The organism is Nocardia sp. NPDC003999 (genome assembly GCF_053604885.1).
Genome location: NZ_JBSGIB010000001.1, coordinates 508793 through 566463, shown reverse-complemented (window position 1 = coordinate 566463; position 57671 = coordinate 508793). Strand labels below are relative to the sequence as shown.

Sequence of the window (57671 nt, the reverse complement as noted above, 5' to 3'; positions counted from 1 at the left end):
TTCCGTGGGGCGGACTCGTCATGCGACGGCCGGTCACGCTAAGTTGTGCGGTCATGGGCGCGAAACCACTGTCGGAAATCATGGATCCGGGATGGGCGAAGGCACTCGAGCCGGTGGCGGATCGGATTACCGCCATGGGCGATTTCCTTCGTGCCGAGAACGCGGAAGGCCGTGGCTATCTACCGTCCGGTGACAACGTGCTGCGGGCCTTCCAGCGTCCGTTCGACGCGGTGCGCGTGCTGGTCGTCGGCCAGGATCCGTATCCGACGCCCGGTCACCCGATGGGGCTGAGTTTCTCCGTGGCGCCGGATGTTTCGCCGATCCCGCGCAGCCTGGCCAATATCTTCGCCGAATACAGCAAGGATCTCGGTCACCCGACGCCGTCCTGTGGCGATCTGAGCCCGTGGTCGGACCAGGGTGTGCTGATGTTGAACCGAGTGCTCACCGTGTCGCCCGGCAAGCCTGCCTCGCACCGCGGCAAGGGGTGGGAGGCGGTCACCGAGCAGGCGATCCGCGCCTTGGTCGCCAGGGACGAGCCGTTGGTCGCGATCCTGTGGGGCCGCGACGCGGCGACGCTGAAGCCGTTGCTGACCGAGTCCGAGGTGCCCTACATCGAGTCCGCGCATCCGTCGCCGCTGTCGGCGTCCCGCGGGTTCTTCGGTTCCCGCCCCTTCTCGCGAGTGAACGAACTGCTCGACGAACTGGGGGCCGAACCGGTTGACTGGCGCCTGCCCTGAGTTGGGCGTCTGTGTGTGATCGACCGAGTTAACGAGTGAGGAGCTGTTCCATGCACAACAACACCGTCCGGGGCGCGCTGCGCGGTACCACCGCGACCCTGGCCTTCTGCGCCGCTCTGAGCAGTGGCGCCGCCGTCGCGAGCGCGGCTCCGCTGCGGCTCGAGCCGGCCACGGAGACCACCACGGCCCCGGTCGCCGAGGAATACACCTCCAGCGGTTCCTCCACCATCTCCGCGTCGTTCAACGCCAAGATCGCGTGCCTGTTCTTCGCGGGCAACCTCGCCTGCTGAACACTCGAAACGCCGGGTTCGCGCCAGCGCGTCCCGGCGTTTGTGCGATCCTACGGATCGTGAGTAATGCGAACTATCTTCTCGAACCGTCCCGGCTCCGGCTGCGCGGTTCGGGCGGAATCGAGCTGGCCGCCGATCAGTTCGGCCCGGTCGACGGCCCGCTCGTCGTCTTCCTGCACGGTGGCGGGCAAACCCGCCATTCGTGGAAGAAGACCGGAGCCCGGCTCGGCGCGTCGGGAATGCGGGTGGTCACGGTGGACGCCCGCGGCCACGGCGACAGCGAGTGGGCACCGGATCGTGACTATCGGCGCCAGACCATGGTGGACGACCTGCTGCTCGTGCTCGAACAGCTGGGCGAGCCCGCGGTGGTCGTCGGGGCCAGCATGGGGGGAATCACCGGTCTGCTCGCCACCGCGCGGCCCGGCGGGGATGCGATCAGCGCCTTGGTGCTCGTCGACATCGTGACCAGGCCCGAGCCGGAAGGCGTCGCCCGGGTGATCGACTTCCTGGGCAAACATCGCGACGGCTTCGACAGCCTCGAACAGGCCGCCGACGCGGTCGCCGAATACCTGCCGCACCGCCCGCGGCCGAAGAGCCCCGAAGGACTGCTGCGCAATCTGCGTGAGCGCGACGGCCGCTGGTACTGGCACTGGGATCCGGACATGCTCAGTGATCGGGTCGAGGACCCGTCCGCGATGATCGAGCCGATGGAGGACGCGGCGCGGGCGCTGCGCATCCCGGTGCTGCTGGTGCGCGGCATGCGCTCGGACGTGGTCAGCGCCGAAGGAGCCGAAGCGTTCCAGCGGCTGGTGCCGCACGCCCAGCTGGTCGAGATCGGCGGCGCGGCGCACACCGCGGCCGGTGACGACAACGACTCGTTCACCGACGCGGTGGCGAAATTCGTGCTCTCCACCCGGGAGTGATTCAGGCGAGTCCGGCGTAGTCGGGTTTGCGTTTCGCGACGAACGCGTCGACGCCCTCCCGTCCGGCGGCGGAGCCCGCGGCAGCGGCGATACCGTCGCGCTCGCTGTCGAGTTGATCGCTCAGCGTCGCGGTGCCCGACTGCCGCAACAGCGACTTGATGCTCGCGTGGGTAGAACGCGGTCCGGTGGCCAGAGTGCGTGCGAGGCGCTGCGCCTCCTCGGCGATCTCGCCGTCGGGGACCAGCCTGCTCAGCACGCCGAGGCGCACTGCCTCGTCGGCGTCGATGACGGCGTCGGTGAGCAGGATTTCGCGCGCCCGCCCCTGCCCCACGATGCGCGGCAGCGTCCAGGACATGCCCCCGTCGGGGCTCAGTCCGATGCCGGGATAGGCCGGGCGCAGTTTGGTGCCGGGCCCGCCGAGGGCTATGTCGGCCAGGCAGACCAGGCTCATGCCCGCGCCCGCGGCCCAGCCCTGCACCGCCGCGACCACCGGCACCGCGGTCGCGTCCAGCGCGCGGACGAAATCGTGCAGATCGGTGGCCAGACCGCGGATGTGCGCGGAGCGGTCCTGCGCCGCGGCGAAGCCGCGCACGTCGCCGCCGGCGCAGAAGTTCGCGCCGGTGCCGCGCAGCAGCACCGCGCCCACCTCGGACCCCAGCGAACCCAGTGCGGCGGTGCCCGCGTTGATGCCCGCGAAGTCCATGGACGTGCCGTTGGCGGAGGTGGCGATGGTGATCTGGAGGACGCCGTCGACGGTCGTCACGTAGCCGGTTTGCTCGCTGGTGGTCATGATCTGCACCTTAACGGGCGCGGCCGGACGCAGTCCCTCGGTAGTCCGCACGGCAACCGGAGCGAGGGCGAGGTTACCTCTAGCGGCCGTCGTCCGACACCGACTCGGCGTGCGTCGTCGGCGTGCGCACCATGCGCACCTCGATCGCGGCGGTGAACGGTTCGACCTTGCGCGTGCCGTCGAGCACGAACCCATGCCGCCGGTAGAACGCCTTGGCGCGCGCATTCTGCTCGAACACCCACAGCGAGCACGGAGCGGCCGGATCGAGCGCGGCGCGGATCAGGTCGTCGGCGACCCCGCTGCCGTGCCAGGAGGAACGCACGTAGAGCGCGTGCAGTTCGATCGGGATCACCGCGTCCGGGTCGCCGGGCGGGCCCGCGCTGGAAAATCCGATCACCACGTCATCTACGACCGCGACGTGCGTGCGGCCCGGATAGCGCAGCCGGTCGCGCTCCCACTGCTCGGCCCGTCGTCCGATATCGAAGGCGTCGAGCACGTGCGCGGGCACCAGCCCCCGGTACGCCTCGCGCCAGCAGGCGATGTGGCATTCGGCGAGGCTGTAGACGTACTCGGCGGTCAGCGGCTGAACCCGCCACGGATGCTCGGTCACAGCGGCCATGCGCGGCCCGCACTCATGACAACGCCCCGGACCACCCGATACGGGTGCCGGGGCGTGTACCGACGAGGCCGGTCAGCCCGAGGGCGGATCAGCCGCGGGCGACCTTGCCCGCCTTCAGGCAAGAGGTGCACACGTTCATCCGGCGGGTGTTGCCCGGGGCGACCTGCGCGCGAACGGTCTGGATGTTCGGGTTCCAACGACGGTTGGTGCGCCGGTGCGAGTGCGAGACCGACTTCCCGAAGCCGGGGCCCTTGGCGCAGACGTCGCAGACGGCAGCCATAGTCGCGAACTCCTTCATGTCAATGGTGGGGACCGCCGCTTTCGCGGTGCGGCGCATCCTCGTGCAATGTCGAGTGCCCTGTCAGCGGAGAGCCGACCAGCGCAGACCGGTGACGGCCGCGCGAGGCAACCCTGCAAGGGTAGCTGTGCTGCCTTCGATCCACCAAACCGGTCCCCGTGAACGAGTGCCGGATCGGTCGCCGGGCATATCCATTCTAATGACGCGGTCTTACCGGTCGCCTGTCGGGACCGCCCGCTAACCTGGCGGGCGGTGGTGGTGCGCAGGTGGCGGAAGGGAGTGAGGTGACGGTGTCCGGAGCGCGAGACGTGATGGACGGCACGGCATTGCTGCGCTGGGGCCGTACCTGTCTCGCCGGCCTGGAGCATCGGCGCGAGGAGATCAACGCGCTCAATGTGTTCCCTGTCCCGGACGCGGATACCGGCACCAATCTGCTGGCCACGATGCGTGCCGCGGTGGAGGCGGGGGAGGCGGCCGCGCGGGCGGACGGGAGCGCCGCCCGTGCCGTCGCCGTCGCGATGGCGCACGGCGCGACGGTCGGCGCCCGCGGCAATTCCGGGATCATCCTGTCGCAGGTACTGCGCGGCGTCGCGGACACGGTGCACGGCGGTCCGTTCACGGCCGACAGCCTGCGCGCCGCGCTGGCCAGGGCCTCCGAACTGGTCCGTGAGGCACTGAGCGTGCCGATCGAAGGGACGATCCTCACCGTGCTCGACTGCGCGACCGCGGCGGCCGCGGCATGCCCCGACCAGGAATTGGCGGATGTGGCACTCGCGGCGGCCGACGGCGCGGCCAAAGCGCTCGGCGATACCCCGTTCCAATTGGGCGTGCTGCGTCGGGCCGGTGTCGTCGACGCGGGAGCCCGAGGGTTGGTCGTGCTGCTGGACAGCTTGGTCACCGTGACCCGAGGCGAGGCGCCGACGCGGCCGGAGTACCCGCGGCCCGCGGCGGCCGACCGTTCGGCGCCCGCCGGCGAGGCCGAACCGCAGTACGAGGTGATGTATTTGCTGGCCGACTCCGACGAGCGGAAAGTGGCCGCGTTGCGCGCCCGTCTCGGCGAACTCGGCGACTCGGTCGTCGTCGTCGGCGACGGAAGCGGATCCTGGTCGGCGCACGTGCACTGCGCCGATGCGGGTGCGGCGGTGGAAGCGGGCATCGCGGCGGGCATGCTCAGCCGGATCCGCGTCGAGAACGTCGCTTTCGCTTCGCACGCGGACATATCCGAGGTGTCGAGCGGCCTCGGCGCGGCTGATCGCGCCACGCGCGCGAACCCCGGCGAACTGTCCGATGGCGATGCGTCCCGGACCGGGCCTGCCCGAGGCGAAGGCATCGCGGGATCGGTTCCGCCCGCCGATTCGACCCAGGTGGTGGCCGGTGCGCTCGGCCCGAGCGTAGCTCCGGCCGACCGCGGGATTCTGGCGGTGGTCGCGGGTGCGGGCGCGGCGACGCTGTTCGAGGACGCGGGCGCGGTGGTGCTGGCAGGCGAGCCCGTCACCGCGGCAACTCTGCTGGCCGCGATCCGGCGTATGCCGAACCGAGAGGTACTGGTGCTGCCCAACGGCGCGCTGCCTGCGCACGAATTGGTCGCCGTCGGTGTCGCCGCGCGTGACGCCCACCGGGACGTGCTGCTGTTGCCGAGCGCGTCGATGGTGCAAGGACTGGCGGCCTTGGCCGTGCACGACCGCGGGCGGATCGCGGTGGACGACGCCTTCGCCATGTCCGAGGCGGCCGCCACCACGCGCTGGGGATCGCTGCGCGCGGCGACCGAGCGCGCGCTCACCATGGTCGGCACTTGCGAACCGGGCGATGGGCTCGGTCTGGCCGGGCACGACGTCGTCGTGATCGAGCGCGATGTGCCCGCCGCCGGGCGGACGCTGCTGGACCGGCTGCTCGCCTTCGGCGGCGAGCTGGTCACCCTGCTGATGGGCGCGGCGGCGCCGGATGGCCTCGGCGACGAACTGGCGGCGCATATCGCGCAGAACTTTCCCGGCGTCGAGGTGATCGTGTATTCCGGTGGGCAGCAGGGCGATTCGGTGCAGATCGGAGTGGAGTAGGCATGGCGGCACTGAGTGATCGGCTCGACCACATCCTCGGCGCGAAGGCAGCGGACTCGCTCGCGGACGCTTTCGACATGCGGACCGTCGAGGATCTGCTGCGGCACTACCCCCTGCGATACGCGACGCAGGGGCAGCCGCTCACCGAGGAAGCGCCGGAAGACGGTTCGCACATCACCGTCATCGGCCGGATCACGAAGGCCGAGCTGCGGCCGATGCGCAACCGCCGCGGTTCCCTGCTGAAGGTGGTCCTCGACACCGGCTCCGGGCGCGGCGTGGACGTCACCTTCTTCAACGGCGACAAGGTGAAGTACGTGGTCCGCGAAGGGTTGCGCGCGATGATGTCGGGCACGGTGAACTACTGGCGTCCCGGCCAGTGGAACCTCAGCCATCCCGGCTACTTGATCCTGCCGGAAACCGAGGGCGATGACGATTCGGTCGGCGCGCTGACCAGGGTGCGCGGCGGCGGAGACCTGCGCGGCCTCGCGGAGAGCGCGAAAGGCGCGGGGGGAGTGGACACCTCGTTCATGGAACGCGAGTTCATCCCGGTCTACCCGGCGACCGCGAAGGTGCAGAGCTGGGACGTGCTCGCCTGCGTGCGTCAGGTGCTCGACCAGCTCGATCCCCTCGACGATCCCGTACCGGAAGACGTGCGCGCCGAACGCGCGCTGCCGAACCTGTCCGACGCGCTGCGCCTGATCCACCTGCCCGAACGCAAGGACGATATCGATCGAGCCAAGGACCGGCTGCGTTTCGACGAGGCGCTGGCCTTGCAATTGGTCTTGGCCGAGCGCAGGCACGAGGTGTCCGGGCGCAGGGCGCGCGCTTGTGCTCCGCGGCCGGACGGTATCGCCGCGGCGTTCGAGCAGCGACTTCCGTTCGAACTCACCGCGGGGCAGCAGCAGGTCGTCGCGGAGATCTCCGCCGACCTGGCCCGTGAACAGCCGATGCACCGGTTGCTGCAAGGCGAGGTGGGCTCCGGCAAGACGATCGTCGCCCTGCACGCCATGCTGCAGGTGGTGGACGCGGGACTGCAGTGCGCGCTGCTCGCCCCGACGGAGGTGCTCGCCGCGCAGCACTATCGGTCGCTGCGCGGCATGCTCGGTGACCTGGGCGCCGCGGGCGAGCTGGGCGCGGCCGACCACGCCACCCGAGTGGTGCTGGTGACCGGGTCGATGTCGGCCTCGGCCAAGAAGGCGGCGTTGCTGGAAGCGGTGACCGGTGAGGCGGGCATCGTGATCGGCACGCACGCGCTGATCCAGGACAACGTCGAGTTCTTCGACCTCGGCATGGTGGTGGTCGACGAGCAACATCGCTTCGGTGTCGAGCAGCGGGATGCCCTGCGCGCCAAGGCGAAAGCGGGCGCCAGTCCGCATCTGCTGGTGATGACCGCGACCCCGATCCCGCGCACCATCGCCATGACCACGCTCGGCGATCTGGAGACCTCCACGCTGACCGAACTGCCGAGAGGCCGCTCGCCGATCGTCTCCAGGGTGGTGCCGCGCAGGCAGCACCCGAACTGGGTGGATCGCGCCTGGGAGCGGATCGTGGAGGAGGTCGCCGCCGGGCGCCAGGCGTACGTGGTGTGTTCGCGCATCGGCGACGACGAGGAGGCCGCGGGCAAATCCCGCAACGGGCGGGCGAAGAACGGCGACGGCGAGAAGGACGGCCCGACCACCCAGGCCGTGCTGGACGTGTTCGAGACGCTGCGCGCGGGCCCGCTGTCCGGCGTGCGGGTCGGCTTGCTGCACGGCAGACTGCCCGCCGACGAAAAAGACCAGGTGATGCGGGCGTTCAACGACGGATCGGTGGACGTTCTGGTGTGCACCACCGTCGTCGAGGTCGGTGTGGACGTGCCCAACGCGACGGTGATGGTGATCGTCGACGCCGACCGGTTCGGCGTCAGCCAATTGCATCAGCTGCGCGGCCGGATCGGGCGGGGCGAGCACCCCGGTTTGTGCCTGCTGATCACGGATGCCGCGCCGGGCGGGTCGGCCATGGCGCGTCTGGACGCGGTCGCCGCCACCACCGACGGCTTCGAACTCGCGGTGCTCGACCTGCGGACCCGGCGCGAGGGCGACGTGCTGGGCGCCGCCCAATCCGGCACCGCCCGCTCGCTGCGCCTGCTGTCACTGCTGGACGATCTCGAGGTGATCACCGCGGCGCAGGAGTTCGCCCGCGCGGTGGTGGCGTCCGACCCGGGGCTGCGCGGGCATCCCGGGCTGGCGGGGATGATGCACGCGGCGGTGGACTCCGAGCGGCTAGAGTATCTGGCCAAGTCTTGATCGCCCCGGCGGTGTGGACGGGAGACGTCGGACTCCGGGCGCGCACGTGCGGCGGCCACGTCGCCGTTCGCGCACAGTGGCGGCCGAAAGATCGGTGCTGAACGGCGACCCGGCCGCACTGATCTCCTCGGCGGGCGCGCCGTTCACGGTGGTCGTGCTCGAGATCGACGCAGCGACTCCGGGCGATCCGCGCCGGGCCGACCCGCACGAGCTCGCCGGAAGCGAAGTCGTCAGCGCCCGAGCCGCGGGTAGGGCAGGTCGGTGCTGGTGTGTTCGGCGACCGCCAACGGGCTGCCTATGTGCGGGAAGGCGCGCTGCGGACATGCGGGACGCTCGCACACTTTGCAGCCCGCGCCGATCGGGACCGAGGCCGCCGGGTCGTCCAGCTGCAACCCGGACGAGTACACCAAGCGGTCGGCGTATTCGATATCGCAGCCGAGGCCGACGGCGAAGTTCTTCGCCGCGGTGCCGAACCCGTGTGGGGCGATCGCCGCGGTGCGCGCGATCCATAGATACCGGCGGCCGTCGGGCATCTCGGCCACTTGGGTCAGGATCCGGCCGGGATGGGAGAAGGCCTCGTGCACCACCCAGAGCGGGCAACTGCCACCGACCCGGGAGAAGTGGAAAGCGGTGGCGGACTGACGTTTGGAGATGTTGCCCGCCCGGTCGGTGCGGACGAAGAAGAACGGAACGCCACGCTGGCCCTGCCGTTGCAGGGTGCTGAGCCGATGGCAGACGGTCTCGAACCCGACCTCGAAACGCAGGCCGAGCAGGTCGATGTCGTAGCGGAGTTCCTCGGCCGAGCGCAGGAACCGGCTGTAGGGCAGCACCAGCGCGCCCGCGAAGTAATTGGCCAGCCCGATCCGCGCCAGCGTGCGGGATTCGCCGCTGAGCGACGGGCTCTCGGCCAGCACGGCATCCAGCTCGGCCCCGTACAGCAGGAGGCCGAGCGTGGTGGCGATCTGAAAGGCGCGCTGGCCCGGCCGCAATCGGCGAGCGAGCGTGAGCGTGCGGGTCTCGGTGTCGTAGTGGCGTTTGGGGACGGTGGGGTCGGCGCCGTCGCCGCGCACGAGAACGGTGACGCCGGCGCGTTCCTCGGCGATGCGGGCGAGCTGGCGATCGAGCGAGCCGATGGTCAGCCCGGAATTCTCGAACAGTTGCTCGGCGGCGATGTCGAGTTGCGGAATGTGATTGTGGTGGTCGTAGAAGAAGTCGCGTACGTCCTCGTAGGGCATGGGCACCCCGGGCGCGCCCGCGGGCGCGGACACCCGCGCGGACAGCAGGTCGAGCTGATCGGTGGCGGCGCGTAGGCGGCGATGCATGGCGACGACGATCCTGGCGACTTCCGGTTGGCGGGTCGCCAGCTCCTCCACCTCGGTCAGCGGCGCTGTGTGTCCGCCCGCGGCGTCGACCAGCACTTCGTGTAGATCCGATACGAGCCGCGCGTCGGAATCGGCGGCGAAGAACTGGACGTCCAGGTCGAAGGTGGAATTCAATTTCAGCAGTACGGGAATGGTGAGTGGGCGCTGGTCCCGCTCGAGCTGATTGAGGTAGCTCGGCGACAGATCCAGCGATTTCGCCAGAGCCGCCTGAGTCATTCTCCGCTCTTCACGCAACCGCCGAAGCCGGGCGCCCGCATACATCTTGCGCACGTGCACGATGGTAGCTGTGATTATTCGCAATCATCGCAATAACGCGCGCTATTACCCACAAAGATGTGCTTTTGCGAGGTGTCCAGCAATGTATTCGATCTGCGTAGCGTGCGAAGAGAGGTTTGCCACCGTGTCGTTGTGAACGCGTGAAATTCGCCGTTGCCCGCGGCCTGGAACGAAACCGACCCGGAAGTCGCTGACGCCCTTCCCTGCCGAGCAATTGCTTGGTTGAATCGAGGGGTCCAATCCCCGCCCCGGCACCAGGAAGTGAGCAGACGAATGCCCGATCCCGACGAGCTCGTGCGTGCGATGTGCCGAAGCTGGTCCGACCCGGATCCGGATCGGATCAGCGCGTACTTCGCCGAGGACGCCGTCTACCACAACATCCCGATGGAGCCCATCGTCGGCCGCGCCGCCATTCGCGACTTCATCGCGGGTTTCCTGACCACCTTCGACGCCATCGATTTCGACATCCACCACCAGATCGCCTCCGGCAACGTGGTGATGAACGAGCGCACTGACATCCTCCGCTCCGCCGGACGCGAGACTCCGCTCCCGGTCATGGGTTTCTTCGAAGTCGCCGACGGCGCCATCACCACGTGGCGTGACTACTTCGACATGGTCGCCATCAACCGCGCCTTCGGACTGTAGGGCCTCAGCCGAACAGATCGTTCTCGGATTCGGCTGTGGCGGCCTTGCGCGTCCAGGATTCGAGCCGGTCGAGATCGGTGCACCCGGTGATCTCGGCTCGCGTCTTCTGCCCGACGACGATCCCGCGCGCTTCCAGCACAAGGAGAAGGGCCCGCACCGCTTCTTCGGTCCGCCCCTCGGTCCGCCCTTCGTCGCGGCCTTGCGCCACGTACTTGCGGGCGAAGTCGCTCTGGTACTCGTACTTGAAGGTCGACGTCATGAGTTCCTCCAGTCGATGCCGGGCCGTCTTCGACAGGGCCGCGACAACAAGGTCATAGTACATTTTCGCCCGCTCGTCATCCGTCGCGAGCGTGTCGGCATGGGATGAAATCTATATGGGCGCAATGACATTCGGATTTGTGAAGTGAAATTTCGTATCGTATGGAACCGAACCGGCCATCGGTGCGTCGAAAGTAAGCAAGAGGGGAAAGACGGTGTCGTAGTCGACTAGTGAGGAGGGGTAGCCGATGGAGCGTTGTTCCGGGTGTCATACGGCGTGGCGACGAGGGATGCGGACGCGGGCGCGGGAGTTGCCGGTCACGCGGCGGGAAGAACCGTGTGACCGGTACACCCTACGGCGGCGGCAGCCGCCTCGGCCGGAACCCGAATCCGGCTGAGGCCGTAGTTGATCCGGTGCCCCCTTCGGCAGGTAAAGGGGGCGCCGGATCGGCGATCTGCGGGTGGGTTACCGCACGGCCGCCGCTGCCGCGACCATGTTGCGGAGCGAGGCTTCCACCTCGGTGCGTCCCCTGGTCTTCAATCCGCAGTCGGGATTCACCCAAAGACGCTCGGCCGGAACGGCTTTCAATGCCGCGCGCAGCGATGTGGTGATCTCGTCAACGCTGGGCACCCGTGGAGAGTGGATGTCGTACACGCCGGGGCCGACGCCGAGGTCGAATCCCGCCGCGTTGAGGTCGTCGAGCACCTCCATGCGTGAGCGCGCCGCCTCTATGGACGTGACATCGGCGTCCAGTCCGGCGATCGCGTCGATCACCTCGCCGAACTCCGAGTAGCACAGATGCGTGTGGATCTGCGTCGCGTCGGACACCCCGGAGGTCGCGAGCCGGAACGACCGCACCGACCATTCCAGATACCCGGGCTGATCGGCCGCGCGCAGCGGAAGCAGTTCCCGCAAGGCGGGCTCGTCGACCTGGATGATCCGGATGCCCGCCGACTCCAGATCCACGGTCTCCTCCCGGATCGCCAGCGCCACCTGTCGGGCGGACTCGCCCAACGGCTGGTCGTCGCGGACGAACGACCACGCCAGAATGGTCACCGGGCCGGTCAGCATGCCCTTCACCGGCTTGTCGGTGAGCGACTGCGCGTAGCCGATCCACTCGACGGTCATCGGCTCCCGCCGCGCGACATCCCCGAACAGGATCGGCGGCCGCACGCAGCGCGTCCCATAGGACTGCACCCAACCTTGCTCGGTCGCCGCGAACCCGTCGAGTTGCTCGGCGAAGTACTGCACCATGTCGTTGCGTTCCGGCTCGCCGTGCACCAGCACGTCCAACCCCAACTCCTCCTGGAGCGCGATGACATCCGCGATCTCGGCCCGCATCCGGCGTACATACTCCGCCCGATCGATCTCGCCCTTGCGCAGCGCGGCGCGCGCCAGCCGGATGGCCGAGGTCTGCGGGTAGGAACCGATCGTCGTGGTCGGCAGCGCGGGCAGCCGCAGACGATCCCGTTGCAGTTCCCGGCGTTGTTCGGCGGGCGCGCGGCGGTCGGCGTCGGGCCCGAGCGCGGCGAGCGCGGCTCGCACGCGCGGATCGTTCAGCCGCGGATCCGACCACCGCGACGCCAGCGCCGCCCGCACCTCGGCCAACTCGGCGGCGATCGCCTCCGTGCCCTGGCTCAGCCCGGTGGCGAGCAGGCGCACCTCGGCCACCTTCTCCGCACCGAACGCCAGCCAGGACCGCAGCCGCTCGTCCAACCCGGTTTCCGCGGCCAGCGTGTACGGCACGTGCAGCAGCGAGCAGGAACTCGAAACCGCCACGTGCGCAGCGGATCCCAGCAACGCGCCGAGGGTGGCCATGGCGCGGTCCAGATCGGTGCGCCACACATTGCGGCCGTCGACGATCCCCGCGACGAGCAGTTTGCCGGTCAGCGCGGGTACGGCGGCCACCGCGGCGACGTCGGCGCCGGCCGTGAAATCGAGGGAGACCCCCTCTATTCCGGTGCTCGCCAGCGCCGTCAGCGCCGCATCCGGTCGCCCGAAGTAGGTCGCGACGAGGATCGCCGGGCGCTCGGCGGCGTCGGCGAGTTCCTCGTAGGTGACCTGCACCAAGTCGATTTCCTCCGCCGTGAGGTCAGTGACCAGCACCGGCTCGTCGATCTGCACCCATCCGGCACCGGCGACGGCGAGCCTGCGCAGCAGTTCCCGATACAGCGGCAGCAGCTCGATCAGCCGGGCGAGCGCCGAGCCGCCGGTCGCCTTCGCCAGTTTGAGGAAGGTGATCGGCCCGATCACCACCGGCCGCGCGGGCACCCCCAGTTCCAGCGCTTCCCGCAGTTCCGCGAGCAGCTTCTCCGGGTGCAGCGAGAAGGCGGTCTCCGGCTCGATTTCCGGCACCAGGTAGTGGTAGTTGGTGTCGAACCACTTGGTCATCTCCAAGGGCTCGACCGTGTCGGTGCCGCGCGCGGCGGCGAAATACCGTTCCAGCGGGTCCGCGATCCCGGCGACCCGGGGCGGCAGCGCGCCCAGCAACTCGGCGGTGTCGAGCATCTGGTCGTAGTAGGAGAACGTGCCGATCGGAACGGAGTCCAGGCCCGCGGCCCGTAATTCGGCGAATTGGGCGTGCCGGAGGTCGCGCGCCACGGCGTGCAACTGGTCGGCGTCGATCTTGCCCGCCCAATAGGCTTCGGTGGCCCGCTTCAGTTCGCGCCGCGGCCCCACTCGTGGAAGCCCGAGAACCGTCGCGGTAAACGGCTTTTGCTGTGCAACAGTCACGATGTTTCTCCATTGCTGAGGACGAAAGCCATCGCCATACGGGCAGGCGGAGAACCCGGTGACATGCCGGTGATGTTCCCGGCGGAGCCCGACACGTCAGCTGGTGATCCGCACGCCCAATCCACGAGGCGGTGGCCGCCGGGTACGGCGTACCCGGCACGGCTGGCAGGTCTTCGGACTCGCGGGCACCGGCCGTGCGGGCCGGCATACGCCGGAGTGCTCCCGATGGCCGACCTACTGGCCGTCGCTTCCCAAGTCGCCGAACCTTCCGGATCGCTGAACTCAGTGCCTGGTGACGGCGGTCGTTCCTGCATACCGCTGCGGGACAGTCCCGGATTCCCACCGGGTTCCCTCTCACCCGCCGTGACGTCGCCGTACCGGCGGGCTCGACTCCGTGGCGCGACGTCGGGGCTCCATCTCGTCGTGCTGCGGTGAACCAGCTGCCCACTCAGCATAGGACGCGGCCGAGCGAGCACACCGCGAGGGATCACACCGGCATTTGCCCGCACCGCTCATCGCGAACCGATTCCGCACCTGCTTCCGTTCCGGCTATCGGCCGGGCCGCCCATGCGGTCCCGGATCTGCTCTCGACCGGCTACCAGACCGCCGGGTCACCCGGGATTCACCTTTCCGAACTCGTCGCATGCGTGGTTCGCCTGGTCCGAGAGCGCGAACTCGTGCCAGGGGAGCGCGGCTCGATGCCGGGATCGACCACCGGGACGGCTGCTCGGCGGCCTCCGCCGCCGGACCCGAACCGAACCCGGCCTCGGGACAGCACACCGGTTGCTGCCGCACCGCTCATGTGTCGGCGCTGTGAACGCAACTTCGCAACCGTGCTAGTCGGTCTTGTGAAAAGGTTTGCGAAGGGGGATTCCGTGTCGGTGCGGTTCACGCGGCCGGGTACCTTGGGTCAATGTTCTCGAAAGTCTTGGTTGCCAACCGTGGCGAGATCGCCATCCGCGCCTTCCGTGCGGCCTACGAACTCGGCATCGGGACGGTCGCCGTGTTTCCCTACGAGGACCGCAATTCGGTCCATCGGCTGAAGGCGGCGGAGTCGTACCAGATCGGCGAGCCCGGCCATCCGGTGCGGGCCTACCTGTCGATCGAGGCGATCATCGAGGCGGCCAAGTCGGCGGGCGCGGACGCGATCTACCCGGGGTACGGGTTCTTGTCGGAGAACCCGGATCTGGCGGCGGCATGCGCCCGCGAGGGCATCACCTTCATCGGACCGTCGGCCGAGGTGCTCGAACTGGCGGGTAACAAGGCGCGGGCGATCGCGGCGGCCAAGGCTGCCGGGCTGCCGGTGTTGCGTTCGAGCGCACCGTCGTCGGACGTGGAGGAGCTGCTGGCCGCGGCACGGGGGCTGGAATACCCCATCTTCGTGAAGGCGGTGGCCGGCGGCGGAGGGCGCGGGATGCGCCGGGTCGCCGCGCCCGAACAGCTGCGCGAGTCGATCGAGGCGGCCTCCAGGGAGGCGGAGTCGGCGTTCGGCGACCCGACGGTGTTCCTGGAACAGGCGGTGGTGAACCCCCGCCACATCGAGGTGCAGATCCTGGCTGATCAGCACGGGAACGTGATGCACCTGTTCGAGCGGGACTGCTCGGTGCAGCGCCGCCACCAGAAGGTGATCGAGCTGGCACCGGCACCCAATCTGGACCCCGCACTGCGGGAACGGATCTGCGCCGACGCGGTCGCCTTCGCCCGGCAGATCGGCTACTCGTGCGCGGGCACCGTGGAGTTCCTGCTCGACGAGCGCGGCAACCACGTCTTCATCGAGATGAACCCGCGCATCCAGGTGGAGCACACGGTGACCGAGGAGATCACCGACGTGGACCTGGTGCAGTCGCAGCTGCGCATCGCGGCGGGGGAGACGCTCGAGCAATTGGGTCTCAGCCAGGACGCCGTGACCATCCGGGGCGCGGCTTTGCAATGCCGGATCACCACCGAGGACCCGGCCAACGGATTCCGTCCCGACACCGGCCGGATCACCGCCTACCGCACACCCGGCGGCGCGGGCATCCGCCTAGATGGCGGCGCGAACCTGGGCGCCGAGATCGGCGCCTACTTCGACTCCATGCTGGTCAAGCTCACCTGCCGGGGCCGTGACTTCGATACGGCGGTGGCGCGGGCGAGCCGGGCGCTGGCCGAGTTCCGGATTCGCGGCGTCGCCACGAACATTCCCTTCCTGCTGGCGGTGCTGGACGATCCGGACTTCAAGGCGGGCCGGGTCACCACCTCGTTCATCGACGAGCGTCCGCAGCTGCTGACCCTGCGCCGGTCCGCGGACCGCGGCACCAAGATCCTCGACTACCTGGCCGACGTCACGGTGAACAAGCCGCACGGCGATCGGCCGACCACGGTGTACCCGCACGACAAGTTGCCCGCGATCGATCTGAGCGTGCCGCCGCCGGACGGCTCGCGGCAGCGGCTGCTGCGGCTGGGTCCGGAGGGTTTCGCGCGGGCGTTGCGTGAGCAGAAGGCGGTCGGCGTCACCGACACCACCTTCCGCGACGCACACCAATCGCTGCTGGCCACCCGGGTGCGCACCAACGGTCTGCTGGGCGTGGCGGGGCATGTGGCGCGATTGACTCCGGAGTTGCTGTCGATCGAGGCGTGGGGCGGAGCGACCTACGACGTGGGGCTGCGGTTCCTGTACGAGGACCCGTGGGAGCGGCTGGCGGCGTTGCGCGAGGCGATCCCGAACATCTGCCTGCAGATGCTGCTGCGCGGCCGTAACACCGTCGGCTACACCCCGTATCCGGAGGCGGTGACCCGCGCGTTCGTCTCGGAGGCGACCGCCACGGGTATCGACATCTTCCGTATCTTCGACGCGCTCAACAATGTCGACCAGATGCGTCCGGCCATCGATGCGGTCCGCGAGACCGGTACCGCGATCGCGGAGGTCGCGATCAGCTACACCGGGGATCTGTCGAATCCGGACGAGTCGCTCTACACCCTGGACTACTACCTGAAGCTGGCCGAGCAGATCGTCGACGCGGGCGCGCACGTGCTCGCGATCAAGGACATGGCGGGTCTGCTGCGCGCCCCGGCCGCGACCACACTGGTCACCGCGTTGCGCAGCAATTTCGATCTGCCGGTGCACGTGCACACCCACGACACCCCGGGCGGGCAGCTGGCCACTTATCTGGCCGCGTGGCAGGCCGGCGCCGACGCCGTGGACGGGGCGAGCGCCGCGATGGCGGGCACCACCAGCCAGCCCGCGCTCTCGGCGATCGTCGCCGCGGCGGCGCACAGCGAGTACGACACCGGGTTGAACCTGCAGAACGTGTGCGACCTGGAACCGTACTGGGAGGCGCTGCGGAAGGTGTACGCCCCGTTCGAGTCCGGGCTGCCCGCACCCACCGGTCGCGTCTACACCCACGAGATCCCCGGCGGGCAGTTGTCGAACCTGCGTCAGCAGGCCATCGCGCTCGGGTTGGGTGACAGGTTCGAGGAGGTGGAGGCGAAGTACGCCGCCGCCGACCGGCTGCTCGGCCGCTTGGTGAAGGTCACCCCGTCCTCGAAGGTCGTCGGTGACCTGGCGCTGGCGTTGGTCGGCACCGGTGTCGAGGTCGAGGATTTCGCCTCCGACCCGGGTCGCTACGACATCCCGGATTCGGTGATCGGTTTCCTGCGCGGTGAACTCGGCACACCCGCCGGCGGCTGGCCCGAACCGTTCCGCACCAAGGCTCTGGCCGGGCGCGGCGCGGCCAAGCCCGAGACACCGTTGACGCCCGCGGACGAGAAGGGCCTGTCCGGCAGCTCCGAGGAGCGCCGGGCGACGTTGAACCGGTTGCTGTTCCCCGGCCCCACCGCCGAATTCCTCGCCCACCGGGAGAAGTACGGCGATACCTCCGGGTTGTCGGCCAACCAGTTCTTCTACGGGCTGCGCCGCGGCGAGGAACACCGGGTGCAGTTGGAGAAGGGAGTCACCTTGCTCATCGGCCTGGAAGCGATCTCCGAGCCCGACGAGCGCGGTATGCGCACGGTGATGTGCATCTTGAACGGGCAGCTGCGGCCGGTCTCGGTGCGTGACCGATCGATCGCCAGCGAGATCCCCGCGGCGGAGAAAGCCGACAAGGCCAACCCAGGCCACATCGCGGCGCCGTTCGCCGGTGTCGTCACTCTCGCGGTCTCCGAAGGCGATTCGGTCGCGGCGGGCGACACCATCGGCACCATCGAGGCCATGAAGATGGAAGCCGCGATCACCGCGCCACGCGCGGGCATCGTCGGCCGCGTCGCCATCGGCTCCGTGCAGCAGGTCGAGGGCGGTGACCTGCTCATCGAACTGGCGGTGCGGGAGTCGTCCGCCGGATGACGAGGATCGTCGCGGGCGCGGCGGGCGGACGGCGCCTCCGGGTGCCGCCGTCCGGCACCCGCCCGACCTCCGATCGCGTCCGGGAGGCGCTGTTCAGCGCGTTGGACGCCCGGTTGGACTTCGCGGGCGCGCGCGTCCTCGACTTGTACGCGGGTTCCGGCGCACTCGGGCTGGAGGCGCTGTCGCGTGGCGCCGAGCACGCTTTGCTCGTCGAATCCGACCGGAAGGCGGCGGCCGTTGTTCGCGGCAATATCGCCGACCTCGGGCTGCCCGGCGCCGAATTGCGGGTCGCGACGGTGGCCAGTGTGCTGCAACTGGGCGAGGCGGGCGGCTTCGACGTGGTCTTCTCGGACCCGCCGTACGCGGTGGACAACGCCGCGGTGCTGGCCGACCTGAGCGCGCTGGCCGAGCGCGGTTGGCTGCGCCCAGGGGCGGTGGTCGTGCTGGAGCGTTCGGCGCGTTCCCCCGAAACCGCCTGGCCCGCAGGCTTCGTCCCGGCCAAGTCGCGCCGGTACGGCGAAACCCGCATCGAGCTGGCGGAGTTCGATCCGGACGAATAGGCGCGCGTGCGGCCACCCGTGCCCGGCCGCGTGCGTCCTGCTAGCGTCGCCTCATGGCAGGAGCACTGTGCCCCGGGTCGTTCGACCCCGTGACCTACGGACACCTCGACGTTTTCACCCGGGCGGCGGCCCAGTTCGACGAGGTCGTCATCACCGTCATGATCAACCCGAAGAAGCAGGGCATGTTCACCGTCGACGAGCGCATCGAGATGCTGCGCGAGTCGACCGCGCACCTGGGCAACGTCCGGGTGGAGTCGTGGCAGGGGCTGCTGGTGGACTTCGCCCGCGAGCAGGGCATCACCGCCATCGTGAAGGGTCTGCGCGACGCGGGCGACTTCGGCTATGAACTGCAGATGGCGCAGATGAACAAGAAGCTCTCCGGCGTGGACACCTTCTTCATAGCCACCAACCCGTCGTTCAGCTTCCTGTCCAGCTCACTGGTCAAGGAGGTCGCCGCCTACGGCGGCGACGTCGCCGACATGCTGCCCCCCTCGGTGCACAAGCGCCTCCTCGACCGCCTGGCCGAACGCAAGAACTGACCAACCAGGCCGCGAATCCGCAGGTGATCTCGCCTTCATCGCAAACCGGCCAGAACGCTGACGCGGTGGCGAACAACGGACCCTCTACGGAAAAGCCACGGAGCCTTCACACCTGCCGACCCGACCGGGTGGTTCACCACCCTGTCGGGTTCGCCAAAGCAACCACTGATCACGCGAGAATTTGGGTAACTCCCGGGGAACGCCCAAACCCCACCGGCACCCAACGCAAGACCTGAACGCAACTCACGTCCCACTTACTGGTACGGCCTGAATACTCGGAGAGGCGGGCAGCGAGGCGGGCGGGCAGCCTAGAACACCAGACCACGTAGGGCCAGGAAGCGCATGCCGCCGACCACAGCGGTGATCGCCAGGATCGCGACGGCCTGGGCGGTGTCCCCGAGGCCGGGAGCCCACAGACCCAGGGCGGCCAGCCCCGCGGTGGTGACGCCGAGTCCGACCAACGCGAGCCCGCCGCCTTCCCATTGCGCGGTGAACCAGCCGACCCGTTCCGCGGCGTGGAAGGTGAGCTGACGGTGCAGCTCGTTGGCGATCACGGTGCTGACGATCGAGCCCACGACGTTGGCGATCAGCGGTCCGACGCCGTGCATGGCGAAGAACAACAGGACGTACGCGATATTGCTGGAGCCGCCGACCAGCGCGAATCGGATCAGCTGAGCGAAGGCTCGATCGCCGCGCAGGTACCGGGCGAGCCGGCCGAGCCCGGTCGCCACCGAGGTCCTCGGCAGTGCCGGATAGGGGCCGGCCCACGGCACGAAGAAGCTGGTGGCGCTCACTCCTCCGGGTCGCGGCAGTTCCAGTAAGGTCATCGTCTTTCCGATCGAACACAAGCCCTCGGCAGGGACAACGGCGAGAGTGCTCGCATGCTTCCCCCGTCGACTCTTGGCAGGTTCCGTTCGTAGCGCATATTCGGCAATCGCTGACGTGTCGGCGCCTGTCAACATTCGACGGCGGGTTGTCCTTACCTCCGGCTTCCTTGTCCGCGATCCAGGGAACGCGGTAGGTGCTGAAGATCTTGGTCGACCTTCCAAGAAAATGTAACACGAAGCGGAGAGGAGGTCTCCACTTGATTTTGTGGCGTGCGAGACACTGGCACGACACACCGGAAAGGGACTCGGCACGAGCCGTGACGAGGGGCACACTGGGCGTCGGCGGAGATTTCGCCGTGAGTCCGCAGGAGGGTAGTGAGCATGTATCGCGTTTTCGAAGCGCTCGATGAACTGGTCGCCATCGTCGAAGAGGCGCGCGGCATCCCCCCGACCCGCAGTTGCATCGTGCCGCGCGGCGACGTGCTGGAATTACTCGACGACGTCCGCGACGCGCTGCCCGGCGAACTCGACGACGCACAGGACGTGCTCGACCATCGCGACAAGATCGTCTCCGATGCCAGGACCGCGGCCGAGACCGCCGTGACCGGGGCGAACGAGCAGGCCGAGCGCACCATCGGCGCGGCGCGCGAGGAAGCCGACCGCATCCTCGCCGACGCCAAGGCGCATGCCGATCGGATGGTCGCCGAGGCGAGCGCGCACGCCGATCACCTGGTGGCCTCCGCTCAGGAGGCGGCCGATCGGGTGGTGGCCGACGGCAACGCCGAATACGAGGCGGTGACCGGCCGGGCGCGGGCCGAGTCGGAGCGGATGATCGATGCGGGCAAGGCCGCCTACGACCGCTCCGTCGCCGACGGGCTCGCCGAGCAGGAGCGGCTGGTCACGCAGACCGAGGTGGTGCGGGCCGCGCACGCCGAATCGGCCAGGGTGATCGACGCCGCGCATGCCGAGGCGGATCGCCTGCGCGAGGAGTGCGACCACTACGTCGACTCCCGGCTCGCCGATTTCGAGGAGACGCTGACCAGCACGCTGCGCACGGTCGGGCGGGGGCGCCATCAACTGCGCAGTGGGGCGGGCGCACCCGACTACGCCACGGAATTCCGCAGGTAGCGGCCCCGAGCGCGATGGGCCGCGTTTGGGCGTGAACCGCGTGATCGCGTATTGTTGAGTGGTTGCCCGTATCCCCTCGATCGTGAGTGAGTCCGTGATGTCCGCCGGTTCCGGTTCCGCGTCGCGTCCCCGATCGGCCAAGCGCCGGTCGCCGGACGCCGCTTTCGTGCTGGACACCCGCAGCCTCGGCCGCAGGCCGGGGACCATGCGCGAGCTGCGCCGTACCGTCACCACCGAGGAGCGGATCGGTCTGGATCTGATCGGCGTTCCGGTGGGTGCGCAGGTGGAATTGGATCTGCAGTTGCAGGCGGTGTCCGAGGGAGTGCTGGTCACCGGGACGGTCGAGGCGCCGATAGAAGGTGAGTGCTCGCGCTGCCTGGAGCCGTTCACCGACTCGGTCACCCTGCGGCTGACCGAGCTGTTCGCCTATCCGGACAGCACCACCGAGCAGACCACCGAGGACGACGAGATCTATCGCATGGACGACGACCTCATCGATCTGGAACCGGTGGTGATCGACGCCGTCGGGCTGGAGTTGCCGCTGCAACCGCTGTGCACCCCGGATTGCGCGGGACTGTGCCCGGAATGCGGCGTACGGATGGCGATTGCGGGATCCGACCACCGGCATGAGATACTTGACCCTCGCTGGGCCGGACTGGCCAGATTCGCCTCCGAATCGCCCGGCAGCGGCAGCCCCGACGAGGGTGCGGCCGACCGAGACCACTGAGCAAGACCGATCAGCCGAACCGGCAGAGCAATTAAGACAGAGGAGAAGTAGTCGTGGCCGTTCCCAAGCGCCGGATGTCCCGTTCCAACACCAGGTCGCGGCGCAGCCAGTGGAAGGCCACCGCGCCGACCCTGATCACCTGCCCGAACCGCGCCTGCGGCGAGAAGACCCTGCCGCACATCGCCTGCCCGTCCTGCGGTACCTACAAGGGCCGCCAGGTCACGGCGGCGGTCTGATCGTCCGATCTGTCGTAGCGACGTGACCGACGAACCCGACTCGTCCGGTGAACACGCGAGCCTGCTCGCCGCGTTGGGCGTCGACGTGCAGCCGGATCTGCTGCGTCTCGCACTGACTCATCGGTCGTACGCGTACGAGAACGGCGGTCTGCCGACGAACGAGCGTCTCGAGTTCCTCGGCGACTCCGTGCTCGGGCTGAGCATCACCGAACGGCTGTATCACGAGCATCCCTCGAAGTCCGAGGGTGAGCTGGCCAAACTGCGCGCGAGCGTGGTGAACATGCGCGCGCTGGCGGAGGTCGCCCGCGGGCTCGGCGAGGGCGGGCTCGGTGCCCACCTGCTGCTCGGCAAGGGCGAGGAGCTCACCGGCGGCCGGGACAAGGAGAGCATCCTCGCCGACGGTATGGAGTCGTTGCTCGGCGCCGTGCATCTGGAGCACGGCATCGAGGTGGCTCGCGCCGTGGTGCTGCGGCTGTTCGCCGAGCTGCTCGAGCGCGGACCGCGGATGGGCGCGGGCCTGGACTGGAAGACGAGCCTGCAGGAACTCACCGCCGAGCGTGGTCTCGGCGTGCCCAGCTACGAGATCACCTCGACCGGGCCGGACCACGACAAGGAATTCACCGCCACCACGGTGATCGGCGGCCGGGCCTACGGGCAGGGCGTCGGACGGTCGAAGAAGGAAGCCGAGCAGAAGGCCGCGGGGGCCGCCTACGAGGCGCTGACCGCCGAAACCTGACGTGCCCGAACTTCCCGAGGTCGAGGTCGTGCGGCGCGGGCTCGCCGAGCACGTGGTCGGCCGGATGATCGAATCGGTGGCGATCACCCATCCCCGCTCGGTGCGCCGCCATCTCGAAGGCGCCGCCGATCTCGCCGCACGGCTGACCGGCCTGAAGGTCGAGTCGGCCGAGCGGCGCGGCAAATTCCTCTGGCTCACCTTCGACGATCCGGAGGCGGCGCTCGTCGTGCATCTCGGCATGAGCGGTCAGATGCTGGTCCAGCCCGCGGAAGCGCCGCTGGAGAAACACGCCCACATCCGCGCCACCTTCGGCGACGGCACCCAGCTGCGCTTCGTCGACCAGCGCACCTTCGGCGGCTGGGCGCTCGCGCCGCTGGTCGAGGTGGACGGCACCCTGGTGCCCGAGCCGGTCGCGCACATCGCTCGCGATCCGCTGGATCCGCGTTTCGACGTCGAATCCGTGGTCGCCGTCATCCGGGGCAAGCAGAGTGAGATCAAACGCGTGCTGCTCGACCAAGGCGTGGTCTCCGGCATCGGCAACATCTACGCCGACGAGGCGCTGTGGCGGGCCGAGATCCACGGGGGACGGACCGCCGCCGGGCTGTCCAGACCCGCGGTGCGCGGGTTGCTCGCCGAAGTCGGCATTGTGATGAGCGAGGCGCTCGCCGCGGGCGGTACGTCGTTCGACGCGCTCTATGTGAACGTCAACGGCCAGTCGGGCTACTTCGAACGCTCCCTGGCCGTATACGGTCGGGAGCACGAGCCGTGTCGCCGGTGTGGTGCGCCGATCATCCGCGAGCGGTTCATGAACCGCTCGTCCTACTCCTGCCCGCGCTGCCAGCCGAAGCCTCGTCGTCGTTAGCGCGGGCGAGCTACCGTTTCCTCAGGGCGGTTCGGAATGTCAGCCGACCGTGAGGAAGGGAAGCATGCGCAAGCTCACCTATTACGTCGCGTCGACGATCGACGGTTTCATCGCCACCGAGGACGGCTCGGTCGACTTCTTCCCGGTCGGCGGCGACCACGGTCCCTCGATCAACGCGCAGTATCCCGAGACGCTGCCGACCAAGGTGCGCGAGGCGATCGGGTTGGAGGAGCGCAATCGCTACTTCGACACGGTGCTGATGGGACGCAAGACGCACGACTTCGGCGTCCGCACCGGCACCTCCACTCCTTACGCGCATCTGCGGCAATTCGTGGTCTCGACCACCCTGCCCGAGAGTCCCGACGCGGCCGTGGAGCTGATCTCGGAGAACCCGATCGAGAAGGTTCGCACGCTCAAGCGGGAGAGCGGGCTGGGTATCTGGTTGTGCGGCGGCGGGGAACTGGCGCAGGCGCTGCTGCCGGAGATCGACCAGATCTTCCTCAAGCTCTACCCGATCGTGCTCGGGAGCGGCCGTGCGCTGTTCGGCGCCGGGTCGCGGCTGCCGGAACCGGCCAAGTTCCGGGTGATCACCAGCACGGTGTTCGAGGACGGGGTGGCCTTCGTCAAATACAGCCGGGTGCACTGACCCGGTGCCCGGTCAGGAGGAATCGAGCGGGATGCCGGACGCCGCCGCGGCGCCCGGTCCGGAGGCGGCGCTGCGAGAGATCGGCTTCTGGCTGGAGCGCTCCCGGGCGGAGACCCACCGGGTGAAGGCCTACCGGCGCGCCGCCGACGTCGTCGCGGAGTTGTCCGCCGACGAGCGCGAGGCGCGCCGGGCGGCAGGCACTTGGACCGAGCTGGCCGGCATCGGGCCCAAGACCGCCGCCGTCATCGAGCAGGCGTACGCGGGCGTGGTGCCGCGGTACCTGAGCGAGTTGCGGGCGGCCGCGCAGCCGATCGGGGCGCCGGGCAAGCCGTTGCGCGAGCTGCTGCGCGGCGATCTGCACACCCACTCGAACTGGTCCGACGGCGGCAGCCCGATCGAGGAGATGATGCGAGTCGCGGCGGCGCTCGGGCACGAATACTGCGCCCTGACCGACCATTCCCCGCGCCTGACCGTGGCCAACGGCCTGTCCGCCGACCGGTTGCGCAGGCAGCTGGACGTGGTGGCCGAGCTCAACGACCGGATGGCGCCGTTCCGCATCCTCACCGGCATCGAGGTGGACATCCTCGACGACGGCACCCTCGATCAGCAGGCGGATCTGCTCGCCCGGTTGGATGTGGTCGTGGCCAGCGTGCACTCGCGTCTGCGTGACGACAGCGCGACCATGACCAAGCGCATGGCGTACGCGGTCGCCGATCCCAACGTCGACGTGCTCGGTCACTGCACCGGCCGCCTGGTCACGGGGGGACGCGGCACCAGGCCGGAGTCGACGTTCGACGCCGAAGTGGTGTTCGAGGCGTGCCGCACCTACGGCACCGCCGTGGAGATCAACAGCAGGCCCGAACGACTGGATCCGCCTTCGCGATTGCTGCGCCTGGCCGCTGAGATGGGTTGTCACTTCTCGATCGACACCGACGCGCACGCACCCGGCCAGCTCGACTGGCAGGGGTACGGTTGCGAGCGCGCGCTCGCGAACGGCGTCGCGGCGGAACGTGTGATCAATACCTGGCCGCTGGCGGATCTGCTGGCGTGGACTCGCGCGCAAGCGTGACCGCCGGGTTAACTTGTACCGAACAATACGACTTCGCCTGTGTCCGAAGGCTATTGCGGAACAGAATAAGGGTCACACGAATCGCTAGGGGTGGGATCAACTGGTGGGCGACTTTCCGCTCGAAATCGTACTCGCGCTCATCGGTATCGCGGTGCCCATCGGCGCGTTCCTGTGGGAGTTCGTCTTCGCCGGCCGAAGGCGCTTGGGCTATCGGGTGCAGATGGATACGCCGGTCACCGGTGAGATCGAATCGGTGTTTCCCGGTGTGCTCCCGCAACTGCGCCCCTCACTCGACGGCGCCAGTCCGGACCTGAAGGACATCTCGGTCGTTCTGGTGCGCGTCGAGAACAGCGGCATCACGACCATCGACAGCCACGACTACAAAGCGCCGGAAGCCGCGCGGATCGGCCTGCATCTGCGTTTTCCGCAGCGCCGCGTGATCGGCATGGCGGTGAACGAACTCAGCGATCCCGCGTTGGCCGACAACCTCGACGCCGATTCCGGCATCGCGGTGCGCGAGGACACCGGCGGGCACATCGGCGTGATCGACCTGCCGAAGGTGCCGCTCGCCCCCGGCGATCACTACAAGATTCTGGCGATCCTGCAGCGTTCGGAGGGCGTGGGCGAATACCCGCCGCCGGCGTTGCGCGGCGGCATCAAAGGCGGGCGGATCACCGAGACCCGCAGCCGCACCGGCGTTTCCCTGATGATGGTCGCGCTCACGGTCTTCTTGGTGCTGGTGATCGTCGTCCAGTTGGTGGTGTCCGCACTGGAGCCGTCGCCGACGCCGCTGGAGTGCGCCTCCGGCAAACTGACCGTGATCGGGTCTTCGGCGTTCGCCCAGGTGATCGAAGACGCCGCCGAGCAGTATCGGAAGAGTTGCGTCGGCGCCGATTTCACCTACGGCTTCGAAGGATCCGAGCGCGGACTGGACCGGCTCGCCGAAGAAGGCGCGGGCAATCCCGGGTTGCTCGCCGTCACCGACGGTGCGAAGGGCGGCGGCTATCCGACACTGGTGCACCGGCCGTTGGCGTTGTCGCTGTTCACCATGATCGCGCATCCCGGCGTCGGCGTCCGCGACCTCACCGCCGCCCAGATCCAGGATCTGTTCCGGGGCAGGATCGGCAACTGGCGCGAGGTGGGCGGTCCGGACTTGCCGGTGGTGCTGGTCAACCGCATACCCGGCTCGGGCACGCGCACCATCTTCGAACGCAGGCTGCTCGGCGGCACGCAGCCGGAGCGCCCGCACGTGAGCTGCACGGCGTTGAAGGGCACGGTCGTCACCGCGCCCGCGCAGTGCGAGGTGCAGGTCACCGCCGACATGCGCAAAGCGGTGGCCGAAATACCAGGGGCCATCGGCTATTCGGAATTCTCCGAGGCCGTCGGAGCCGGACTGCCGACCATCGCGATCGAGGGCGTCGGCGCGAGCCGGGACGCCGCCGTGCGGCGCGCCTATCCCTTGTGGGGCGTCGAGTACGCCTACAGCAACGGCGAGTTGCCCGGTGGGTCGCTCGCCGCGAGCTTCCTGCACTTCCTGACCGATCAGACCGGCAAAGAGGTGCTGCGCGCGCACGGCAACGCGCCGTGTGCCGACCTGCCCGATCCCGGTCGCTGCCTGCCGGATCAGTGACCCCGGACGTCGTTCCCATGGTCCGGCGGACAACGCGGGGCCACCGGACTACCCATCGGTAGCCGAACGAACGCTGCGGGAGGGGATTTTTCCCGAACTGTTTGGTTTGAACGGCACCCCCTGAGGTACCTCCCACTCGGCCCCCCTGATCATGCCGACCGCGTGACCAGGCCAACCAAGCCCCATGGACGGCGGTGCAGCTAGGTCTTCACCTCCGCCGCGGGGGCCACTTAGTTCAGTTCGGCGCCCGGTACTCCGAGTGCTGGGTGAATGCGAGTGCTACTTGGTTGTCCCTGGAAGGAGGGTCATGAGCGCGCTTTCCGTGCCGATTTCCGCGCAGGCGTCGTCCGATCTGGAGATGCCGTCGTCCGACTACTTGTCGACAGATCGTTCCAGCGGCCCGTTTCGCATCGCGATGGTCGTGCCACCGTACTTCGACGTCCCGCCCAAGGCATACGGCGGCGTCGAGGCCGTGGTGGCCGATCTGGTCGACGCGCTGGTGGCTCGCGGCCACGACGTCACGCTGTTGGGCGCGGGGGAGCCGGGGACGAAGGCCAAGTTCGTGCCGGTGTGGGACCGGGCGCTGCCCGAACGCCTCGGAGAGCCGTTTCCCGAGGTCGTGCACGCGTTGCGGGTGCGCCGCGCGATCGAGAACCTCGCGGCCACTTCCGGTGTGGACCTGGTGCACGACCACACGTTCGCGGGGCCGCTGAACGCGACCGTCTTCCAGAACATGGGCCTTCCGACGGTGCTGACCGTCCACGGGCCGGTGGAGGACGATATCTACCGCTACTACCAGGATCTGGGCGACGAGGTCGCCTTGGTGGCGATCAGCGACCGCCAGCGCGAGCTCGCGCAGGGTCTCAACTGGTCCGGACGGGTGCACAACGCACTGCACGTCGACGATTGGCCGTTCCGCGTCGAGAAGGACGACTACGCGCTGTTCCTCGGGCGGTTCAACGAGTGCAAGGCCCCGCACTTGGCGCTGGAAGCCGCGCATGCCGCGGGTATCCCGCTGGTGCTGGCCGGCAAGTGCAGCGAGCGTCCCGAGCAGGCCTATTTCGAGGAGAAGGTGCGACCGCTGCTGACGGAAAACGATCACGTGTTCGGTCTCGCCGACGCGACGGCCAAGCGTAAGCTGCTTGCGAACGCGCGTTGCCTGTTGTTCCCGATCCGCTGGGAGGAACCGTTCGGCATGGTGATGATCGAATCCATGGTCTGTGGCACGCCGGTGGTCGCGCTGCGCGGCGGGGCGGTGTCCGAGGTGATCGTCGACGGCGTAACCGGCCGGATCTGTGAGGATCCCGCCGAATTGCCCGCGGCCATCGAAGAGGTCAGGGCGCTGGATCCGTACGCCTGCCGGGCGCACGTGCAGGCCAAGTTCGGCTCCGACACGCTCGGTTTCGGGTACGAGCAGGTGTATCGCCGGGTCCTGCGCTCCAAGAAGCGGTCCGGAGCGGTGCCGCTCGACACCGCGGCGGCCGTGACCACGCCACTCGACGACCCGGCGCCCGCCTCGCCGATCCGGATCGCGGCGAGCGGCTTGGCGTGACCGATTCCGTACCGGTGAGCCCCGCCCCCCTGAACTCCGGTGAGTCCACCGGGTTCGGGGGGTGCGGCTCGGTGACCCTGGTGGAAGGCGGCACCTTCTGCCTGTCCAATCGGCTCGGCGACGTCGAACCGGGTAAGCCGCACGGCTTGTTCTTCCGGGACGCCCGCGTGCTGTCGCGCTGGGAGTTGCTGGTGAACGGCAAACCCGCCGAGTCGCTTTCGGTGCTCAGTCCGGAGGCGTTCGCCGCCAGGTTCGTGTTGCGCAGGCCCCCGCAGGCGGGCCTGGCCGACAGCACGTTGCTGGTGGTGCGCGAACGGATCGTGGCCGACGGCATGCACGAGCTGATCACGTTGGAGAACATGGGCCGCGAGCCCACCGCGGTGCTGCTGGAACTGCATGTGGACGCCGACTTCGTCGACCTGTTCGCGGTGAAGGAAGGACGCGCCGGACACGGGCGGGCGGACGTGACGGTCGCCGACGGGGAACTGGTGCTGCACGATCACGCCGACCGCAGCCGGGGCATCTCGATCTCGGCGACCGTGGAGCCCGAGGTGATGCCCGGTTCGCTGCTGTGGCGGGTGATCGTGCCGGTCGGCGAATGCTGGCAGGCCGAGATCATCGCCCAGCCGACCGTGGGCAACCAGCGTTTCCAGGCGATCTCGCCGGGCGAGCACTACAACGTCAGCGCGCCGGGCCGCAAGATCGAGGCGTGGCGCGACACCGCCACCGACATCGCCGCCTCCGATCCGGCGCTCACCCGGGTGCTGCGCCGCACCGAGAGCGACTTGGGCGCCTTGCAGATGCACGACGAATCCGGCGACGCGCGGCCTTTCGTCGCCGCGGGCGCACCGTGGTTCATGACCCTGTTCGGCCGCGACAGCCTGCTCACCGCGTGGATGGCGCTGCCGCTGGAGATCGATCTCGCGCTGGGCACGCTGCAACAGTTGGCGGAGCTGCAAGGGCAGGACGTGAATCCGCTCACCGAGGAGGAACCCGGCCGCATCATGCACGAGATGCGCCGCGGCCCCGCGGGCGGACAGGTGTTCGGCGGCCACATCTACTACGGAACTGCCGACGCCACACCGCTGTTCGTGATGCTGCTGGCCGAATGTCATCGCTGGGGCGCCGACCCGGAGGCGATCCGGCACCTGCTGCCCGCCGCCGACGCCGCGCTGCACTGGATCACCGACTACGGCGACCGGGACGGCGACGGCTTCGTCGAGTACCGCCGCGCCACCGATCGCGGCCTGGTCAACCAGGGCTGGAAGGACAGCTTCGACGGAATCAACGACGCCACCGGCCATATCGCCGAAGCGCCCATCGCCCTGTGCGAGGTGCAAGGGTACGTGCACGCCGCGCTGCTGGCCAGGGCCGAACTGGCGGAGGCTTTCGACGACTTGCGGCTGGCCGGCCAGCTACGCGAACGCGCCGCGGAGTTGCGCGTCAAGTTCGCCGAACAGTTCTGGCTGCCCGATCGCGGCTGGTATGCCGTGGCGCTGGACGGCGGCAAGCGCCAGGTCGACGCGCTGACCAGCAATGTAGCGCACTGCCTCTGGTCGGGCATCGCCACCGACGAGCACGCGGCGGAGCTGGTGTCGCGGATGGCGGCCCCGGAGATGGATTCCGGCTTCGGGTTGCGCACGCTGGCGTCGAACATGGGCGCCTACAATCCGATGAGCTATCACTGCGGCTCGGTCTGGCCGCACGATACGGCGATCGCGGTGGCGGGGCTGCTGCGCTACCGGCACGTTCCCGGCGCGGTGGAGCTGGCCACTCGGCTGGCCACCGGCTTGTTGGACGCGGCCGCGGTGTTCGACGGACGCCTGCCGGAGCTGTTCTGCGGCTTCCCTCGGTCTCGATTCGCCACGCCCGTGCCGTATCCGACGTCCTGCTCGCCACAGGCGTGGGCCAGCGCGGCGCCGCTGTTGCTGGTGCGCGCGTTCCTCGGGCTCGATCCCGACGCGCCGACCAGGACGCTCACCGTTCGACCGCAGCTGCCCGCGCGGTGGGGCAAGGTGTCGCTGCGCGCGCTGCGGCTCGGTGCGACCACCGTCGACCTCGAGGCAGAAGGCGCGCAGATCACCGCGGCGCGCTTGCCCGACGACTGGCGGTTGGTGACCCGATGACCCGCACCGATTGCCGCGGGTCGGGAGCGGGTATGCCCCCGATATAAGGACATTGCAAGCCTTCTCGCACTGATACGCAGCACGGGAGGTGCACGATGCAGACATCGCTGGACATACAGGATCTGTGGCGGACCCGGTACCGGGACTGTTCCGCGGAGCCGTCGACGGATCTCGACATGGATCGCGCCTTGTTCATTCGCAGCGTGCACGCCGGTCACGGCCCGGAGTGCCGCCAATATCTCGCGGCGGCGGCGTACTGTCTCGCCCACGGCGACGAGCACTGAACCATCGGCCGCACTCCGGAACGTGGTGTCGGCAGGGCACCGAGCGTCCTGCCGACACCACGCACCGCCGTGACGACGCCTACAGGATCGCGAAGGCGACCACGAGCCCGAGCGCGAAATGCGCGGCCGCCACCACGAGCACCTCGGTGGTGTAGGTGTCGGCGTGCAGCGCGGCGCCGATGTCGATGCCGAGCGCCCGTTCGATGACGCGCACCGAGATGACCTGCGCGACAATGCCGACCAGGCCGAACACCAGGGCGGCGATCAGGCCCTCGGAGAGCTTGCCGCCGCCGCCCACGGCGAAGATGGCGAGCACGACGATGAACGCCATGCTGATCATGCCCGCCGCGGTGACGATGACGGCGTTCGGCTTGCCCGCCACCACCAGCTTGCGCAGCTTGCCCGGCGTGGTCAGGTCGATGGCGTAGAAGCCGACGAGCATGAGCACCAAGCCGACGAGGGCATAGAGGACGATCGCGCCCACGCCCTCGCCGAGCGAGTTCCAGTACCCCGATTCCAGGGCGACTGCGGTCATCTTGATCCTTCCGAGATGGATCGGCATGCGGCCGAGATGGGTTCGTGCTTGACGGTGACGATGCTCAGTCGGTGGCGATGCGATGCGGGACGAATGCGGAGCCGTCGTCGGTGATCAGTCCCGCGGTCTCGCGGATACCCAGCCCCGCCGCGGCGTCGCCGACGATCCACGCGCCGAGCACCGGACGCATGTCATCGAATTCCGGGAGCGGATCGAGCAGTTGGTACACGTAGCCTTCCTCGCCGTAGACGCCGCCGGTCGCGGTCTCCAGTCCGGCGCCGACGATCGTCATGTTGGCGCCCTCGCGTCCCAGCTTCGGTTTGCGGATGTACTCGGTGAGCTCGTTGGGTTGGTCGAGGTAGGCGGGCAGCAGATTCGGGTGACCCGGGTACATCTCCCACAGCACCGCCAGGATCGCCTTGTTGCTCAGCAGCGTCTTCCACAGCGGTTCGATCCACATGGTCTCCGGCAGGCTGTCCACGACGCGTTTGCCGAAATCGTCGTCGAGCACCCATTCCCACGGGTAGAGCTTGAAGACCGCCTCCATCGGAGCCTCCGCCAGGTCGACGAAACGCTCCAGCTCGGAATCGAATCCGATCTCCTCGATCGGCAGCGCGATGGTGTCGAAACCGGCCTCGGCCGCGGTCTCCTGGAGGTAGGCGGTGGTGACGTTGTCCTCGCCGGTGGCGTCCGCACCGGACCAGGTGAAGTGCAGCTGCGACGTGGGCAGCACGTCACGCAACTCGCCCCACCGCTCGACCAGCTTCTCGTGCAACGAGTTCCACTGGTCGCCGCCGGGGTAGCGGTCGGTCAGCCAGTGCCACTGCACGATGGCCGCCTCCAGCAGCGAGGTCGGCGTGTCGGCGTTGTACTCCAATAGTTTCGCCGGACGCCGTGCGTCGTAGCGCAGGTCGAAACGCCCGTACACGTGCGGATCGGAACGCCGCCAGGATTCGGCGATTGGGCCCCAACTCCATTCGGGCAGGCCGAAATCGGCGTACCGCTCGGTGAGCACGATGTGCTCCACCGCGTTCAGGCACATCGAGTGCAGGAGTTCGACGTCGGCCTCCAAGGCGAGGATCTCCGACATCTCGAACTCGTAGTGCACCGACTCGTCCCAGTACGGCCGCGGCTGACCGCTCGCGTCCCGCCCCGGGGCACCGTAGACCAGGCCTTGGCTCTCGATGATCTGCTGCCAGCCCGGCCGGGGCGTATCCCGTACACGCCGCATCTACGATCCTCCGCCGCTCTTGCTACCCAGGCCGCCGCGCTGGATGGTGGTGCCGCTCTTGGTCTTGATCTCGGCGCTCTTCGGCTTGATCGTGGTGCCGCCGACGGGCGGTTTGCCGATCGTGCCGGTGCCGCCGTAGTAGTAGCGGTACTGCGGCCCGCCGCCGAGGATGATCAAACCGGGATTGATGCCGGTGTCGTTGACGAAGCCAGGACGGCCGTCGCCGCAGTAAGAGTCGTCGACCACGATTTCTTGGCCGTTCTCGATTTTCATGCACTGGGCCGTGACCCGGTCAGGGGCAGCCAAGGCGCGATAGGCCAGATAGCCGCCGCCGACCAGGGCGGCGACGCCGACGATGGCGACACCGCCGATCATGACGCGTTTGCGGGTGCGCTTCTTGGCCTCCTCGGCCGCGGCGGCCGCGCGCTGGACTTCCTCGGCGCGCTTGCGCGCCTTGTCGCGCGCTCGTGCCTCGGCCACCGTGGGCGGGCGGGGGCGGGTCACGCCCGCTTCTTGGCGTTGGATACTGCCGGGGCGAGGAGGGGACGCGGCGGGCGGCCGATCGCCGGGAACGGCCCCGCTCGCTGGCGTCGAAGGGGGTCTCGACCAGTCGTTTTCGGGCTGATCGGCGTCACCCGATGCGGACGTGGAGGTCGATCGGTCGGCGCCACCGGCGGCAGGTGCCGACCTGTCCTGTTCATCGGGGGGCGTCGGCGTCGGCGGTTGCCGGTCCTCGGCCGGGCGCTGTGGGCCGGACGGCCGCTCGGGCTCGTCCCGGCGCTCGTCACCCGGATTTAGCGTGCTCATCGCTGCGCCCCCCTCGTCGCCCGAACCACCACTACCGCTCCTCGAAACCGGTCAAATCACCCCGCGCGGGCTCCCAGCTTTCCACAACCAACCTGACCTGACCAGGTGTGTCCTCGGAACGCAAGAGGGCCAGCAACCGCTCGCAAGCCGGTCGCGGACCTTCGGCGACCACGTGCACGCGGCCGTCCCTGGCATTCGTCGCATGCCCGGCCAGTCCCAGTTCGAGCGCGCGGGACCGGGTCCACCAGCGGAAACCGACACCCTGGACCAGTCCGTGCACCCAGGCGCTCAACCGAACGGCCTCGTCCATCAGGCCTCGATGTCGAACGACAGCGTCACCTTCGATCCCGCTTTCAACGTCCGCCCCACGGTGCAGACCTTGTCGATCGCGCGCTGCACGGTGACCAGCAACCGTTCACGAGCCTCCTCGTCGAGGTCGCTGAGGTCGAGTTCGAACACCTCGTCCAGCTGCGGGTAGACCTCGTTCTCCCGGTCGGCGTCGCCGGAGACGCGAATGGTGGCGTCGAAGTTGTCGCCGAGTTTGCGCGACAGGGGGAAGTCCGCGCTGAGGCCGGAGCAGGCGGCGAGCGCGATCTTCAGCAGCTCGCCGGGGGTGAACACACCGGAGACGCCCTGCGAACCGATCAGGACCTCGGCGCCGCGGGAGCTGCGGCCGGTGTAGGCCCTGGTCCCGGTGCGCTCGACCCACAACGTGGTCGGCTCCGGCGCGCTCGGCGCCGCGGGGGCGGTGACGGATGTAGCGGTCTGTTCAGCCATGGGTTCGATCCTGCCATTGTCGTCGCAATCAGTTCGCGGGCCTGGCAACGCCGCGCGAGGACGGGCCATTCCGCGCGGTCGGCGGACCGTGGCCGGGATTACTCCTGGAACCGGTATCCCATGCCCGCCTCGGTGAGCAGGTGCTTGGGGCGTGACGGATCGTCCTCCAGTTTGCGGCGCAATTGCGCCAGATAGACCCGAAGGTAATGGGTCTCGGTAGCGTACGACGGGCCCCACACCTCCCGCAGCAGCTCGCGCCGCCCGACCAGCTTGCCGCGATTGCGCACCAGCATTTCGAGCATGCCCCACTCGGTGGGGGTCAGGTGCACCGTCTCGCCGCGCTTGGTGACCTTCTTGGCGGCCAGGTCGACGGTGAACGAGTCGGTGGTCACCACCGGCGCCGAGGCATCGGGATCGGTGACGCCGCGCCGGACCGCGGCGCGCAGCCGGGCCAGCAGTTCGTCCATGCCGAACGGTTTGGTGACGTAGTCGTCGGCCCCCGCGTCGAGCGCCTCGACCTTGTCGGCGGAATCCGTCCGCGCCGACAGCACGATCACCGGCGCCGAGGTCCAGCCGCGCAATCCGGCGAGCACCTCGATGCCGTCCATGTCGGGCAGGCCGAGATCGAGGATCACGACGTCCGGATGCCGGTCGGCGGCCGCGCGCAGGCCCGCGCTGCCGGTCGCCGCGGTGATCACCTCGTAGCCGCGGACCGAGAGATTTATTCGCAACGCGCGCACGATCTGCGGTTCGTCGTCGACCACGAGCACCTTCGTCGCCACCGCATCGGGCGTCTTCGTCACAACCGCCGCCTCCTGTGTCGTCGCGGACACCTCACTCACCCGCGCTCGTCGTCTCGTGTGCCACGCCCGTGCCGTTCGCGTCCGGTGCCTCGCCGCCGGGCAAGTCGACCAGCATGGTCAATCCTCCACCGGGTGTGGGCTCGGCGTGCACGGTGCCGCCCATCGCTTCGACGAACCCGCGCACCACCGACAGGCCGAGCCCGACGCCGGTCGTGTTGTCCCGGTCGCCGCGCCGCTGGAAAGGCTCGAACAATTGCTCCTCGGTGCCGTGCGGTACGCCGGGACCGGTGTCGATGACCGCGATCGCGACCCGGTCGCCCGCGCGTTCGGCGGTGACCCGGACCGTGCCCGCGCGTGGGGCGTGCCGCAGCGCGTTGTCGATCAGATTGGCCAGCACCCGTTCCAGCAGGCCGCTGTCGGCGAGCACCGAGACGTCGCCGACCTCGACCCGCACCCGGTCCATCGCCGCGCGTCGCAGCCCGCGCGCACCCATCCCGACGCTCACCAGCGCGCGGTGCACCGCCTCGTCCAGGTAGACCCGCCGCACCTGCGGCGTGACCACGCCGACCGCGAGCCGGGAGGAGTCGAGCAGATTGCCGACCAGCGCGGTGAGCTGATCCACCGACTCCTCGATGGTCTCCAGCAGTTCGGCGGTGTCCTCCGGGGAGAACTCGATGTCGTCGCTGCGCAGGCTGGAAACCGCCGCTTTGGCGCCTGCCAGCGGGGTGCGCAGGTCATGGCCGACCGCCGAGAGCAACGCCCGCCGCAGGCGATCGGCCTCCAGCAGGGCCGCGGCGGCGCTGGCCTCCTCGGCCAGGCGAGCCTGCCGGACCAGAGCGACGGCCTGGTTGGTGACCGCGTTCAGCACCGGACGGTCGGCGGCCGCCAGCGGGCGGCCGGCCAGCAGCAACCAGTGCACGGCATCGCCCGCCTCGACCACGGTGTCCGCGTCGGAGGGCCGCCGCGGTGGGCCCACTCCCACCTCGGCGAGGACCTGGTCACCCGACACCAGGGCGACCGCGCGCTGCCCGAACACCTCCCTGATCTGTTCGAGCAGCCGGGGCAGATCCGCGCCGTGCAGGATCGCGCCGGAGAACATGGTCAGCAGTTCGGCTTGCCGGGAGGCCTTGCGCGCCTGCGCGGTTCGTTTCGCGGCCAGATCGACCAGCGCGGCCACCGCGACGGCGACGATGAGCAGCACCACCACGGTGATGAAGCTGTTCGGCTCGGCGATGGTCAGGCTGTAGCGGGGTGGCGCGAAGAACCAGTTCAGCAGCAGGCCCGACAGCAGCGCCGAGAAGGAGGCGGGTACGACGCCGCCGAGCAGCGCGACAGCGACCACGCCCACCACGAACACGGCACTGATGCCGCCGAGATCCAGCACCTCGTCGAGGTAGGCGGCGCTCAGCGCGCACACCAGGGCCGGTACGGCGACGGCGGCGAGCCACGCCGCCACCGGGCGGCGCGGATGCAGGGCCGCGTACCGGAATCCGCGGTGGGCCTCCTCGTGCGTCACCATGTGCACGTCGATCTTGCCGGAGCGTTGCACCACCGTGGAGCCGATGCCCTCATCGAAGATGCGCGCCCACCGCGAGCGACGGGAGGTGCCGAGCACCAGCTGGGTGGCGTTCGCCTCTCGGGCGAACTCGAGCAGGGCGGTGGGCACGTCCTCGCCGGTGACGGTGTGCAGGGAGGCGTCCAGGCTGGCCGCCAGCTCGCGCAGCCGGGCCAGCCGCTCGGTGGAGACCCCGGCCAGGCCGTCGCCGCGCACCACGTGCACGACCACCAGGTCGGCGCTGGATTTGGTGGCGATCCGGCCGGCCCGGCGCACGATCGTCTCCGATTCCGGACCGCCGGTCACCGCCACGACGACGCGCTCGCGCGCCTCCCACAGTTCGGTGATCTTGTGATCGGCCCGGTACTTGGCGAGCGCGGCGTCGACCTGATCGGCCAGCCACAGCAGCGCCAGTTCGCGCAGCGCGGTGAGGTTTCCCGCGCGGAAGTAGTTGCGCAGCGCGGCGTCGATCCGCTCGGCGGCGTACACGTTGCCGTGGGAGAGCCTGCGCCGCAATGCTTCCGGCGTGATGTCGACCAACTCCACCTGATCCGCCCCGCGCACCACGGCGTCGGGCACCGTTTCGCGCTGCTGGATGCCGGTGATCTGCTCGACGACGTCGTTGAGGCTCTCAAGATGCTGCACGTTGACCGTGGAAATCACGTCGATCCCCGCGTCGAGCAGCTGCGCCACGTCCTGCCAGCGCTTCTCGTGCGTGCTGCCGGGCACGTTGGTGTGCGCCAGCTCGTCGACCAGCACCACCGCGGGGGCGCGGCGCAACACCGCCTCGACGTCGACTTCCTGGTACGTGCTACCGCGATATTCGATCAGCTTCGGGGGGATGCGTTCGATGCCATCGAGCAGTTCCGCGGTTTTCTCCCTGCCGTGTGTTTCGACCACCGCGGCCACCACGTCGCGACCGCGCTCCAGTCGCCGGTGCGCCTCGCCGAGCATGGCGTAGGTCTTGCCGACTCCCGGCGCGGCGCCGAGGTAGATACGCAGCTGACCGCGTTTCACGCCTTCATCATCGCGCGTCGCGCCGCCCCGGCCGAACACCCCTGGGTCGTCCCGGCGCGCTGCCCCACGTCACCGCCGCACATCATCGGCCTCGATCCGCACCGGTTGCAGCCGCGGCGTCTGCGCACGAGCGCCGAATGCGCGAATGACCAGCGCGCAGCAGACGAATGCGACGACAAAGATCACTGCCGACATTGCGATCCTCTCTTCCTTCCCGGCGCCGGTCGCGCTGGAATCGTCCCGCCTGGCCGGCTCTCCACTTCTACCGCCGCCAGGCGGGCCGACCTCGATTTTTACGGTGTGTTGACGGTCCGCCCGTGTTCCTTGACGCCATACTTGCGGGCATCGCGGGCCCGTCAACGAACCGCAAATGCCAGGTGCCGGGGCGTCAAGAAGTCGTCAGGAAACGACCCAACGCGCCATCGGGGCGCTTCACTCGCTCTGTCGCGCCGAAGCCCGGCGCGCGGATGGAGGTTGTCGAGCTATGTCGGTCGTGGTGTTCACCGCGCTCACCGTGGCGGCGTTCGCGCTGCTGGGGTTGATCCAGCGCGGGGTGGAGAAGTTGTGACCGCGAACCTGATCGGTCTCGTTCTCGCCGCAGGCGTCGCGGTCTACCTGGTCGCGGCGCTGCTGTTTCCCGAGAGGTTCTGAGTGAGCACGACAACCGCGGGGATCGCCTTCGTGGCCTCCCTGATCTCGGCGCTCGCGCTGGTACACGTGCCGCTGGGCGACTACATGTACCGGGTCTACGAGGGACGTGCGCATTCTCGCGTCGAACGTCTCGTCTATCGCGCGATAGGCGCGCATCCCGAAGTCGAGCAGCCGTGGCCCGTGTACGCGCGCAGTGTGCTGGCCTTCTCGGCGGTCGGCATTCTCTTCCTTTTCTTCTTCCAGCTCGTGCAAGGCAGGTTGCCCCTGCACCTGAACGATCCGGGCACCGAGATGACGCCCGCGCTGGCGTGGAACACCGCGGTCAGCTTCGTGACGAACACCAACTGGCAGAACTACTCCGGTGAATCCACTCAAGGGCACCTGGTGCAGATGGCCGGGCTCGCCGTACAGAACTTCGTTTCGGCGGCGGTCGGCATGGCGGTGGCCGTGGCGCTGGTGCGCGGGTTCGCTCGCAGGCACACCGGTGACCTCGGCAACTTCTGGGTGGACCTGGTGCGCGGCACGCTGCGCATCCTGCTGCCGATCGCCTTCGTCTTCGCCCTCGTGCTGGTGGCGGGCGGGGCGATCCAGAACTTCCATCTGCACGACCAGGTGGCGCACACGCTGGGCGGCACCGAGCAGACCATCACGGGCGGCCCGGTCGCCAGCCAAGAGGCGATCAAGGAACTCGGCACCAACGGCGGCGGCTTCTACAACGCCAACTCCGCGCACCCGTTCGAGAACCCGGCCACTTGGACCAACTGGGTGGAGATCTTCCTGCTGCTCGTGATCAGCTTTTCGCTGCCGCGCACCTTCGGCCGGATGGTGGGCAGCCGCAAGCAGGGCTACGCGATCGTCGCGGTGATGGGGACGATCGCACTGCTCAGCGTCACGCTGACCAACCTGTTCCAGCTCCAGCACCACGGCACGGTGCCGACCGCGATCGGCTCCTCGATGGAGGGCGTGGAACAGCGCTTCGGTGTGGCGAATTCGGCCACCTTCGCCGGTGCTACCACCCTGACCTCCACCGGCGCGGTCGATTCCTTCCACGATTCCTACACCAGCCTCGGCGGTCTGATGACGATGTTCAACATGCAGTTGGGCGAGGTCGCGCCGGGCGGCGCCGGGTCGGGCCTGTACGGCATGCTGATCCTGGCGGTGATCACGGTGTTCGTCGCGGGCCTCATGGTCGGTCGCACCCCGGAGTACCTGGGCAAGAAGATCACGCCGCGCGAGATCAAGCTCGCCGCGTCGTACTTCCTGATCAGCCCGCTGATCGTGCTGGTCGGCACGGCCGCCGCGATGGCGATGCCGGGGCAGCGCGCGAGCATGCTCAACTCCGGGCCGCACGGACTGTCGGAGGTGCTCTACGCGTTCACCTCGGCCGCCAACAACAACGGCTCCGCTTTCGCGGGCCTGACCGGCAACACCGAGTGGTACAACACCGCGCTGGGCCTGGCCATGCTCTTCGGGCGCTTCCTGCCGATCATCTTCGTGCTCGCGCTGGCCGGTTCGCTCGCGCGGCAGGGCACCACTCCCGCATCGATCGGCACGCTGCCGACCCATCGTCCGCAGTTCGTCGGCATGGTCGTCGGCGTAACGGTGATCCTGGTCGCGCTCACCTTCCTGCCCGCGCTGGCGCTCGGGCCGCTCGCCGAAGGAATCCACTGACATGTCGAGTCCCGCGATCGATGAGAACGTCTCGGCACAGGCCGAGCCCGAGCGGCCACGGGGCAAGAGTGTCCCGAACGGCGTGCTCGACCCCAAGATGCTGCTGACCTCGTTGCCGGACGCGGTACGCAAGCTCGATCCGCGCACGCTGTGGCGCAACCCGGTGATGCTGATCGTCGAACTGGGCGCGGTGTGGTCGACCGTGCTCGCGCTGGCGGACCCGACCTTCTTCGCCTGGGCGATCGTCGTGTGGCTGTGGCTCACGGTGATCTTCGCGAACCTGGCCGAGGCCGTCGCGGAGGGGCGCGGCAAGGCGCAGGCCGACACGCTGCGCAAGGCGAAGACCGACACCGTCGCGCGGCGACTGGTCGAGTGGTCGCCGGGCGCGCGGGTGGTCGAGGAACGCGTCGCGGCCCCGGACTTGCGTCGCGGCGATCACGTCGTGGTCGAGGCGGGGCAGGTGATCCCGGGTGACGGCGACGTCGTCGAAGGCATCGCCTCGGTCGACGAGTCGGCGATCACCGGTGAATCCGCTCCGGTGATCCGGGAATCCGGCGGTGACCGGTCGGCGGTGACCGGCGGTACCACCGTGCTGTCGGACCGGATCATCGTCCGGATCACGCAGGAACCGGGGCAGAGCTTCATCGACAAGATGATCGCCCTGGTGGAGGGGGCCAGCAGGCAGAAGACCCCGAACGAGATCGCGCTGAACATCCTGTTGGCGGCGTTGACCATCATCTTCGTCTTCGCGGTGGTCACGCTGCAGCCGATGGCGATCTTCAGCAAGTCGAACAATCCGGGCGTACCGGACACCGTGGCGCTGGACGCGCACGGCGTCACCGGCATCGTGCTGGTCTCGTTGCTGGTGTGCCTGATCCCCACGACCATCGGCGCGCTGCTGTCGGCGATCGGGATCGCTGGCATGGATCGCCTGGTGCAGCGCAATGTGCTCGCCATGTCCGGGCGGGCCGTCGAGGCGGCCGGAGACGTGAACACCTTGCTGCTGGACAAGACCGGCACCATCACGCTCGGCAACCGCCAGGCGGCGGACTTCGTCCCGGCGCCCGGCGTGAGCAAGGCGGAACTGGCCGACGCCGCACAGCTTTCCAGCCTGGCCGACGAGACCCCGGAGGGCCGCTCGGTCGTGGTCTACGCCAAACAGGCCTACGGCCTGCGGGAGCGCACACCGGGCGAGCTGAGCCACGCGCGGTGGGTGGAGTTCACCGCGCAGACCCGGATGTCCGGCGTCGACGTCGAGGGCCGTCTGCTGCGCAAGGGCGCGGCGAGCGCGGTCACCGAATGGGTGCGATCGCAGGGTGGTTCGGTGCCGGCGGAACTCGGCGCCACCGTCGACGGCATCTCCGCCGCGGGCGGCACGCCGCTGGTCGTCGGCCAGGTCGACGGCGGTGCCGCCCGGGTGCTCGGCGTGATCCACCTCAAGGATGTGGTGAAGCAGGGCATGCGCGAGCGGTTCGACGAGATGCGCAGCATGGGCATCCGCACGGTGATGATCACCGGCGACAACCCGTTGACCGCGAAGGCGATCGCGGACGAGGCGGGGGTCGACGACTTCCTCGCCGAGGCGACGCCGGAGGACAAGCTGGCGCTGATCAAACGGGAGCAGGAGGGCGGACGGCTGGTCGCGATGACCGGCGACGGCACCAACGACGCGCCCGCGCTGGCACAGGCCGATGTGGGCGTCGCGATGAACACCGGCACGTCGGCCGCCAAAGAGGCGGGCAACATGGTGGATCTGGATTCCGATCCGACCAAATTGATCGAGATCGTCGAGATCGGCAAGCAACTGCTCATCACGCGTGGCGCGCTGACGACGTTCTCCATCGCCAACGACATCGCCAAGTACTTCGCGATCATCCCCGCCCTGTTCGTGACGCTGTTTCCCGGCCTGGACCTGCTCAACGTCATGCGGCTGTCCAGTCCGCAGTCGGCGATCCTGTCCGCGGTGATCTTCAACGCGGTCGTCATCGTGGCGCTGATCCCGCTGGCGCTGCGCGGTGTGCGCTACCGGCCGTCGAACGCGTCGAAACTGTTGAGCCGCAACCTGACCGTCTACGGGCTCGGCGGCATCATCGCGCCGTTCCTCGGCATCAAACTCATCGACCTCGTGGTCCAGTTCCTCCCCGGGATGTCCTGACATGCGCCTTTCAACCTGGATCCGGCAGCATCTCGCCGCCCTGCGCGCGTTGCTCGCGCTCACGGCGATCACCGGAATCGTCTACCCGCTGGCCGTTTTCGCGGTGGCCCAGCTGCCCGGCCTGCACGAGAAGGCGGACGGGTCGCTGGTCGCCGTCGACGGAACGACCGTGGGCTCCGGCCTGATCGGGCAATCGTTCACCGGATCCGACGGCGCGGCCCTGGTGCGGTACTTCCAGAGCCGCCCTTCCGCCGCCGGTGACGGCTACGATCCTCGGTCCACCGCGGCGAGCAATCTCGGACCGGAGGACATCGTCGACACTCCGGCACGCGCGAGCCTGCTCACCACGATCTGCGCCCGCAGCAAGGAGGTCGGCGACCGTGAGGGGGTCGACGGCAGTCGACCGTTCTGCACGAAAGGCGGTGTGGGCGCGGTGCTCTCGGTGATCGGACCGCGTGACGCCGACGGGGACGTTTCGCATCCCGGTCAGGTCGTCAGCGTCAACGAGGCGTGCCCGGCGCAGCCATTCGTCGCCGCCTTTCGCGGCGTCCGAGTCGAATGCGCCGAACCGGGACGGGACTATTCCGCCGGGCGAGTCGTCCCGATCCACGGCGACGCGCCCGCCGCTCCGGCGGTGCCCCCCGATGCCGTCACCGCGAGCGGGAGTGGGCTGGACCCGAACATCTCGCCGGAGTACGCGGCCATCCAGGTGCCCCGGGTCGCGAAGGCGCGCGGGATTTCCGAACAGCAGGTGCGGGCGCTGGTCGCCGAGCACACCAGCGGCCGGACGCTGGGGTTCCTCGGCGAGCCGCGAGTCGAGGTGCTCCGGTTGAACCTGGAGCTGGATCGCCGGTTCCCCGGTTGATCCGCGCGGTGCCGCCGCGGGCGGCGCCGGGTGCCGCCCGCGGCGGTCAGTGGCCGCGGGCGATCCAGTCGGCGAGGAGAGGTTTCTCCGCGCCGATGGTGGTGGAATCGCCGTGCCCGGTATGGACCGTGGTCTCCTCCGGAAGCGTCAGCAGGCGTTCGCGGATCGACTCGATGATCGTGCCGAAATCGGAGAACGATCGGCCGGTCGCACCGGGTCCACCGGCGAACAATGTGTCGCCCGTGAACACGACCTTCGCATCGGGCAGATGCAATGCGACGGAACCGGGGGAGTGGCCGGGGGTGTGCAGGACGTGAAGCTCGCTGTCCGACACCGCGATTCGATCGCCGTCCGAGAGCGGCCGGTAGGCCGTGTCCGGGTGGGTCATGCGCCACAGCGGCTCGTCGCCGGGATGCAGCAGGATCGGTGCCGCCGAGCGCTCGGCCAGTTCGGGGGCGACCGTAACGTGATCGTTGTGTCCGTGGGTGCACACGATCGCGCGAACGGTGCGCCCGGCGACCGCCGCGACGATCGGATCGGCGTCGTGGGCGGCATCGATGACGACCACTTCGTCGTCGTCGCCGACGAGCCAGATGTTGTTGTCCACCGCCCAGGTTCCGCCGTCGAGACAGAAGTCGCCGGAGGTGACGACGCGGTCGATGCGGACGGTCACCAGACCACCACCGAACGCAGCACGTCGCCCGCGTGCATCTTCGCGAAGGCCTGCTCCACCTGGTCGATCCCGATGCGCTCGGAGACGAAGCGGTCCAGCGGCAGCCGTCCCCGGCGGTAGAGGTCGATCAGGGTGGGGAAGTCGCGTTCGGGAAGACAGTCGCCGTACCAAGCGGATTTCAGCGCGCCGCCGCGCGAGAAGAAGTCCAGTAATGGCATCTCGAGGGTCATCTCCGGGGTCGGCACCCCGACGAGGACCACTGTGCCCGCCAAGTCGCGACCGTAGAAGGCCTGCTGCCAGGTCTCCGGCCGTCCGACCGCGTCGATGGCCACGTCCGCGCCCCAGCCGTCGGTGTACTCCTGGATCTTCTCGACCACGTCCTCGGTGCTCGCGTCGATGGTGTGGGTGGCGCCGAAATCCGTGGCCCACCGCAGTTTCCGGGCGTCGCGGTCCACCGCGATGATGGTGCGCGCGCCCGCCAGCCGGGCTCCGGCGATGGCCGCGTCCCCGACGCCGCCGCAGCCGATCACCGCGACGGTGTCGCCGATCGAGACGTTGCCGGTGTGTATCGCCGAGCCGATGCCCGCCATCACCCCGCAGCCGAGCAGGCCCGCCACCGCCGGGTCGGCGGCCGGATCGACCTTCGTGCACTGGCCTTCGTGTACCAAGGTCTTGTCGACGAACGCGCCGATGCCGAGGGCGGGAGTCAGCTCCGTCCCGTCGGCGAGCGTCATCTTCTTGCTCGCGTTACGGCTGTCGAAGCAGTACCAGGGCTTGCCGCGCTTGCACGCCCGGCATTCGCCGCAGACCGCGCGCCAATTGAGGATCACATAGTCACCCTCGGCCACGTGGGTTACCTCGGCGCCGACGGCTTCCACCACGCCCGCCGCCTCGTGGCCGAGTAGGAACGGGAAGTCGTCGGTGATGCCGCCTTCGCGATAGTGCAGGTCGGTGTGGCAGACCCCGCACGCCTGCACCCGCACCACCACGTCGTGCGGGCCCGGATCGGGGATCACCACCTCGACGAGCTCGACCGGTGCGCCTTTGCTGCGGGCCACGATCCCGCGGACGGTTTCCGACACCTGTGCCTCCTGAGCGAGTTCTCGGGACGCGGATCCGGCCGTTCCGTGGACCCGCAAGCCGAACACCTGTCCATACAGTTGTTCTCGGTGCGAACACTACCGCCGGATCGCGGGAAGGCTCGAGTTTCGGCCCGGAATCACGGCGGGGGTTGACATTCCACTTTGGAGGGTTATGCTTAAGTCATATTCCACTATGGAGGGTGGAACCCGTCGATAGGACCAGGCATGGACATCTCCACCGGCACCCGCGCCTCGAACGCCGAACGCGACGCCGTGGTGCGCCTGCTCGGCAGGCATATGGCGGACGGGCGGATCGATCTGCCCGAATACGACCAGCGTGTCGCCCAGGTGTACGCCACCACCGACCGGGAGGACCTGCGCGGGGTGTTGTCCGATCTGCCCGAATTGAGCAAGGACGCGGGCGCACCGGCCACCGCACGCCCGCGCATCCCGATCTGGCAGCGCATCGAGGGCAGCACCTGGCTCGCAGTGAGCGCGCTGGTGCTGGTCATCTGGGGCGCGATCTCGCTGAGCGTCGGCGCCTTGACCTACTTCTGGCCGGTCTGGGTGATCGGCCCGTGGGGCGCCGTCCTGGCGTTCCGCATGGTGGCCGGCTTCGAGAACGGCCGATTCACCCACCGCGCGAGCTGAGCGTCATTCCTCGGCGCTGTCACCCGGATCATCGAGTGACAGCGCCGTTTTCGTGTCCTACCATCTGCGCCGCGAGGACTCGTGCGGGGGAAGCGAGGTATCGCGGCGTGACCGCTGGTCGTCGCGATGGCGGCGGCTGGGTGGTTGGTCGTAGGTCCGTTCCGGTGCTCGGTCGGATGGGGTGGGGCGGTCGCGGTAGGGAGTATCGGGTCGCTCTCGTCGGCCGGTCTCGGACTCGAAGTCCCTGGGCTCCTGGCCACGCCCCGATCGCCGGTTCGCTCGCGGCCATCGGGCATCCGCTTCGTCGTAGTCGTCGCGATGTCCAGCGACGTGTGGTGTGTCGTGCCCGTCCTGCTGCCGACGTCTCGGCAGTTCGGGGCGGCCGGGTGTAGCGCGCGGGTGTGCATCCGTCCCGCCGCCGCGCGGGAGCCGATCGCCGCGCCGAGTGGGTTCGGGTTCGTCACGGCGACGGCGCGACGGCGTGGGCGAACCGTAGTCGTCGGCCGGACGCTTCGCTTGTCCGGTGGGCCGGGGTTTGTCGCCGCGAGTTCGTCGATCGGTGCGCGGGGACGAGGGCGGTGGGTCGGCGGCTCCGCGCCGGGTGGAGCGAGTTTCGCCGTGCGCGGCTAGGGACTCGCGGGATCGTGTCGCAGCGGGTTTTCCGCGGTGGTCATGGTCGTCGGAGGCTTTCGCGGACGCGCGGGCCTCCCGTGCGCCGGACGCGTCGTTCGGCGGCTTCCGGTGGGATCCGCTCGCGTGGGGCGGCTGCGGCGGACGCCCCGGCTGGAGCACGGGAAGTTCCCGGGTGTCCTGGGTGGCGCTGACGCCTTTCTCCTGATACTTCGCGGGAATGTCGTGAGCGCGCAGCCACGCACCCGGGTCGTGGCGGGCGGCGGCGTCCAGCCACGGAAGGGTGTCCTCGAGCAGATCGAGCAGGTCACCGCGCCCGTCGCCGAGTGCGCCGCGGATGGCGGGGAAGACGTCCGCGGGGAACGTCCACTTCCATTCCGACCGCGCCTCACCGTGTCGGCGGCCGTGCAGGACGAGGTCGCCGGAGCGGGAGATTTTCGCCCGCACCGTTCGCGTGCCGGATTCGATGACGAGTTCGCCGGTCTCGCCGCGGGTGATCTGCTCCGTCTCGTCATGGTCGTCGAGTTCGCCGGGCTCGATGTCGTCGTCGGGGTCGACGCGGCGCATCCACTTCGTCACCGCGCCCAGCGGGAGCAGCGGCTGCCGGTCGTCCGAGTCGCCGGAGCGGGTGATCCGCAATGTCCGCGCAATCCCGGCGACGAGATCCGCGCGCCCGGGGGCTTCCGCGGGTTCGGGCAGGTCTTCGTCCTCGAAGTGAGCCATGGGCGTCGCCCGCGCGCCGGTGCCGGTGCGTCCGGCACGCTCGCCCCTGCCGTACCCGGGGTCGGCGGATCGCCCGGCTCGACCGGGAAAATTCCCAGAACTGGGAGTTTCGTCCTCCTCGTCGTCGTCCCACGGCGGGTCCGCGTCCTGCTCCTGCGCCCGCAGTTTGATCTCGAACCACGCCGCGCCCAGGGCGGCCGCACCGAAGGCGGCCGCTATCGCGACCTCCACCCGCACATCGCTCAGCAGCGCGCTCTTGCTGCGTTCACAGGCGTGCAGGAGCAGCAGGCTGCCGAGTACCAGCCCCGCGATCCGGGCAAGGCGGAACCGGGTACTTGTCCCTGGTGAGGGGGCAGACATCGTGGTGCGCTCCCGAAATTCCGCTGGCGAATCAGAGGGATCGTATGTGGCCGGAGGGTGTGGCGTCAGTGCCAGTTCGAGACCGCGCGGAATCGGCGGACCCACGGGTGGGGAGGCTGCCGGTGGCAGGCCGAGCGCGGGCGGGCGTTCCCCGGTCGCGGCGAGAGGGCCGAATGGGTCGTGCCGCTGACACCGACCGGCAGCGTGGCCGCCCATCCCGGCAAACCTCGAGCACATCGAAATGCGCGCGAACCGGCGGCTAGTCGATAACCTACGGATATCGCCGAACCACCACTCGGCCGCGCACGCCGTCGGGCCCCGGAGGCTCCCGGTACGCGACGGATACCATGACAGGTCGCCGGATGCGCTGCCGCGACGCGAAACGCCGACCGGGCAGAACACGGAAAGGTCGTCGAACTTGCACCTGAAGAGCCTGACGTTGAAGGGCTTCAAATCCTTCGCGTCCGCGACGACCCTGCGCTTGGAACCGGGCATCACGTGTGTGGTCGGTCCCAACGGATCGGGCAAATCGAACGTCGTCGACGCGCTCACCTGGGTGATGGGCGAGCAGGGCGCGAAGGCGCTGCGCGGCGGCAAGATGCAGGACGTGATCTTCGCGGGCACGGCGGGCCGCGCCCCCCTCGGCCGCGCCGAGGTCACGCTGACCATCGACAATTCCGACGGCGCGCTGCCGATCGACTACGCCGAGGTGTCCATCACCCGGCGCATGTTCCGCGACGGCGCGGGCGAATACGAGATCAACGGCAACTCCTGCCGCCTGATGGACGTGCAGGAACTGCTCAGCGACTCCGGTATCGGCCGCGAGATGCACGTCATCGTGGGGCAGGGTCAGCTGTCGGCCATCCTGGAGTCGCGCCCGGAGGACCGCCGCGCGTTCGTCGAGGAGGCCGCCGGTGTGCTCAAGCACCGCAAACGCAAGGAAAAAGCGGTACGCAAGCTCGAGGCGATGCAGGCCAACCTGGCCCGGCTGACCGACCTCACCACCGAACTGCGCCGCCAGCTCAAACCGCTGGGCAGGCAAGCCGAGGTGGCGCGCAGGGCGCAGACCGTGCAGGCCGACCTGCGCGATGCCCGGTTGCGGCTGGCCGCCGACGATCTGGTCACCCGGCGCGGAGAGCTGGCGAGCCAGCAGAGCAAGGAAGCGTACGCGCGCGAGCAGCAGATCACCGTGCACTCCGAGTTGGACGCCGCCAACGCGGCGCTGGCGCAGCAGGAATTCCAGCTGTCCCGGCTGACGCCGAGCGCCGAGGCCGCCGCACAGCTGTGGTTCCAGCTCTCCGCGCTCGCCGAACGGGTCAACGCGACCATTCGCATCGCCGGCGACCGGGCGCGGCACCTGGACACCGCAGCTCCGGTCAGCAACGGCCGCGACCCCGAGCAGCTCGAGGCCGAGGCCGACCGGGTCGAAGCCGAGGAGGCCGAACTGCGCGAAGCGGTGGAGATCGCCGCGGAGACCTTGGAGGCGGCCCGAGACCAGCTGGCCGAACGCGAATACGCCGCCAAGGCCGCCGAGCAGGCGCATCTGGCCGCCGTGCGGGCGATCGCCGACCGGCGCGAGGGCGTGGCCCGGTTGTCCGGCAAGGTGGACACCCTGCGGGCCAGGGCGCAGTCGGTGGACGCGGAGATCGCGCGACTGTCGGTCGCCATCGCCGACGCCCGTCACCGCGGCGAGGCCGCCCAAGCCGAATTCGACACGGTGCAAGCCGAACTCGCCGAACTCGACGCGGGCGAGGCCGGTCTGGACGCCCAGCACGAGCACGCGGTACAGGCGCTGGAACTGGCCGATCAGCGGGTCACCGAACTGCGTGAACAGGACCGCGACGCGAGCAAGCGAGTCGCATCGCTCGGCGCGCGGATCGAGGCGCTCGGCATGAACCTGGCGCGCCGGGACGGCGTCGCCTGGCTGGTGGAGCACCGCGAACAAGGTCTGCTCGGCCCGCTCTCGGCGCTGCTGCGTGTGCACGGCGGCTTCGAGGCCGCGGTCGCCGCCGCGCTCGGCCCGCTGGCCGACGCCGTCGCCGCCGACACCGGCGAGTCCGCGCACGCCGCGATCCAGGCGCTCAAGGACGCCGACGGTGGCCGCGCCGCCGTCGTCTTCGGCGCCGAGCGCACCGATCGGCCGCAGCCAGGCGCGTTGCCCGACGGCGCCCGCTGGCTGGTCGACGTGGTGGAGTGCCCCGATACGGTGCGCGGCGCGATCGCGGCGCTCACCGCGGGGATCGCCGTGGCCGACGATCTGCCCGCCGCCCGCGCGCTGGTCGCGGTGCGGCCCGAGCTGCGCGTGGTCACCCGCGACGGCGATCTCGCCGGAAACGGCTGGCTGCTGGGCGGTTCCGATCGCGCGCCCAGCCAGCTGGAGATCCAGGCCGACATCGACGCCGCCCGGACCGAACTGGTCGCGGCGCAGCGGCGCGCCGAGGAACTCGAGGCCGCGTTGTCCGGCGCGCTCGAAGAGCAAGCCGATCGCAAGGACGCCGTCGACCACGCGCTGCTCGCCCTGCACGAATCCGACCAGGCGCTGGTGGCGATCTACGAGCGGCTGGGCAGGCTCGGCCAGACCGCCCGCACCGCACACGCGGACCGCGAACGGCTGGTCGGCCAGCGCGACGACGCGGAGACGAGCCGGGAAGAGGCACTCGCCTCGCTCGCCGAACTGGAAGACCGCCTGCGTCATGCGGAACTCGAGCAGGCCGAGGTCGATGCCGACGGTGCGGGCGCGGCGGGCACCGAGTCAGCGGGCCGGGCGCGGGAGGAGGCGGCGGCCGCGCTGGCCGAGGCGCGGGCGATGGAGGTCGAGGCCAGGCTCGCCGTGCGCACGGCCGAGGAGCGAGCGGAATCGGTACGCGGCAAGGCGGACTCGCTGCGCCGGGCCGCGCGCGCCGAGCGGGAGACCCGGGCCAGGGCCGAGCGCGCCCAGGCCGCGCGCAAGAAGGCGGCGGAGGTGGCCGCCGCCGTCGCCGAATCCGGCGCGAAGATCGCGGGCGAACTCGAGCGCGTGGTCGCCGAGGCGGGCGCGCGCCGGGACGAACTGGTGCGCAAGCGCTCCGAGTGTGCCGCGCAGGTGGAGCAGGTCAAGGAGCGGGTGCGTGCGCTCACCGCGCAGCTTTCCCAGCTCACCGACGCGGTGCATCGGGACGAGGTGGCGAAGGCTCAGGCGGCGCTGCGCATCGAGCAACTGGAGGCGACCATCGCCGAACAGTTCGGCATCGCGCTGGACGACCTGATCGCCGAGTACGGTCCGGACGTGCCGCTGCCGCCCTCGGCGCTGGAGCTGCAGGAATATGAACAGGCCAAGGAGCGCGGCGAGCAAGTCAGCGAACCCGCGCCGATGCCTTACGACCGGCAGACCCAGGAACGTCGCGCCAAGCGTGCGGAGAAGGATCTCGCCACCCTGGGCAAGGTGAATCCCCTGGCGCTGGAGGAATTCGCGGCGCTGGAGGAGCGGTACAACTTCTTGGCCACGCAACTCGAAGACGTCAAGAGCGCGCGCAAGGATCTGCTCGACGTGGTCGCCGAGGTCGATGCCCGCATCCTCCAGGTGTTCACCGAGGCATACGCCGACGTGGAACGCGAGTTCGTCGAGGTGTTCGCGAAACTGTTCCCCGGTGGCGAGGGCAGGCTGCTGCTCACCGACCCCTCGGACATGCTCACCACCGGCATCGAGGTGGAGGCGCGTCCGCCGGGCAAGAAGGTCAAGCGGCTGTCGCTGCTGTCCGGTGGGGAGAAGTCGCTGACCGCGGTCGCGTTACTGGTGGCCATCTTCCGCGCCCGGCCCTCGCCGTTCTACGTGATGGACGAGGTCGAGGCCGCGCTCGACGACACCAACCTGCGCCGGTTGATCGGCCTGTTCGAGCAGTTGCGGGAGAAGAGCCAGCTGATCGTCATCACCCACCAGAAGCCGACGATGGAGATCGCCGACGCGCTCTACGGCGTCAGCATGCGCGGCGACGGCATCACCCAGGTGATCTCCCAGCGGCTGCGCGGGGAGAACCTGGCCCCGGTCGGCGCGGCGGGCTGAGCCGCGCCGCGCGGTCACCCGCGGCGTGCGCGGAGGGTGACGGTGCCGGAGTCCAGGTCGACCAGCGGATCGTCACCGGAGACCCGATCGTCGACCTTCGCGATCGCCACCCATTCCTTGCGCTCGTGGATGTGCTTGCGCGACGGGCCGAATACTCGTCGACCTCCGCGCCGACCGGGTCGCGCCGGGCGCGGCCGGGATCCTCCGCGCGGGCGTATCAACGCGCCGAGGGTACGCCTCGCCGCACGATCATCCCGTTGAACAGGGCGAATAGTCGCCTCCAATCACCCTGCGACGCGCGCGTTCTCGTGGTCGAGCAGCGCTTTGATCTGCGCCGCGCCGGTCTCGGCGAGCCAAGTGTCGAACGTGCGCAGCCCGGGGTGGATCTCGCGGATCTCGTCGACGTCGGCGAGCCAGCCGCCGGTGTGGCGCATGAGGCGCCACGTATTGCCGATCTCCTCGCCGAGCGCGTCCGCCTCGGCTTCGGTGACTTCGTGGTAGCGCACCTGATGCCCGGTGGCGGCGCTGATCGCCGCGGCGGCCGCGGGTGGGACGAGCACATCGCCCGCGAGTTCGAGGACGCGGCCGTGGAAGCGATCCGGGTCGGCGAACGCGAGACCGGCGATATCGCCGATGTCCGCGACGGCGATGACCTTCATCGGACCTTCGGCCGGGAACAGGTGCCGGTGCACGCCGTCGAAGATGCCGTCGACGGGGGACGTGCGCAGCAGGTAGTTCTCCATGAAGCGCACCGGGCGCAGCAGGGTGTACCGCACGCCGCTGGCGATGACGGCGTCTTCGATGCGCTTCTTGCCCCTGGCCCCCCACGAGACGTCGTCGCCCATCGACGCGATGCCGGTGAACACGATCTGCCACACACCGGCCGCACGCGCGGCGGCCACGACGGCTTCTCCGCGCGCGGCTTCCAATTCGACATCCCAGCCTTTGGGGCCGTACGCGGCGGGCGGGACCAGGAACAGTCCGCTGACGCCGGCCAGCGCCGCGGGCAAGGTCTCGGGGGCGTCGAAGTCGCCCACGGCGAGTTCCGCGCCCGCCGCGGCCAACTCCCGCGCGGCGGGCGACTGCGCGTCGCGGACCAGCGCGCGCACCGCCCTGCCGTCGGCCAGCAGTCGCCGGGCGGTCACGCCGCCTTGCTTGCCGGTGGCGCCGGTGACCAGGATGAGGTTGTGCTGAGGGGACATGCTCCGCCTTCTCTGCTCGGTAGAATCGGGTTGGTTGACCCGGATTCGAACGATACGGGTGCCTCGACCCGATTGACCAGGCTGCTCAACGGAAGGCCGTAACGAAATGACCGCATTGCTCGCCCCGGGCGCGGCGTCGCGAGCCGATGCCCGCCGCAATCGCGCCCTCGTGCTGGCTGCCGCGCAACGCGCCTTCGCGGAGCAGGGCGCCTCCGTGTCGCTCGTCGAGGTCGCCCGCAGGGCGGGTGTCGGCGCGGGCACCGTCTACCGGCACTTCCCCACGAAAGCCGCACTGTTGGAAGCGGTTATGCAGCAGCGCGTCGACCGGTTGGCGAAGATGGCCGCAGACCATCTCGCCGCGCCGGATCCGGGCGCCGCCTTCTTCGACTTCTGCACCGCGGTGATCACCACAACGCCGGACAACCAGGCGTTATGCGACATCGTTCAGTCCGACGACGGCTGGCCGCGTGCGCTTTTGCGCAGCGCGGGGGCGCGTTTCCACGACGCGTTGGCCGCTCTGCTCGACGCGGCCAAGCGCGACGGGGCGGTCCGGGCCGACATCGAACTCGACGACGTGCTGGCGATCTTCACCGGATGCGTTGCGATCCAACGGCTACGGAAGGCGCGGGGCGGCATGGACCGTAGCGCCGCCATCGTGCTGGACGCGCTGCGCGCGGAGCCGGTAGGGCTGATGGTGACGAAACGGCATGCGGTGGCCGAAGTCCGTAACGAAACTGTCGATCGTAACGAAAGTGGAGCCGACAGCTGCCCGATATGTCACGCGGCGTTGTCCCGCGCTGGGACGGGCCGACGGGCGAGATATTGCTCGGCGGCATGTCGTCAGAAAGCTCATCGCCGGCGCATCGCGGCGGCGCGCTGAGCCGAATGGCGCATTTGTGCCAATCGGTTCTCCGCTGCGCCACGAACCCATCGGACACCGGCCCGCGATTCGGGTGAGCCGGTGGTCCACGCTGCGCCCGCCGTAGGGTTACCGGTGGCTCAGAGCAGGTCGCTGACGTCGTCGGGCACGTCGACGGCGTACTTGCGCAGGATGTCCATCGAGATCACTTCCAGGGCGTTCTCGTGCGTGGCGGCCAGCACCACGGGCGCGGCGACGCCGTCCTCGTGCGCGTGCAGCCATCGCACGGCGACCACGCACCATCGGTCACCCGGCTGCAAACCGGGAAAATTGTTCTCCGGACGCGGCGTGCTCAAATCGTTTCCGATGGAAGCTTGATGCTCCAGGAATTCTGCCGTGACGACGGTGCACACAGTGTGGCTGCCCAGATCCTCCGGCCCGGTACTGCAGCAGCCGTCCCGGTAGAAGCCGGTGAGAGGATCGGTGCCGCACTCTTCCAGCGGCCCCCCAAGCACGTTTCGATCGGTCACGTCGCCGATCCTATTGTCCCTTCGCGAGAAGTTCCGCAGGACAAGAAATCTGGAGGGCTGTGTCGGTGCCCGCTCGCACCCGCCCTCGGCCCGGCACCTGCGATGTTCGCCGAGTTCGCGCCCCCGGCCCCGGCGCGCGACGCGCGCGCCGGGTGCGGCTCGGGGCCGATCCCGTGACGGTCGGTCTGCAAGGATGGTCCGCGTGAGTCCTGAAGTCTGGATCCTGATCGCCGCGGTCGCCGCACTGCTGCTCGTCGTGCTCGTCGCCGGTTTCGTCCGGTACAAGCGCGGCCGCGTGTCGCTGACTCCGCCCACGCAGGAGAAAGAGGTGACCGACCGGTCCGGTGGTTATGCCGCGTCCGGCGGATTCACCTTCAGCCGGGGCGGCGCGGCGACCGAACCGCAACCGGTCGAGCGCACCGACACCGAAGGACAGCCGCACGTCGGCGACGACGCCGCGATTCCACGCGACGCGCCCAAACGCGGCATAACCAACGTTCCGTTGCCGGACGCGGACGTCACCGAGGCCTCCGTCGCCCCGGACGTCGTCGAGCCGGCCGCCGAGCCCGAGGCGGGCACTCCGGCGGCCGAGGCGCCAGCGCAGGCGCCCGACCAGCTGGAAACCCAGGAGAGCCCGGCCACGGCCGAGGACGCGACCGCCGAGCCGCCCACCGACACCGCGGGGCCGGACACCGAAGCCGCCACCGAGATCGTCGCGCCCGACACGCCCGCGGGGGTGGAAGCACCCGTCGCGCTGGAGGAGATCGAGCCCACCGCCGGCCGCCTGGTCCGGCTGCGCGGACGACTGTCACGCTCGCAGAACGCGGTCGGCAAGAGCCTGCTCGGCCTGCTCGGCGGCGGTGACCTGGACGACGACTCGTGGGAAGAGGTGGAGGACACCCTCGTGCTGGCCGACCTCGGCACCGCGAGCACCACCGCTGTCGTCTCCCGGCTGCGCTCGGAGATGGCGGCACGCAGCGTGCGGACCACCGACCAGGCACGTGCCGTGCTGCGCGACGTGCTGATCGAGCAGCTGCGACCGGAGCTGGATCGCTCGGTGCGCGCGCTGCCGCATCCCGATCACCCGTCGATCCTGCTCGTGGTCGGCGTGAACGGCACCGGCAAGACCACCACCACCGGCAAGCTCGCCCGCGTGCTCGTGGCCGACGGCCGCCGGGTGCTGCTCGGCGCGGCCGACACCTTCCGCGCCGCGGCCGCCGACCAGTTGCAGACCTGGGGCGAGCGGGTCGGCGCCGACACCGTCCGCGGCCGCGAGGGCGCCGACCCGGCCGCGGTCGCGTTCGACGCGGTGGCCGCGGGCGTCGAGCACGGCGTCGACGTGGTGCTGATCGATACGGCCGGTCGGCTGCACACCAAGACGGGTCTGATGGACGAGCTGGGCAAGGTCAAGCGCGTCGTGGAGAAGAAGGCCGCCGTCGACGAGGTCCTGCTCGTGCTGGACGCGACCGTCGGGCAGAACGGACTGACCCAGGCCAGGGTGTTCGCCGAAGTGGTCGATATCACAGGCGTCGTGCTGACCAAGCTCGACGGGACGGCGAAGGGCGGCATCGTCTTCCAGGTCCAGCACGAATTGGGCGTGCCGGTGAAGCTGGTCGGGCTCGGTGAGGGGGCTGACGACCTGGCTCCGTTCGAGCCCGCCGCGTTCGTGGACGCGCTGCTGGGCTGAGCCGTTCCACTCGCCGAGACCGGTCGAAAGAGGTTGCCGCCCGCGGCGTTCCATCCACGAGGTGCGCCGAGGGCGCTCGTTCGATCGCCGCCGCCCTCGGTGCGAGGGCGGTCACACCCCGGAAGTTTGCCGACTCCTCGTGCGCGGTAACGAATGTCCGATTTCCCGAACACCGTGCTCACAGCGCCGGAAAACCGCTGGTGCGTGGGACGAAACCTAGTGGCAACACAGCTGCTCCATCCGTTCACGTAGGTGAAACACGGCAGCTCTACGGATGAAACACCGAGTTAGGACCCTTCTGTTCAGGTCCATTTGCCGGAAGCGGCTGGGCCCGAGATGAGGAGGACATTAAGGTGGCTTTTCCACTTACCGGTGCACCGGATACCGGTGACACCGCTTGGATGCTGGCGAGTTCGGCGCTCGTGTTGCTGATGACGCCGGGCCTGGCTTTCTTCTACGGCGGCATGGTCCGGTCGAAGAACGTGCTCAACATGATCATGATGAGCATCAGCGCCATGGGCCTGGTCGGCGTTCTGTGGTCGCTGTACGGATACTCGACGGCCTTCGGCGACAACACGTTCGGCGTGATCGGTGACCCGACGCAGTTCTTCGGCCTGAAGGGCCTGATCGGCGGCAACTCCGTCGCCGAGGTCAAGGACGCGGCGGGCGCGGTCACCACCGACGCGGTGAACATCCCGCTCGCGGGCACTATTCCGGCGACCGTCTTCGTCGCCTTCCAGCTGATGTTCGCCATCATCACGGTTGCCCTCATCTCGGGTGCGGTCGCCGACCGCTTGAAGTTCGGCGCGTGGCTGGTGTTCGCGGGCATCTGGTCCACGGTGGTCTACTTCCCGGTCGCGCACTGGGTGTTCGACTTCGACGTCAAGGACGCCGACGGCAACGTCGTGCACGAGGGCGGCTGGATCGCCAACAAGCTGCTCGCGGTGGACTTCGCCGGTGGAACGGCGGTGCACATCAACGCCGGTGCGGCCGGTCTGGCCCTGGTGCTGGTGCTCGGCAAGCGCAAGGGTTGGCCGACCACCCCGTTCCGCCCGCACAATCTGCCGTTCGTCATGCTCGGCGCCGGTCTGCTGTGGTTCGGCTGGTTCGGCTTCAACGCCGGATCCGCGGTGACCTCCGGCGGCCTCGCCGGTTCGACCTTCGTCACCACCACCATCGCGACCTGCGCCGGGATGCTGGCCTGGCTGTTGGTGGAGAAGATCCGCGACGGCAAGCCCACCTCGCTGGGCGCGGCCTCGGGCATCGTGGCGGGTCTGGTCGCCATCACGCCGTCGTGTTCCTCGGTGAACGTGCTCGGCGCGCTCGCCATCGGCGTCGTCGCCGGCGCGCTGTGCGCCCTCGCGGTCGGCCTGAAGTTCAAGTTCGGTTTCGACGACTCGCTCGACGTGGTCGGCGTGCACCTGGTCGGCGGTATCGTCGGCACCCTGATGGTCGGTTTCGTCGCGGCGCCCGAGGCGGGTGCGGCCAAGACCGGCCTGTTCTATGGCGGCGGTTTCGATCAGCTGTGGCGGCAGGCGGTGGGCGCCGGTGTGGTACTTGCCTTCTCCTTCATCGCGACCCTGATCATTGCCTATATCGTGAAGTTCACCATTGGGCTGCGCGTGAGCGAGGAAGCAGAGTCGGTCGGCTTGGACGAGTCCGAGCACGCGGAAACCGCCTACGACTTCGCCGCTCTGGGTAGCACGGCACGTTCGGCCGTCAAGGAGGCATGACGAACATGAAACTGATCACCGCAATCGTCAAACCGTTCACGCTCGAAGACGTCAAGTCGGGTCTCGAGCAGGCGGGTGTGTTGGGCATGACCGTCAGCGAGGTCCAAGGGTACGGCCGGCAGAAGGGCCACACCGAGGTGTACCGCGGCGCGGAGTATTCCGTCGACTTCGTGCCGAAGGTTCGCGTCGAGGTCGTCGTGGACGATGCCTCCGTCGACAAGGTCGTGGAGGTGATCGTGGAGGCCTCCCGCACCGGCAAGATCGGCGACGGCAAGGTCTGGATCACTCCGGTGGAGGCGATCATCCGGGTGCGGACCGGCGAACGCGGCACCGACGCGCTGTAGCGGAAACGAGTCGAGCGGCGGCCCCGCTCCCACCGGAGCTCCCGGTCGGGGCGGGGCCGCGCGCATCAAATGGGCGGTGGGTTGTGGCTAGTCAGTACGAGCACGACGGTGATCCGAAGGTCACCGAACAAGGCAACGGCAAGGTGTCCAACGGGGCGGCCGACCTGGTCCGCGCGCGAACCCAACTGCTCGACGGCGGCCAGCCGCGCAATCCCCGGCTGGACGCCCAGTCGCTGCGCCAGGCGCTGGTCGACCTCTATGAACTCTGGCTCACCAGCAAGGGCGCCGAACTGGGCATCGCCCCCGACAGCGGTCTGGCCGTGGTGGCCGTCGGCGGTCTCGGGCGCGGGGAGATGCTGCCGTACTCCGATCTGGACCTGGTGCTGCTGCACGACGACGTCGACCCGGCCCGGGTGGCCGAGGTCGCCGACCAGCTCTGGTATCCGCTGTGGGACGCGCACATCAAACTCGACCACAGCGTGCGTACCGTTCCGCAGGCGCTTCGGGTGGCCGCGGACGATCTCATCGCCGCGCTCGGCATGCTCGAGGCCAGGCACATC

52 protein-coding genes and 1 riboswitch (2 of these 53 running past the window's edge) are annotated in these 57671 nt (G+C 69.2%); of the genes, 32 read left to right on the top strand and 20 right to left on the bottom strand.

The genetic code is table 11. The features are described 5' to 3' along the window. The 4 genes in view from thiL to ACWESM_RS02760 are tightly spaced (at most 59 nt apart) and all read left to right on the top strand, a layout consistent with a single transcriptional unit that may run on beyond the window. Nucleotides 1-42 carry the final stretch of a thiamine-phosphate kinase gene (thiL, locus tag ACWESM_RS02775; RefSeq protein WP_452490835.1) on the top strand. Its footprint begins 1125 nt before the window's first position, so 42 of the gene's 1167 nt are visible here — the last part of the coding sequence; the start codon falls outside the window, past its left edge; the stop codon is at nucleotides 40-42. A gap of 11 nt (nucleotides 43-53) precedes the next feature. Then, the gene (locus ACWESM_RS02770) at nucleotides 54-737 is read left to right on the top strand and encodes a uracil-DNA glycosylase (RefSeq protein WP_355070973.1); all 684 of its coding nucleotides are present in this window, start codon (nucleotides 54-56) and stop codon (nucleotides 735-737) included. A 50-nt stretch (nucleotides 738-787) separates the two neighbouring features. Further along, entirely contained in the window at nucleotides 788-1027 is a 240-nt protein-coding gene (locus ACWESM_RS02765) for a hypothetical protein (protein WP_355069814.1), read from the top strand. Nucleotides 1028-1086: 59 nt separating this feature from the next. Then, a complete protein-coding gene (locus tag ACWESM_RS02760) occupies nucleotides 1087-1950 on the top strand; it encodes an alpha/beta fold hydrolase (protein WP_355069816.1) in 864 nt (287 codons plus the stop codon). A gap of 1 nt (nucleotide 1951) precedes the next feature. On the opposite strand, the gene ACWESM_RS02755 is transcribed toward ACWESM_RS02760, so the two are convergent. The 3 genes from ACWESM_RS02755 to rpmB form a co-directional block, all read right to left on the bottom strand. Beyond that, nucleotides 1952-2740 carry an enoyl-CoA hydratase/isomerase family protein gene (locus ACWESM_RS02755; RefSeq protein WP_364427308.1) on the bottom strand — a complete coding sequence of 263 codons (789 nt, stop codon included), beginning with the start codon at nucleotides 2738-2740 and terminating at the stop codon, nucleotides 1952-1954. 79 nt (nucleotides 2741-2819) lie between these two features. After that, nucleotides 2820-3359 (bottom strand): GNAT family N-acetyltransferase, encoded by a 540-nt coding sequence (locus tag ACWESM_RS02750; protein ID WP_355069820.1) that lies wholly within the window; start codon nucleotides 3357-3359, stop codon nucleotides 2820-2822. A gap of 88 nt (nucleotides 3360-3447) precedes the next feature. After that, nucleotides 3448-3639 carry a 50S ribosomal protein L28 gene (gene rpmB / locus ACWESM_RS02745; RefSeq protein ID WP_039799620.1) on the bottom strand — a complete coding sequence of 64 codons (192 nt, stop codon included), beginning with the start codon at nucleotides 3637-3639 and terminating at the stop codon, nucleotides 3448-3450. Nucleotides 3640-3968: 329 nt separating this feature from the next. Here rpmB and ACWESM_RS02740 point away from each other — a divergent pair, with 329 nt between their 5' ends. Continuing rightward, complete coding sequence (locus ACWESM_RS02740; RefSeq protein WP_397275724.1) at nucleotides 3969-5711, top strand: DAK2 domain-containing protein; 1743 nt, start codon at nucleotides 3969-3971, stop codon at nucleotides 5709-5711. A 2-nt stretch (nucleotides 5712-5713) separates the two neighbouring features. Next, on the top strand, nucleotides 5714-7996 hold the full coding sequence (gene recG / locus ACWESM_RS02735; RefSeq protein WP_397076625.1) for an ATP-dependent DNA helicase RecG: 2283 nt from the start codon (nucleotides 5714-5716) through the stop codon (nucleotides 7994-7996). 230 nt (nucleotides 7997-8226) lie between these two features. Here recG and ACWESM_RS02730 read toward each other — a convergent pair whose 3' ends face one another. Then, nucleotides 8227-9648 (bottom strand): short-chain fatty acyl-CoA regulator family protein, encoded by a 1422-nt coding sequence (locus ACWESM_RS02730; protein ID WP_355069823.1) that lies wholly within the window; start codon nucleotides 9646-9648, stop codon nucleotides 8227-8229. A gap of 279 nt (nucleotides 9649-9927) precedes the next feature. Here ACWESM_RS02730 and ACWESM_RS02725 point away from each other — a divergent pair, with 279 nt between their 5' ends. Further along, nucleotides 9928-10299 carry a nuclear transport factor 2 family protein gene (locus tag ACWESM_RS02725; RefSeq protein WP_356961249.1) on the top strand — a complete coding sequence of 124 codons (372 nt, stop codon included), beginning with the start codon at nucleotides 9928-9930 and terminating at the stop codon, nucleotides 10297-10299. A 4-nt stretch (nucleotides 10300-10303) separates the two neighbouring features. Here the strand turns inward: ACWESM_RS02725 and ACWESM_RS02720 are convergent, their stop codons facing one another. Together ACWESM_RS02720 and metE are read right to left on the bottom strand one after the other, a co-directional pair. After that, nucleotides 10304-10558, bottom strand: coding sequence for a hypothetical protein (locus ACWESM_RS02720; RefSeq protein WP_364427298.1), 255 nt, complete (start codon nucleotides 10556-10558; stop codon nucleotides 10304-10306). 465 nt (nucleotides 10559-11023) lie between these two features. Then, entirely contained in the window at nucleotides 11024-13294 is a 2271-nt protein-coding gene (gene metE, locus ACWESM_RS02715) for a 5-methyltetrahydropteroyltriglutamate--homocysteine S-methyltransferase (RefSeq protein WP_452490945.1), read from the bottom strand. Between the two features lie 144 nt (nucleotides 13295-13438). Further along, nucleotides 13439-13668: riboswitch (cobalamin riboswitch) on the bottom strand. Nucleotides 13669-14204: 536 nt separating this feature from the next. Between metE and ACWESM_RS02710 the strand changes: the two genes are divergently transcribed. From ACWESM_RS02710 to coaD, 3 genes are read left to right on the top strand one after another with little or no spacing between them, the layout of a single operon-like run. After that, entirely contained in the window at nucleotides 14205-17609 is a 3405-nt protein-coding gene (locus ACWESM_RS02710) for a pyruvate carboxylase (protein WP_397275523.1), read from the top strand. After that, entirely contained in the window at nucleotides 17606-18169 is a 564-nt protein-coding gene (rsmD, locus tag ACWESM_RS02705; protein WP_355069831.1) for a 16S rRNA (guanine(966)-N(2))-methyltransferase RsmD, read from the top strand. The genes ACWESM_RS02710 and rsmD overlap by 4 nt, the downstream gene beginning before the upstream one ends. A gap of 53 nt (nucleotides 18170-18222) precedes the next feature. Then, nucleotides 18223-18708 carry a pantetheine-phosphate adenylyltransferase gene (gene coaD / locus ACWESM_RS02700; RefSeq protein WP_356961254.1) on the top strand — a complete coding sequence of 162 codons (486 nt, stop codon included), beginning with the start codon at nucleotides 18223-18225 and terminating at the stop codon, nucleotides 18706-18708. 308 nt (nucleotides 18709-19016) lie between these two features. Here coaD and ACWESM_RS02695 read toward each other — a convergent pair whose 3' ends face one another. Further along, nucleotides 19017-19535: a GtrA family protein gene (locus ACWESM_RS02695; RefSeq protein ID WP_355069834.1), complete on the bottom strand. Its 519-nt coding sequence runs from the start codon at nucleotides 19533-19535 to the stop codon at nucleotides 19017-19019. Between the two features lie 381 nt (nucleotides 19536-19916). Here ACWESM_RS02695 and ACWESM_RS02690 point away from each other — a divergent pair, with 381 nt between their 5' ends. The 11 genes from ACWESM_RS02690 (at nucleotide 19917) to ACWESM_RS02640 (ending at nucleotide 30531) form a co-directional block, all read left to right on the top strand. Then, a complete protein-coding gene (locus tag ACWESM_RS02690) occupies nucleotides 19917-20663 on the top strand; it encodes a DivIVA domain-containing protein (protein WP_356962422.1) in 747 nt (248 codons plus the stop codon). Nucleotides 20664-20760: 97 nt separating this feature from the next. Then, the gene (locus ACWESM_RS02685) at nucleotides 20761-21390 is read left to right on the top strand and encodes a YceD family protein (RefSeq protein WP_355070978.1); all 630 of its coding nucleotides are present in this window, start codon (nucleotides 20761-20763) and stop codon (nucleotides 21388-21390) included. Nucleotides 21391-21443: 53 nt separating this feature from the next. Beyond that, on the top strand, nucleotides 21444-21626 hold the full coding sequence (gene rpmF, locus ACWESM_RS02680; RefSeq protein WP_014987105.1) for a 50S ribosomal protein L32: 183 nt from the start codon (nucleotides 21444-21446) through the stop codon (nucleotides 21624-21626). A 22-nt stretch (nucleotides 21627-21648) separates the two neighbouring features. Beyond that, nucleotides 21649-22362 carry a ribonuclease III gene (gene rnc / locus ACWESM_RS02675; RefSeq protein ID WP_355069836.1) on the top strand — a complete coding sequence of 238 codons (714 nt, stop codon included), beginning with the start codon at nucleotides 21649-21651 and terminating at the stop codon, nucleotides 22360-22362. Between the two features lies 1 nt (nucleotide 22363). Beyond that, the gene (gene mutM / locus ACWESM_RS02670; RefSeq protein ID WP_452490829.1) at nucleotides 22364-23224 is read left to right on the top strand and encodes a bifunctional DNA-formamidopyrimidine glycosylase/DNA-(apurinic or apyrimidinic site) lyase; all 861 of its coding nucleotides are present in this window, start codon (nucleotides 22364-22366) and stop codon (nucleotides 23222-23224) included. 64 nt (nucleotides 23225-23288) lie between these two features. Continuing rightward, nucleotides 23289-23870 (top strand): dihydrofolate reductase family protein, encoded by a 582-nt coding sequence (locus ACWESM_RS02665; protein WP_397275527.1) that lies wholly within the window; start codon nucleotides 23289-23291, stop codon nucleotides 23868-23870. Between the two features lie 31 nt (nucleotides 23871-23901). After that, complete coding sequence (locus tag ACWESM_RS02660) at nucleotides 23902-24939, top strand: PHP domain-containing protein (RefSeq protein ID WP_355070980.1); 1038 nt, start codon at nucleotides 23902-23904, stop codon at nucleotides 24937-24939. Nucleotides 24940-25042: 103 nt separating this feature from the next. After that, nucleotides 25043-26569, top strand: a complete 1527-nt coding sequence (locus tag ACWESM_RS02655) for a PstS family phosphate ABC transporter substrate-binding protein (RefSeq protein WP_355069841.1) — start codon at nucleotides 25043-25045, stop codon at nucleotides 26567-26569. A 358-nt stretch (nucleotides 26570-26927) separates the two neighbouring features. After that, on the top strand, nucleotides 26928-28121 hold the full coding sequence (locus ACWESM_RS02650; protein ID WP_355070981.1) for a glycosyltransferase family 4 protein: 1194 nt from the start codon (nucleotides 26928-26930) through the stop codon (nucleotides 28119-28121). Continuing rightward, the gene (locus ACWESM_RS02645) at nucleotides 28118-30247 is read left to right on the top strand and encodes an amylo-alpha-1,6-glucosidase (protein WP_379251500.1); all 2130 of its coding nucleotides are present in this window, start codon (nucleotides 28118-28120) and stop codon (nucleotides 30245-30247) included. The genes ACWESM_RS02650 and ACWESM_RS02645 overlap by 4 nt, the downstream gene beginning before the upstream one ends. Nucleotides 30248-30342: 95 nt before the next feature. After that, complete coding sequence (locus ACWESM_RS02640) at nucleotides 30343-30531, top strand: hypothetical protein (protein WP_039799555.1); 189 nt, start codon at nucleotides 30343-30345, stop codon at nucleotides 30529-30531. A 79-nt stretch (nucleotides 30532-30610) separates the two neighbouring features. Here ACWESM_RS02640 and ACWESM_RS02635 read toward each other — a convergent pair whose 3' ends face one another. The 8 genes from ACWESM_RS02635 to ACWESM_RS02600 form a co-directional block, all read right to left on the bottom strand. Beyond that, nucleotides 30611-31066 carry a DUF350 domain-containing protein gene (locus tag ACWESM_RS02635; protein WP_355069843.1) on the bottom strand — a complete coding sequence of 152 codons (456 nt, stop codon included), beginning with the start codon at nucleotides 31064-31066 and terminating at the stop codon, nucleotides 30611-30613. A gap of 64 nt (nucleotides 31067-31130) precedes the next feature. Next, a complete protein-coding gene (locus ACWESM_RS02630) occupies nucleotides 31131-32297 on the bottom strand; it encodes a glutathionylspermidine synthase family protein (protein WP_355069844.1) in 1167 nt (388 codons plus the stop codon). Next, nucleotides 32298-32801 carry a hypothetical protein gene (locus tag ACWESM_RS02625; RefSeq protein ID WP_355069846.1) on the bottom strand — a complete coding sequence of 168 codons (504 nt, stop codon included), beginning with the start codon at nucleotides 32799-32801 and terminating at the stop codon, nucleotides 32298-32300. Between the two features lie 334 nt (nucleotides 32802-33135). Beyond that, nucleotides 33136-33414, bottom strand: coding sequence for an acylphosphatase (locus ACWESM_RS02620; RefSeq protein WP_355069847.1), 279 nt, complete (start codon nucleotides 33412-33414; stop codon nucleotides 33136-33138). Next, a complete protein-coding gene (locus ACWESM_RS02615; protein ID WP_364427273.1) occupies nucleotides 33414-33881 on the bottom strand; it encodes an OsmC family protein in 468 nt (155 codons plus the stop codon). Before ACWESM_RS02615 ends, ACWESM_RS02620 begins: the two co-directional genes overlap by 1 nt. A gap of 98 nt (nucleotides 33882-33979) precedes the next feature. Next, nucleotides 33980-34684: a response regulator gene (locus ACWESM_RS02610; protein WP_355069850.1), complete on the bottom strand. Its 705-nt coding sequence runs from the start codon at nucleotides 34682-34684 to the stop codon at nucleotides 33980-33982. A 31-nt stretch (nucleotides 34685-34715) separates the two neighbouring features. Further along, complete coding sequence (locus ACWESM_RS02605; protein WP_355069852.1) at nucleotides 34716-37256, bottom strand: sensor histidine kinase; 2541 nt, start codon at nucleotides 37254-37256, stop codon at nucleotides 34716-34718. 69 nt (nucleotides 37257-37325) lie between these two features. Next, nucleotides 37326-37451: a hypothetical protein gene (locus ACWESM_RS02600; protein WP_364427268.1), complete on the bottom strand. Its 126-nt coding sequence runs from the start codon at nucleotides 37449-37451 to the stop codon at nucleotides 37326-37328. Between the two features lie 105 nt (nucleotides 37452-37556). Between ACWESM_RS02600 and ACWESM_RS02595 the strand changes: the two genes are divergently transcribed. The 4 genes from ACWESM_RS02595 to ACWESM_RS02580 are packed head-to-tail and all read left to right on the top strand — an operon-like array spanning nucleotide 37557 to nucleotide 42598. After that, on the top strand, nucleotides 37557-37907 hold the full coding sequence (locus tag ACWESM_RS02595) for a potassium-transporting ATPase subunit F (RefSeq protein WP_364427264.1): 351 nt from the start codon (nucleotides 37557-37559) through the stop codon (nucleotides 37905-37907). Then, the gene (kdpA, locus tag ACWESM_RS02590; RefSeq protein WP_364427261.1) at nucleotides 37908-39578 is read left to right on the top strand and encodes a potassium-transporting ATPase subunit KdpA; all 1671 of its coding nucleotides are present in this window, start codon (nucleotides 37908-37910) and stop codon (nucleotides 39576-39578) included. Between the two features lies 1 nt (nucleotide 39579). Further along, a complete protein-coding gene (gene kdpB / locus ACWESM_RS02585; RefSeq protein ID WP_364427257.1) occupies nucleotides 39580-41733 on the top strand; it encodes a potassium-transporting ATPase subunit KdpB in 2154 nt (717 codons plus the stop codon). A 1-nt stretch (nucleotide 41734) separates the two neighbouring features. Further along, nucleotides 41735-42598 carry a potassium-transporting ATPase subunit C gene (locus ACWESM_RS02580; RefSeq protein ID WP_452490823.1) on the top strand — a complete coding sequence of 288 codons (864 nt, stop codon included), beginning with the start codon at nucleotides 41735-41737 and terminating at the stop codon, nucleotides 42596-42598. 46 nt (nucleotides 42599-42644) lie between these two features. On the opposite strand, the gene ACWESM_RS02575 is transcribed toward ACWESM_RS02580, so the two are convergent. Then, the gene (locus ACWESM_RS02575) at nucleotides 42645-43274 is read right to left on the bottom strand and encodes an MBL fold metallo-hydrolase (RefSeq protein WP_397275729.1); all 630 of its coding nucleotides are present in this window, start codon (nucleotides 43272-43274) and stop codon (nucleotides 42645-42647) included. Next, nucleotides 43268-44353 carry an S-(hydroxymethyl)mycothiol dehydrogenase gene (locus ACWESM_RS02570; protein WP_452490821.1) on the bottom strand — a complete coding sequence of 362 codons (1086 nt, stop codon included), beginning with the start codon at nucleotides 44351-44353 and terminating at the stop codon, nucleotides 43268-43270. Before ACWESM_RS02570 ends, ACWESM_RS02575 begins: the two co-directional genes overlap by 7 nt. A gap of 225 nt (nucleotides 44354-44578) precedes the next feature. Between ACWESM_RS02570 and ACWESM_RS02565 the strand changes: the two genes are divergently transcribed. Next, nucleotides 44579-45004 (top strand): DUF1707 SHOCT-like domain-containing protein, encoded by a 426-nt coding sequence (locus tag ACWESM_RS02565; RefSeq protein ID WP_364427245.1) that lies wholly within the window; start codon nucleotides 44579-44581, stop codon nucleotides 45002-45004. 57 nt (nucleotides 45005-45061) lie between these two features. On the opposite strand, the gene ACWESM_RS02560 is transcribed toward ACWESM_RS02565, so the two are convergent. Then, the gene (locus tag ACWESM_RS02560) at nucleotides 45062-46717 is read right to left on the bottom strand and encodes a hypothetical protein (protein ID WP_452490819.1); all 1656 of its coding nucleotides are present in this window, start codon (nucleotides 46715-46717) and stop codon (nucleotides 45062-45064) included. Nucleotides 46718-47135: 418 nt separating this feature from the next. Here ACWESM_RS02560 and smc point away from each other — a divergent pair, with 418 nt between their 5' ends. Further along, nucleotides 47136-50756 (top strand): chromosome segregation protein SMC, encoded by a 3621-nt coding sequence (smc, locus tag ACWESM_RS02555; RefSeq protein WP_364427239.1) that lies wholly within the window; start codon nucleotides 47136-47138, stop codon nucleotides 50754-50756. Between the two features lie 284 nt (nucleotides 50757-51040). On the opposite strand, the gene ACWESM_RS02550 is transcribed toward smc, so the two are convergent. Then, nucleotides 51041-51958, bottom strand: coding sequence for an NmrA family NAD(P)-binding protein (locus ACWESM_RS02550; RefSeq protein WP_452490817.1), 918 nt, complete (start codon nucleotides 51956-51958; stop codon nucleotides 51041-51043). Nucleotides 51959-52064: 106 nt separating this feature from the next. Here ACWESM_RS02550 and ACWESM_RS02545 point away from each other — a divergent pair, with 106 nt between their 5' ends. After that, on the top strand, nucleotides 52065-52838 hold the full coding sequence (locus tag ACWESM_RS02545; protein WP_452490815.1) for a TetR/AcrR family transcriptional regulator: 774 nt from the start codon (nucleotides 52065-52067) through the stop codon (nucleotides 52836-52838). 119 nt (nucleotides 52839-52957) lie between these two features. Here ACWESM_RS02545 and ACWESM_RS02540 read toward each other — a convergent pair whose 3' ends face one another. Further along, nucleotides 52958-53347, bottom strand: coding sequence for a DUF2237 family protein (locus ACWESM_RS02540; RefSeq protein WP_019048221.1), 390 nt, complete (start codon nucleotides 53345-53347; stop codon nucleotides 52958-52960). Nucleotides 53348-53540: 193 nt separating this feature from the next. Here ACWESM_RS02540 and ftsY point away from each other — a divergent pair, with 193 nt between their 5' ends. The 4 genes from ftsY to ACWESM_RS02520 form a co-directional block, all read left to right on the top strand. Beyond that, complete coding sequence (ftsY, locus tag ACWESM_RS02535; RefSeq protein ID WP_397275545.1) at nucleotides 53541-55034, top strand: signal recognition particle-docking protein FtsY; 1494 nt, start codon at nucleotides 53541-53543, stop codon at nucleotides 55032-55034. 353 nt (nucleotides 55035-55387) lie between these two features. Then, on the top strand, nucleotides 55388-56767 hold the full coding sequence (locus tag ACWESM_RS02530; RefSeq protein WP_355069874.1) for an ammonium transporter: 1380 nt from the start codon (nucleotides 55388-55390) through the stop codon (nucleotides 56765-56767). 5 nt (nucleotides 56768-56772) lie between these two features. Continuing rightward, nucleotides 56773-57111, top strand: coding sequence for a P-II family nitrogen regulator (locus ACWESM_RS02525; RefSeq protein ID WP_330249397.1), 339 nt, complete (start codon nucleotides 56773-56775; stop codon nucleotides 57109-57111). 143 nt (nucleotides 57112-57254) lie between these two features. After that, nucleotides 57255-57671, top strand: partial view of a [protein-PII] uridylyltransferase gene (locus ACWESM_RS02520; protein WP_452490944.1) — the beginning only. Its footprint extends 1998 nt past the window's final position; 417 of the gene's 2415 nt are visible here — the first part of the coding sequence; its start codon is at nucleotides 57255-57257; the stop codon falls past the right edge of the window.

Coding starts and splice junctions, on each gene's coding strand:
- ACWESM_RS02565 (WP_364427245.1), top strand. CDS start 44,579: ATGGACATCTCCACCGGCACCCGCGCCTCGAACGCCGAACGCGACGCC.
- ACWESM_RS02615 (WP_364427273.1), bottom strand. CDS start 33,881: ATGGCTGAACAGACCGCTACATCCGTCACCGCCCCCGCGGCGCCGAGC.
- ACWESM_RS02765 (WP_355069814.1), top strand. CDS start 788: ATGCACAACAACACCGTCCGGGGCGCGCTGCGCGGTACCACCGCGACC.
- ACWESM_RS02600 (WP_364427268.1), bottom strand. CDS start 37,451: ATGTCGGCAGTGATCTTTGTCGTCGCATTCGTCTGCTGCGCGCTGGTC.
- ACWESM_RS02660 (WP_355070980.1), top strand. CDS start 23,902: ATGCCGGACGCCGCCGCGGCGCCCGGTCCGGAGGCGGCGCTGCGAGAG.
- recG (WP_397076625.1), top strand. CDS start 5,714: ATGGCGGCACTGAGTGATCGGCTCGACCACATCCTCGGCGCGAAGGCA.
- ACWESM_RS02690 (WP_356962422.1), top strand. CDS start 19,917: ATGTATCGCGTTTTCGAAGCGCTCGATGAACTGGTCGCCATCGTCGAA.
- ACWESM_RS02710 (WP_397275523.1), top strand. CDS start 14,205: ATGTTCTCGAAAGTCTTGGTTGCCAACCGTGGCGAGATCGCCATCCGC.
- ACWESM_RS02630 (WP_355069844.1), bottom strand. CDS start 32,297: ATGCGGCGTGTACGGGATACGCCCCGGCCGGGCTGGCAGCAGATCATC.
- rpmB (WP_039799620.1), bottom strand. CDS start 3,639: ATGGCTGCCGTCTGCGACGTCTGCGCCAAGGGCCCCGGCTTCGGGAAG.
- ACWESM_RS02740 (WP_397275724.1), top strand. CDS start 3,969: ATGGACGGCACGGCATTGCTGCGCTGGGGCCGTACCTGTCTCGCCGGC.
- ACWESM_RS02640 (WP_039799555.1), top strand. CDS start 30,343: ATGCAGACATCGCTGGACATACAGGATCTGTGGCGGACCCGGTACCGG.
- kdpB (WP_364427257.1), top strand. CDS start 39,580: ATGTCGAGTCCCGCGATCGATGAGAACGTCTCGGCACAGGCCGAGCCC.
- ACWESM_RS02725 (WP_356961249.1), top strand. CDS start 9,928: ATGCCCGATCCCGACGAGCTCGTGCGTGCGATGTGCCGAAGCTGGTCC.
- ACWESM_RS02665 (WP_397275527.1), top strand. CDS start 23,289: ATGCGCAAGCTCACCTATTACGTCGCGTCGACGATCGACGGTTTCATC.
- ACWESM_RS02635 (WP_355069843.1), bottom strand. CDS start 31,066: ATGACCGCAGTCGCCCTGGAATCGGGGTACTGGAACTCGCTCGGCGAG.
- ACWESM_RS02580 (WP_452490823.1), top strand. CDS start 41,735: ATGCGCCTTTCAACCTGGATCCGGCAGCATCTCGCCGCCCTGCGCGCG.
- ftsY (WP_397275545.1), top strand. CDS start 53,541: ATGGTCCGCGTGAGTCCTGAAGTCTGGATCCTGATCGCCGCGGTCGCC.
- coaD (WP_356961254.1), top strand. CDS start 18,223: ATGGCAGGAGCACTGTGCCCCGGGTCGTTCGACCCCGTGACCTACGGA.
- ACWESM_RS02620 (WP_355069847.1), bottom strand. CDS start 33,414: ATGGACGAGGCCGTTCGGTTGAGCGCCTGGGTGCACGGACTGGTCCAG.
- ACWESM_RS02750 (WP_355069820.1), bottom strand. CDS start 3,359: ATGGCCGCTGTGACCGAGCATCCGTGGCGGGTTCAGCCGCTGACCGCC.
- ACWESM_RS02545 (WP_452490815.1), top strand. CDS start 52,065: ATGACCGCATTGCTCGCCCCGGGCGCGGCGTCGCGAGCCGATGCCCGC.
- ACWESM_RS02525 (WP_330249397.1), top strand. CDS start 56,773: ATGAAACTGATCACCGCAATCGTCAAACCGTTCACGCTCGAAGACGTC.
- ACWESM_RS02685 (WP_355070978.1), top strand. CDS start 20,761: ATGTCCGCCGGTTCCGGTTCCGCGTCGCGTCCCCGATCGGCCAAGCGC.
- ACWESM_RS02560 (WP_452490819.1), bottom strand. CDS start 46,717: ATGTCTGCCCCCTCACCAGGGACAAGTACCCGGTTCCGCCTTGCCCGG.
- ACWESM_RS02650 (WP_355070981.1), top strand. CDS start 26,928: ATGCCGTCGTCCGACTACTTGTCGACAGATCGTTCCAGCGGCCCGTTT.
- ACWESM_RS02720 (WP_364427298.1), bottom strand. CDS start 10,558: ATGACGTCGACCTTCAAGTACGAGTACCAGAGCGACTTCGCCCGCAAG.
- ACWESM_RS02770 (WP_355070973.1), top strand. CDS start 54: ATGGGCGCGAAACCACTGTCGGAAATCATGGATCCGGGATGGGCGAAG.
- ACWESM_RS02550 (WP_452490817.1), bottom strand. CDS start 51,958: ATGTCCCCTCAGCACAACCTCATCCTGGTCACCGGCGCCACCGGCAAG.
- ACWESM_RS02755 (WP_364427308.1), bottom strand. CDS start 2,740: ATGACCACCAGCGAGCAAACCGGCTACGTGACGACCGTCGACGGCGTC.
- rsmD (WP_355069831.1), top strand. CDS start 17,606: ATGACGAGGATCGTCGCGGGCGCGGCGGGCGGACGGCGCCTCCGGGTG.
- ACWESM_RS02695 (WP_355069834.1), bottom strand. CDS start 19,535: ATGACCTTACTGGAACTGCCGCGACCCGGAGGAGTGAGCGCCACCAGC.